The organism is Priestia sp. D3YE.R1, assembly GCF_049199565.1.
Classification (GTDB): Bacteria; Bacillota; Bacilli; order Bacillales; family Bacillaceae_H; genus Priestia; species Priestia aryabhattai.
The window spans coordinates 57,672-115,342 of record NZ_JBLTHW010000006.1 but is presented as its reverse complement, the minus strand read 5'-3'; the positions used below and the strand labels follow the sequence as shown (position 1 = coordinate 115,342).

Below are 57,671 nucleotides of genomic sequence, written 5' to 3'. Positions count from 1 at the left end.
CCAATCGAAAGACGAACAAATGAGATACATGAGCTGGACTGCTTATGACACCGCAATTGATTTCCGTGCAAGGCTTCGCTTTCCGCGGGCGGCCGCTGAGCCTCCTCGTCGCTTTCGCTCCTGCGGGGTCTCACCTGTTCCGCTTTTCCCGCAGGAGTCTTCGCCTTACCCTCCAATCAACTGCTAGAAGGAACGAAACAAATAAAACGATATGCACCATCACAAAAAAAAAACGAACCACTCATCAAACAGGTCGATGAATGGTTCGTTTTTTACTTGGACTCAACTACCTTTGTCCCAGCCTCTTTATTATGAAAACCCATGCCTTAATGGTAACCGTTTTGTCCATTTTGGCTGTTGCTTGTTTTATGCTTTGGTTGGCTCTTTTTATTTTGCTTTGTATTGCTTCCGTCTTTTTTTGTATGCTTTGTCATGATGTAAAACCTCCCTTTCACTTTGTTAGTATGCTCATATCTTGCGAATGATTTCATGCCAATTTGTGACTATGAAGATTTAACTCGACGGTCGTAGAAAATAGCGTTAATTTCTCCTCCAATAACAATAATCATCCCCGATAGGTACAGCCAAATAAGCAAGATAATAATTCCGCCCAAGCTTCCATATGTAGCTGTATAGTTATTGAAATGATTTACATAATACGCAAACAGCATCGATACCACTGTCCATCCGACCGTAGCAAAAGCCGCTCCTTTTACCACATTTCGAATCAGCAGCTTTTTATTAGGAGCAAAGTAATATAACCCCGTAAAAACAGTAAACAAAATGAGACCGCTGATAATCCAGCGGGAAGCAGACCATAAAGCGAGAAAAGTTTCTGAGAACCCAAACGTAGACGATAAATAAAGACCAATCATATGGCCGAAAACCGGAAGTAAAAGCGCTACAATAATAACAAATATCATCGCAAAAGTAAGGAGAACTGCCATACCTCTTGCCACTAAAAAAGGCCGATTTTCTTGTACGTGATACGCTCGGTTAAATGCTCTTACAATCGCATTGATTCCATTTGAAGCAGACCACATCGTGGCAATGATACCAAAGGACAATAGTTTTTCATTATGAGAACCAATGATATGAGAAACGTTGCTTTCAATCATGTGGAGCGTTTGCTGGGGCGCTACATTTTCGACCAAGTCAAGCAGATCTGTTGATTCCAATGGCAAAAATCCAATCAGCGTAATTAAAAAAATTAAAAAAGGAAATAGCGAGAGCAGCAAATAATAAGCCAATTCAGCTGATAAGCTGGGCAGCTCATCTCGATGAATGCGGCCCATCAGTTCTTTGCCAAACCTTACGATGTTATTTATGTATATTCCAGCCATATGTGCCTCCTTATTTATTTTTGTTCATCACCATACTTCTCCACAAATGCTTCTTTTGTATCGTTTACAATTTCCATCACCTGAGGCGTTGTTTCTTTTAACTTTTCTACTTTTCCTGCTACAAATGATACATCTTCAGAAACTTGCTCAATGGTCGTACGGATCGTTTCATATTTCTCTTTCACAGTATCCGTTACAAGTTCAGGGTGCTGAATAAGAGTTTTTGTTTTGTCTTTCAGTTTTTTACTTCCTTGAATGACGGAACTTCTTGTTTCTTTATCAAATAAAGAAACAGCTCCTCCTATAATTGCTCCAATGACAATACCTTCTACTAGCTTATTTCGTTTACCCATTTGTTGTTTCTCCTCCGTTTTTTATTTTTTGAGTATCACTTATTCCGAAAAATGCTTCTCTATAATTTCGTCTAAAAGAGCCTTACATCCTTCTTGAACTAAGTCATATACTTCGTCAAAATTTCCCGTGAAATAAGGATCAGGCACATCTTCAATATGTAAATAGGGCACAAAATCCAAAAGTCTTGCAATATAACCTGTTTTAGTATGTCCAGCCATCCTTCTCAGATTTCCTACATTTTCGACATCCATTCCAATAATATAATGGAATTTAGCTACATCCTCTTGAATCACTTGTCTTGCTGTTTGCCCTTTAAAATCAATGTTGTTTTTCGTTAAAATAGATTGTGTCCCTTCATGAGGCGGATTTCCTTTGTGCCAGCCTCCTGTGCCTGCAGAATCTACGTGAATTTGTCCTTCTAGCCCTTTTTTCTTCACCATATCTTTAAAGACCGCTTCTGCCATGGGTGAACGACAAATATTTCCCAAACAAACGAATAATACGTTAATCATAGTCTCGACTCCTTTCCCTTATTACAAACATTATATACAATCATTTTTAAACTAAAAAATAGTTTTCTTTTATTTATATCGTTTCCACTCTTCTGTGGATAAGAACCTGACATAAAAGTGTTCACACGATAAAAACATGTTACAATAAAAAAAACGCAACTGGAAGGATGAACAAAGTGGATTTATCAGTAAAATCTCCAGAGAATATTAAACATATGGTCGATAGCATTAGTGAAAAATTGCGCATGCTAAATATCGGAGCAATTAAAGCTGAAGCTTTTGACGAAGAAATGTATGAAGACTTAAAGTACTTATACGATATGGTAATGAGAAAAGATTCTTTTAGCCCAAGTGAAATGCAAGCGATCGCGGAAGAATTAGGTACACTGCGTAAACAAGCTTAATGACAACTCCGTCAATGACTAATAGCCATTGACGGTTTTTTCTACATTTTTTTCTATACATGAATGCTGCACCTTTTAGCGAGCAAATAAGAGTTAAATCGTTTACATACACATAGATGAAATATTCCCAAAAATCTTTCTTTTTTATTAGGAATTGACGTTTTTATTATTTGTCTATAGAATGTATCGAAATACCTAAAGCTCGTATAGTCTTGGAAATAGGGTCCAAGAGTTTCTACCGAACTACCGTAAATAGTTGGACTACGAGGGTTGAACATCATTCATACTGCATTTTTATTCTTCTTTATGTTCTCCCTTACATAGTCCTTCATTGTTATTCAGTTATACAATGAGAGGAGTCACATTCATGTCAAATACAAAAACAACATTAAAAAAACAGCTTGCTGTTGCCAATAAAAAAATACCTGCAGATCTTGTAGTGAAAAACGGGAAAATTATCGATGTCTTTACGCTTTCCATCATTGAAGCCGATATTGCGATTGCTGATGGAGTGATTGTTGGAATAGGTCAATACGAAGGGAATAACGTCGTTGATGCAAAAGGAAAATATATTTCTCCTACGTTCATTGATGGACACGTTCACATTGAATCATCAATGGTTACACCTAAAGAGTTCTCAAAACTTCTTGTACCTAGAGGCGTCACAACTGTCGTAACGGATCCTCATGAAATTGCGAATGTTTCAGGGAAATCTGGCATTGAGTTTATGCTTCAAAACTCGGATTCGATTCCTTTAGACGTATTTGTGAACTTACCTTCAAGCGTGCCAGCAACTCCTTTTGAAAGCTCTGGAGCCGTCTTAAAAGCAGCTGACTTGGCACCATTTTTCTCTCACCCTCGCGTGCTTGGATTAGCAGAAGTGATGGATTTCCCTGCTGTTCGAGATGGAGATGACGATATGCTTGATAAATTACAAGCAGCTAACGATGCAAACGGCGTAATTGATGGGCACGGCTCAGGGCTAGATGCCACGGGCGTTAATATTTATCGTACCGCTAACATTTCAACAGACCATGAATGCGTAACAGCAGAAGAAGCAATTGAACGCATTCAGCGCGGGATGTATGTTCTAATCCGCCAAGGTTCTGTTGCTAAAGATTTGAGACAATTGTTACCTGCTGTAAATGAACGTAACGCGCGCAGATTTTTATTCTGTACCGATGACAAACATCTAGATGATTTATTAACGGAAGGTTCTATTGATTACAATGTTCGTTTTGCTATTGAACTCGGGCTTGATCCGTTAATTGCGATTCAAATGGCTTCATTAAATGCTGCTGAATGCTACGGGTTAAAAGATAGAGGTGCGGTTGCTCCTGGTTACAAAGCCGATTTTATTCTGCTGGACGACTTAACCGATATATCTGCAGCACATGTTTATCAAAACGGAGAGCTCATTGCTGAAAATGGAGAGATGCTGTTTGTTCAAGAAGAACAAATTGATCTTCCGACAGAACTAATGAATTCTGTTCATTTGAAAGAGTTCTCTATTAACAAACTTACGATACCACTTCAGCACAATCGGGCTAATATTATTGAAATTAATCCAAACAGTCTGCTTACAAATCATATTGTAGAAGAAGTTCAAGTGAAGCAAAACGAATTTCAGTCTTCTGTAGAAAACGATCAGCTGAAAATGGCTGTTGTTGAGCGCCATCATTTAACAGGGAATATTGGTCTTGGGATCGTAAAAGGCTTTCAGTTAAAAGACGGAGCGATCGCTACTACGATTGCTCACGATTCACATAATATCGTAGCCGTAGGAACAAATGATGAGGATTTAGCAAAAGCAATTGCGGCAATTGAAGAAATCGGCGGAGGTATTGTTATTGTAAAAGGCAATGAAGTGATTGGCTCCCTCCCTCTTTCCATCGGAGGATTAATGTCACCTCACCCTTACAATGAAGTAAACAGCTTACTTAAGCAGCTTCACGGAGCTCTTCATGAGCTTGATATTTCACAGAAATTCAACCCGCTGCTGACATTATCTTTCTTAAGCTTACCTGTTATCCCATGTCTAAAATTAACCGACAAAGGATTATTTAACGTAAAAGAATTCAAGCATATCCCCGTTCAAGCATAAAACAAAAAGGACTCTTTCGAGTCCTTTTTATTTATACCCTTTAGACGGCGTAGTTCGAGTTTTACGATTTTTATAATGACGATATCCTTCTTTTAAAAGGATAGGAAAAACAGCGACTAAAATTTTTTTTAATATACGTCCCAATTTAAGGCACTCCTTTACGTGTTCTTACTTTACTATACCCAAATTGGACAGCTAAAAACGCAAAAAAGAGCAGGTATATCCTGCTCTTTTTGTATTACTTACCGATAAATTGTTGAGTCCAGTACGTAGTATCACCTTTTACGTATCCAACACCAATTTCAGTGAAATCAGGGTTTAGAATGTTTTTGCGGTGACCGTCACTATTCATCCAAGCATTCATTACATCTTCAGGAGATTGCTGACCTTTTGCAATGTTTTCACCTGCAGTTGTATATTCAATGCCGAATTGTTTCATCATATCAAATGGTGAACCATATGTTGGTGAATTGTGGTCAAAGTACCCTTTGTCCATCATATCTTTTGATTTAGTACGTGCAACGTCACTTAATTTTTTATTAAGTGTTAGAGGTTTTAAACCTTGTTTTTCACGCTCTTGGTTCACTAAATCTACGACCTTTTGTTCGAATTGACTAGCATCTTTTGTTTGTTCTGCTTTATCAGTATTTTCTGATTGTTGAGCTTTTGTGTTTTGCTGTGTTTGCTCAGGAGCTTTTGCTTCTTCACTTTGTTCTGGTGCTTGTGCTTGTTCCTGTGGAGCTGCTTCAGCTTGATCTGGTGCTTGTGTTTCTTGTTGTGGAGCTGCTGCTTGAGCAGATTGCCCTTGAGCGTTAAATTTCTTTAATAGCTCATCTACATTTATATTTTGTGCTGCTTGAGCATCTTTAATGGTAATTTGTTTTGGAGTGTTGCAATCAGGAGCTGCTGCATTTGCTTGTCCTGCTGTTAGTAATCCTAATGATACGGCACCTGCGACAGTGGCAATACGAAACCTTTTCTTCATGTTTGAAATCCTCCTATGTGATAATAAAGTTTTTTGTAAAACCGCAACGCATCTAAGCTTGTAGCAAGCCAATCTCGTGATGCACCCTCATTGTTGCACGAAAACTATGAAACTCGCAACGTCTTTTAAGCTACCAAAATTATACTTTCATTTATGTAAAAAATGTTTCGATTGTATTACATGGCTTCCATCTATTGATAGTAAAAGGTTTTCATATTCTTTTAGAAACTGCTTCACCCAATGCAGTAATATAACTGTAAATTCCTCGTCAAAATCGTTACATACAAAAAAGGCGATAACAGAGTGGTAAATCACCCTGTTATCGCCTTTTACAGAAAGTTTTACTAATATTATTTTATTTTAAGACGTTTACTGATTCACGTACGAATGCTTCCATATCGTCTGGTGTACGGCTTGTAACTAGTTGATTACCGCATACCACCACTTCTTTATCATGAAAGTTTGCCCCCGCATTTTTCAAATCAATAGCAATTGATTTGAAACCAGTTACGTCACGTCCTTTTAATGTTTCAGCATTGATTAGCAGCTGTGGCCCGTGACAAATAGCCATAACCGGTTTGCCTTCATCCATAAATGATTTTGTGAAAGCTACGACTTGATCGTCCGCACGCAAGATATCTGGTGAGAAGCCTCCAGGTAAAAACAATGCGTCAAAATCTTCTGGTTTTACATCTGCAATTGCTTTATCAATTGTTAATGTTGTTTCACCTTGTTTACCTGTTACTTCACCTGTTTTAACATCGATTTTTGTTAGCGTATGTCCTTCTTCTTCAAAGGCTTTGGCTGGATCTGTATATTCCACATCTTCAAATAAATCTGTTACTAATACTGCAATTTTCTTACTCATTCTAAGCAACTCCTTAATTGATTTGTGTACTAATGTTCTATAAATAAAATACCCGTGCACTGTTCTTTTAAACATGGTTTATGAGCAAAAAACTTTTCTACAATAATCAAAAAGCACATTGGAGGTTTTTACAAAGCAGAAATTCAAAACAAATTAAATGTCTGAAACGTCGTCTCTTCTGGAACTGGGTACACATCTCTACCTGCAATTACGTTCAGAATACGCTGATTGCGCTGAACGGATAAACCAAGATTTGTTGCGCCAGATCCATGTGAATGTTCGATATTAGTTAAAGTAAAAAAGTGGTGGTTACGGGGGTGTTTAAAGACAAGCCGGTAATCTTTTGTGACTTTGAAACGCTTGTCATCTTCCCATTCGATATCATCTTTTATTCGTTCAATGAACGGCGAAATCTTTGGCTTATAGCCCGTGGATAATATCAAACGATCCGCTTCGTATTGAAAAGAGCGTTCAGCCTTTAATTGTTTGCACTCCAGCTCATATCCATTTCCTTTTTTATGAATGTCACTTACTTCAGTCGAAGCTTGAATCGTAACGGGTACTCTTCCTTTAAGTGAACGATGATAGAGTAAATCATAGATTTTCGTTAAGGTAGAAGATTCAATTCCGTGACGTAAAGGATTTAAATCTTCTACTGTGCTTGTACGTTCCTCAAAAGCTAGCGAATGAAAGTAATCTACATAGTCTGGCGAAAATAACTCTTGAGCAAGCTTGGATTGATCAAGCTGAAAAAAATTAGAGGATCTTGTAAACCATGTAAGGTGGTAATCATGTTCAGTCTGTTCTTCTAGTAAATCAAGAAAAATCTCGGCAGCACTTTGTCCTGACCCAACGATCGTTACATGCTTTCCTTTTTGAACCTCTTCTTTTTTATGTAAATAGCCGCTGCTGTGTAAAATATGCTCATTCAGCTTTTCTTCAAAAGCCGGAGGCACAAGTGGAATGCTTCCTGTTCCCATTACAACGTGTTTAGCATTTACTGTTTGAATTCCCTCAGGTGTTTCTACCTTTACTTCATAATACTCTTCTTCATTTTTCGGTATCACGTCCACAACTTTTGAAGAAAAGTGGCAGGAAGATAGCTGCTCCGCTACCCATTTTGCGTACTCGTTGTATTCTTGACGCGGAATGTCAAAACGATTAAAGAAAAAGAACGGATACAAGCGTTTTTGCTTGTGAATATAATTTAGAAACGAATAGGGGCTTGTTGGATCCGCAAATGTAACTAAGTCTGCTAGAAACGGAATCTGCAAGTCCGTGCCGTCAATTAACATGCCTGGATGCCATTCAAATTTCTCTTCTTTATCAAAGAAGACGGCATCAATTTCATCAAGAGGCTCAGCAAGGGCCGCTAAGCCTAAGTTAAAAGGTCCTATTCCTATTCCCACCATGTCATACTGCTTATTTGTCATCTTTAAACTCCCTTTCATAAAAAAAGCTAACAGTATTGTCTACTGTTAGCTTTTTACCCTTTTTCCATACATTTATGCGGAAGGAGTCATACTCATTTTCGGGCCAAACGATTCATACATGATATTTTCTTGGGAAATACCCATTTCTGCTAAGCCTTCTAACACCATTTGCGTAAATGAAGAAGATCCACAAACATAATAATATGCATGTTTATCGCCGGCATATTTAGCTAGCTCTTTTTTAGTTAAGCGACCATACGTTATGTTTTCATCATGCTGATCTGTTTGCGCTTGACTATAGAAAACGTGTTGTTCAAACGTATATTTCTCTGACAACGATTGAAGCTCTCGTTTCATTGCATGAAACTGCTCATTTTTAGCACTGTGAATAAATGTTACTTCTTGATTGTTTTCCAATGCTTGATGAAGCATTGACATCATTGGAGTAATCCCTACACCTCCGCTGATAAATACTGATTTATTATTTTCTTTTAAGACAAAGTCTCCTGCTGGAACGCTGACTTCAAGCAAGTCTCCTTCTTTCAATTGATCATGTAAATAAGTTGACACGACCCCGTCTTCCATTTGTTTTTCTCGTTTTACGGTAATTTTATAGTATGGCTGGTTTGGATAGCCAGATAAGCTGTACTGGCGAATGGATAAATACTCTTGACCAGGAATTCGTACACTCACATACTGACCTGGTAGAAAAGCTGGCAGCGCTTTTTGATCAGGTGATACTAAATAAAACGAGTACACGTCTTCTGCTTCTTTTATTTTTTTATGAACCATTAATTTTTTATAATCTTTCCATCCTTTTTCTTCGGCTTCTTCATATAACTCTTGCTCCACACTTATGAATACGTCTGCAATGGCACCGTAAGCTTCTTTCCACGCTTCCATAATCTCATCGGTCGCAGCTTCTTTTAAAACATCTTTAATTGCCTTTAATAAGAACTCTCCTACAATCGGATAGTGCTCTGCTTTTACGCCGATACTGCGATGTTTATGGGCAATTTGCTTCACAACTGGAAGCAGCGTTTCAAGCCGATCGATGTACTGCGCAGCAGCATAAACTGTATTAGCTAACGCCATTTGCTGACGTCCTGTTTTTTGATTTGTTTGGTTAAATACATTTTTTAAAGAAGGATACTGTTCAAAAAGCATTTCATAAAAACGAGTTGTGATTGCTTGACCATGCTTTTCTAAAACAGGAACTGTACTTTTTACAATAGAAATAGTTGTTTGTTTCATAACTTTCGCCTCCGAAAGATTCATTTTTAAAAGATATATTTTTAATACATCTTTATAATACTCATATCCGACTTAAAAAGATATATTTTATATACATATTTAAAAAAATGTTCACAAATTCACTCCTGCAAAAACGAGAGCATTCTTTCTGTATTTCTTAGATATAGACATGCTATTATAGATATATCAGCTGCTGATAAGAGAAGAGGTAAAAAGATGAGGCTCACACAATATACAGATTACTCACTGCGAGTTTTATTATATTTAGGCGTTCGCGATAATAATAAACTAAGCAATATAAAAGAAATTGCTGAAGCATATAATATTTCAAAAAACCATCTTATGAAAATCATTCACGAGCTTGGGAAACTTGGCTTAATTGAAACGATCCGAGGACGAAACGGCGGTATTCGTTTAGCTCAGCTTCCAAAAGACATTAATATTGGAAAAGTGGTACGTCAAACAGAAGAAGATTTTCATATTGTTGAATGTTTTGACCGTGAAGGAAACTTCTGCATTATTAGCCCCGTCTGTAAGTTAAAAAGCGTTTTGCATGAAGCCACGCAAGCCTTCATTAAGGTTTTAGATCAGTATACATTAGAAGATCTAATCCAAAATAAAGACGAATTAAACCTCCTCCTTCTATCTCAAAAAAACGAGGAATGATCAAACTAAAATTTCTCTGAAATCATTCTCGTTTTTTCGACCTTTTTCCCTTTCATCATAAAATAAAAGATGTTACAATGAGGCACGTATTGGAAAGACAAGATGTCTCCATTCGAGCAGACAATGAACCTCATTCTGTTCATCCTAAAAAAATGACGAAAGGGTGTTTGAGTATGCACGTAGGAAGCAAAGGCTGGTATGTTGAGGAACTTAAAAAACGAGGAGTTCGCAACCATGAAGGCCGCAAAGTGGAAAAGTACAAAACATATGTACTTGCTAACTTGCTTGATAAACACAAAAATTAATTAACTTGTAATAAGAGAGTACAAATTTGTACTCTCTTTTTTGTTCATTTAATAAGCAGCGTCTTGATAAAAATAATTTGGTGATAATACTTTATTTTTATAAGGCTTATGAAAAATATGCGTGGTTGCTGGCGAAACCGGTGGGATTAACCACGTCCAGTTCCCAGTCACTTCCCGGCCATTTTTTTGCTCTCTTTCTTCAAACAAGTGAAATTGCTGAGCAGCCGTATGATGATCTACAATGCTAACACCTTCTCGTTTGAAAGAAGAAAGCACCGCAACGTTTAATTCGACAAGGGCTTTGTCCTTCCAAAGCATAGCGTTGTAATCCATGTTCAATCCCATCATAGAAGCTATTTTTGGAAGTTGATTATAGCGATACGTATCCGCTAAATTTCGGGCACCAATCTCAGTCCCCATGTACCATCCATTAAATGGTGCTGCAACGTAATCAATCCCTCCAATTTCTAGCTTCATATCTGAAATCATCGGGACAGCGTACCATTTTAACTGTAAGTCTTCAAATTCAGGAAGTTCTGGATGCGTAATAGCTACTTCTTTCACTAAATGTTTTGGAATCTCAAAACATCGAGGTGATGCTTCATTAACTTGCAGAACCAAAGGAAGAACATCGAAGTGAGTTTTCTCACCTTCCCACCCCAGCTTTTGGCAAACCACCGTGAACGCAACAGAATCAGGATCTCCTATCACACCATATTCCGTCTCGTACCCCGCATAGCGGATTAGCTGATGATTCCATATTCTAACCGGCTCTTTTGCTTTCATTTTCGGTTTAAACACCGTAATAGTAGGCCGGATTTTCCCATCATTTGTTGCATATTCAATATGGTGAAACAAGGCGTCTCTTACCTCTTCAACTGTGCTTGCCTCTCGCTTATCAAATACATTGAGCGATTGCCAAAATAGTCGTCCGATACATTTATTGCTGTTTCTCCAAGCCATGCGAGCTCCGTGCTCTAACTCTTCAAATGTATGATCATAATGTCCGAGTGACATAATTTGCTGATGAATTTCTTTTAATCGCTTGTTTTTGTCCGCTTCGCTTTTTTCAAGTTCAGCGTAACACGTCTCTATAAATACACGTGCTTGTTCAAATAATTCTTCTTGCTTCAACGTTTGTTCCCCCCTAGAAGAACAGATTTCATTCTTTTCGTCCAAGAAAAGCAAGTTTCAGTATACCATTCTCATAGCGGAAACGCGCATCATAATGCTTTAATAACCTCTTTCAATATTAACCAAGTTAGAAGGCAATTCGCCTTGCTCAACTTTTTGCAGCGTTTCAACAAAGCACTCTACGGCTTCTTCAGGCGTAGTCACCGCTGAAATATGAGGTGTTATGATGATATGTGAATGATTCCACCAAAAAGATTCTTTCGTTAACGGCTCATGCTCAAACACGTCTATGTACGCTTTTCGAATACGCTTTTGCTCAATAGCCCCTACTAACGCATTTTCATCTACAGTTGCACCTCGTCCAACATTTATAAAATATGCATTTTCAACTACATTCATCCATTTTTGATTAAAGTAGCTTTTTGTTTCATTCGTTAGCGGCATTGTACTAATAATCCAATCAGCTTCTTTTAGCAAGTCTCTCTCATTTGAAATCGAGACCACTTGATCAAATGACGGCTTTTCATTTCCACTTTTAGATACTCCTATCACTCGTACACCAAAAGATTTTAAAACGGCTGCAAGACGTCCGCCGATTTCACCTGTTCCGTAAATGATGACCGTTTGAGCAGAAAGCTGCTGAGGCTCTACCGCTTTCCACTGCTTTTGTTTTTGCTGATGCTGAAACTGTGCGTGGTGCTGAAGTTCAGCTAGCATATAGCTAAGACAATATTCACTGATTCGCTGACCAAATGAACAAACCGTACGTGTTAACATCACACTCTTTTTCCAATTCCCACTTTCTAAGAACCGATCGACTCCTGCGCCGAGAGAATGAATCCATTTGAAGCTATGGTCTTCAAAGTAATCCGTTGGACCGAAGGATAAAAGCGCGTCAGCCCAGTTTAAATCTTCCATTGTAACGTCTTTCTCTTCCATAAATCGAAACGTCTGAGACAGCTGCTTTTGTTTGATTATCTCCTGCAACTCTTTATGCATTCTTCCTGCCACTAGTATGGTATGAATGTTCATTTCTTTTCCCCCTGCCTTTTTATTCTTCTATATACTCTATTTGAATAATTCGATATGACCGTCCCTTCGTCATGAAGGATTTTTACATTGATATATATATAGTATGAATGAAGAGAAAGGAAGACGCGAGTGAATTTTATATGACGTTCAAGGCTGGAAAACTCATATGGATTTATGTATATAAGTTCGCTATAATCGTTATGAATCAATTTGTTTATAACGAAACGTACGATAGATATTTTAAAAGAAAAGGTGTGTCAGCATGAGTGTATTAAACGTAAAAAATCTAAGCCATGGTTTTGGTGACCGTGCGATTTTTAACGATGTATCATTTCGATTGTTAAAAGGTGAACACGTCGGCTTAATTGGAGCAAACGGCGAAGGTAAATCAACATTTATGAACATCATTACAGGCAAGCTAGAACCGGATGCTGGAAAAGTAGAATGGTCCAAAAAAGTGCGCGTTGGCTATTTAGATCAGCACACGGCATTAGAGCGCGGGCTTTCTATTCGTGATGTACTAAAAAGTGCTTTTCAATATTTATTTGATTTAGAAGCTCAAATGAATGGCCTCTATGAGAAAATGGCGGATGTATCACCAGAAGAACTTGAAAAACTATTAGAAGAAGTCGGTACGCTTCAAGACCTCTTAACAAATAATGACTTTTACATTATCGATGCAAAAGTCGAAGAAATTGCACGCGGATTAGGATTAGAAGATATCGGCTTAGACCGTGATGTACAGGATTTAAGTGGCGGACAGCGTACAAAAGTATTGCTGGCCAAATTATTGCTTGAAAAACCAGAAATTCTCTTACTTGATGAGCCTACAAACTACTTGGATGAACAGCATATTGAGTGGCTACGACGCTACTTGCAAGAATATGAAAATGCCTTTATTTTAATTTCTCATGATCTTCCATTTTTAAATAGCGTGATCAATTTAATTTATCATATGGAAAACCAAGAGTTAAATCGCTATGTAGGAGACTACGACGATTTTATGAAAGTATATGAGATGAAAAAGCAGCAGCTTGAAGCAGCTTATAAAAAACAACAGCAAGAAATGGCAGATTTAAAAGATTTCGTAGCGAGAAACAAAGCACGCGTGTCGACACGAAATATGGCCATGTCTCGTCAAAAAAAGCTCGATAAAATGGAAGTAATTGAACTAGCTCAAGAGCGTCCAAAACCAGAGTTTAACTTTAAGAGTGCTCGTACTTCAAGCAAATTAATTTTTGAAACATCTGATTTAGTGATTGGATATGAAGAGCCGCTTTCTAAGCCACTGAATTTAAAAATGGAGCGAGGTCAAAAGATTGCCCTTGTAGGAGCAAATGGAATCGGGAAAACAACTCTTTTAAAAAGTATTTTAGGAGAAATCAAACCGATTTCAGGCTCTGTAGAAAAAGGCGATTACCAGCATATCGGCTATTTCGAACAAGAAGTCAAATCGGCTAATTATAATACGTGTATTGAAGAAGCATGGAATGAGTTTCCTCACTTTACCCAATATGAAATTCGTGCAGCTTTAGCTAAATGCGGCTTAACAACCAAACATATTGAAAGTAAAGTAGAAGTTCTAAGCGGTGGAGAAAAAGCAAAAGTTCGTCTATGTAAGCTGATTAACAATGAAACCAACATTCTTGTACTTGATGAGCCTACAAATCACTTAGATGTAGATGCAAAAGATGAATTGAAGCGAGCTTTAAAAGAATACAAAGGAAGTATCTTAATTATTTGTCACGAACCTGAATTTTATCAAGATGTTGTCACAGACGTGTGGAACTGCGAATCTTGGACGACTAAATTATTTTAAAAAAACAGGTTAAAAGAGGCATATCTTTTGGAAAAAGTGGGAATGATAAGATTAAGTTCCCCCCCTTTGTGTGAGTAGCCATTTTTTAAATGGTTACTTTTTTTATGTATAGTCCTTTAATAAAATGGCTATATTGTATCTATACTCCCTAAACCCAAAAAGGCCGCTGCAGCGATGCAGCGGTCTTTTCGTTGTCATGGCTTCATCTGTAGCCAGCTATCAAAATGATGAACAGCTATACTGCTTGGAGAATTTTCAGCTTGACACTCCGTAAGCAAAATGCTCAGCTCTTGCATCATCTTTTCTTCTCCTTTAGCAGAAAAAGAAATGTATTCCCCTTCATCTGAGGCCATCGTTTCTACCCCTATTTCAATCGGAGTAGATAGTACACGTCCCCACCTGCGTTCATTTTCTGTTATTTCAGCAATACCGTTTTCTTTATCCACATGGTTTCGATACGCCATAATTGTGACTTCATCAGCGTATTGAATAACCCATTGCCCCAGCGAACCAGAACCGTTGCTATTTTTGAAGGAAACTCCGTCAAACCAAAACGGTATATCTACAGCAAGCGGCAAGTGTAACTCATGAGACTGTACAGCGGCTTGAGAAATAACATATTGGTAATGCAGAATACTTTTAGCTCGATTATTTTCCCAACTTTTATACAAATAAGGCTCTACATCCAAATGAATCCCTGAAAATTGCTGTTGATCGTCTGCTTCTGCTTGGTAAGCTGTTATCCAATTAAAAAATGCTTCCTGCTCTTCTATACCAGAAGGCCCTATCCAATAAGGAGCGCCGTCAAGTGCGTAAACACTTATGCCCTTGGCTTGTGCTTGTTGGATAAAATGCCTATATACAGAAGGTAAAAGATCAGTATCAATTTGTAAATAAACGTTTGTTACCTTCTTTTCTTGAAGCTTTTCGAGGATAGCTTCTTGGTTCAGCATCCATTTCTTTGTATCCCACACCCACGTCGACAGCGGTATATTCATCTCTGCATTCACCTTTGATTCACACCCTATTCCTTTCCCCATATTAAACAGCCATACAACCACCAGAAAAATAAGAACGCACTTGCTTTTCACACTCTTTTTCCTCCTTTATACGAGCCAGAACTCATATAAAGAGAGTCTGGCAGCTTGGCAACTTTATGGTGAATTTCCCCCTTAAATCTGTAGCTTTTAGCAAACTCCTCCTTATCAATTTTTTGCAGCTTAATCTCTATACGTTCTATCGGTTGCTTGATTTATTTCTCTATATCTTTCTTATTAAATAAATATGCCTGTTTTGGATGGTTTGGCTGATTTGGATATTTCAACTGTAATTGTCCTTTTCGTAATAGCTTTGTTAAATAATTATTACGTACTCCATCCGGCGTTCTTTCTAGTAAATAAGCAAACTCTTTAAGCATGAGCGGTTTTTCTTTACATAACTCAAGAATAATATGTTCCATCTGATTCGGCGAAAGCCGTTTTTTTTCACGAGCCAGCGCTGCAATATCCCATAGCTTCGTATCAATATTCTCTACATTTACCAAATTAGAAGAATTCTCTCCTTGTTCATTATTATAGGAGTTATGATTATTATTATAGGAGTTAACATCGTTATTGTATAAGTCACTCTCGTTATTATAGTAGTTATCTTCCTTATTCAAGGAGTTAACATCGTTATTGTATGACTTTAACTCCTCTATTAATTCTTTATTATAGGAGTACTCGTTTTTATTATAGGAGTCTTTTTCGACATCGTTTTCAGGTGTATTTTGATATTTTTCGACATCTTTAAAATTATTTCCCGAATCATCTATAGACGTATTATAAGTGTCTTTTTCAGAAGAACTTACCTGTCTTTCTTGAGTGGACAGAGATAACATGACCACTGTACGATGCATAGAAACATCTTGATCAATAGCCGGCGTTTTATAATGATGCAGGCTCCAATTTTGCTTTACTTTTTTCAAACCAGAGCCCGAACGTTCACATAGCCCTAGTAAACTGAATAGCTTAACGATATTTGGGTTTCGAAGCTGACTAACGGTATTGCTAAAAACTGAATCTGTAGGTACTAACAAAAGACCTGGATTAGAAAAAACGTAATGAGAAGGTTGCTTTTCTAAAATAACGCCGCCCTCGCCATTATAATCCGCATGAATAAGCATATTGATTAAAGCTTCTGTTAAAGAGGAAGCGATTAACGGCTGCGGTTCGTTATTGCGAACAATTTCATGAATATGGAAATAAAAATCAAAAATATTTCCTGACCACGTCCCGTCTTGAGAGGTAAAACGCTCTGTCCATTCTTCATCCCCTTTACTTTCCCGGTATTCTAAAAAGTATTGTGGTAAAACTTCTGTGATAATCCGTTCTTCACTGAATAAAAGCAGGCCTGCGAGCGTAACTCCTTCTTTATGGGTATCTCTAACCTTTCCCCATGCTCCTACTTTGTATAAAAACTCTTTTGTTTCAAGTGCATTCCAAGGATGGGCTGGTTTTACTTCAGCAAATCGATCCCGGTAGCTTTTGATCGTATCAAAATTTAATTCGTTTAATCCATAGTGCTCTAGGATGAGATTATCTTGTAACATATTCAACTCTCCTATTATCTTTGTATATTTATTTAACAGCGTGAATATGCTGCTTCTTACCTCTTATTACTCACATACTAATTTTATTTATCTAGATGCTATCAGCATTCTAAAGTACTGCGCGTAAATTGTCATTCTGTCGCGCAATCTCTTCTAAATCGATATATACATCTTATCTATTCTATCATTTTTTCTTTATTCTCTCCTTCATTTTTCAATCTTCAAAGCAGCCGAGTTTATTGTGTAAAAGCTGTGGATAAACATAAATATCCACAGCTTTTACACAACCTACAAACCCTTTTCTAGCTGTTTCAATATAAATTTGATATAATACCCTTCATAACAACGGAGTAAGTGAGGGATTACGTATGGAAAAAGCTACATTTGCAGGTGGATGTTTCTGGTGTATGGTTACGCCTTTTGAAGAGCTAGAAGGTATTCACGGCATTGTATCAGGATATATGGGGGGAACTGTGGATAACCCTACTTATGAGCAAGTGAAATCTGGCACAAGCGGTTACTACGAAGTGGTTCAAATCACATTTGATCCTGAAGTGTTTCCCTATAAACGTTTATTAGATCTTTATTGGCCGCAAATCGATCCAACAGATGATGAAGGTCAATTTCAAGATCGCGGCTCGCAGTATCGAACAGCAATTTTTTACCATAATGACAGCCAAAAACAAGCAGCTGAAGAAACAAAGCTAGAGGTCGCAGAAAGCGGACGTTTTAAAAAACCAATCGTGACAAGCATTCTTCCTGCCTCTACGTTTTATGAAGCGGAAGAGTATCACCAAGATTTCCACAAGAAAAATCCAAAGCACTATAAAGAAGACCGCGCTAAGTCCGGCCGGGATGAATTTATTCAAACGAATTGGAAATAATTTTTATGTTCAAAACAAAGCCGCATAGCATTTGCTATGCGGCTTTGTTTTACCAATTATCCGTATAAGTCGTTGTTGCCGACGGCACGCTCCAATATTGCTGTGCAGGCTGCCATGCTTTTAACGATCCATCAGCTCTCTTCACGATTGCTTTAAATTGAACACTTTGACTGGCAGGAAAATAAACGGTGCCTCTCCAATCGGCTGTAGATGAATTGTATGTTAATTTAATTGGATAAATGGACGTATCCCACTGACCTAGCTCAGCTCTGTCTCCAACAATATAAACCGTTTCTCCTACCGCAGTTGGCGCATTTTTTACTACAACCGTTTGCGCAACTGGTGTAACGCCCAGCGTATTTTTAAATTGCCCCATCAGCGTATCATTGTTAATAACATCGTAGAAACGAAGCAAAGTAAATCCTGCAAAATTATAGTTAAAGGCCATTTCAGCTGCTTTTTTATATTGATCTTCACTGCCTATAGTTAAAGCATTTTCTCCGTTTAAAACAATTCCTTTTGCATCCGCAATACCTGCTACTTGGCGTACAAGCGTCTTTGGCATAGAATATTCCGGATAATTTCCGCTGTCCGTCATTTCTAAGCACGTAAACGTTATATCTAATTTAGCTGTTTTAAACGCGTCTAAAAGCGCACTGTAATCATTATATCCAGCAGGTTTTTCTGCAGCATGAGGAATCGTCGGATTATTGTACTGCCAATGAATTCCCGCCACTTTTGCACCGATTGGTACGTTAAAGGTGGCATCAAAAGCCTGATGAGCTAACTGTCCAATACGTTTTGTGTGATCTTCCAAAGCACCTTGATACCATGCTAAGAAATCTTTTCCATAAGCTGTTGAATAACCATCTTTTAAGAACTGATAGCCATCTGATGGCGGTAAAATTTGCGATGCAGAGGTTAAATTGGTTCCCCATGCCTGATTAACGCCGGCGAGTGAACCGTATTTAGTCAAAGCATATGATTGAAACTTGCTTTTGGCGAAGTTCGTATACACTTGAAATTTCCCTCTAGACGGATAGCCGGTTCCGTCTGCTGCTGTATAGGATGGATAACGAATTTCACCTGCAGGGCCTCCGGATAAATAGATTTTAGCAATCACGTCTTTATAAGGTGCTAACGCTTGCGCAAATGCCGTATAGAGCTCTCCGTATTGTTTAGAAATAACGTCAGTTGCAAGCGGGCTTAGCGTTTCTTTATTTATCGTACCTGTTTCAGATTTAAAGTAAAGGCTGTCATCACTTTTTAAGTTCCATACCCAAGACGGAAGCGGAACGTTACAATCATCTCCAACATTACCGCCGCACTGATGAGTAGAAATAATAGGAACGATCTTTATACCTGCATTACGAGCAGCTTGAGCGAAGCGCTGCGCATAGGAAAAATCAAACTGCTGGTCCCCGTTTTTCTCCATATCTCCCCACCAGAAGTCTACTGTCACTGCATAAAATCCATTTTGTTTTGCTTTGCGTAAATCGTTCTCAAACGCTTCCCATGTTGTATAGTCTGTTACCTTTTTTAAAGGCGCCATTAAGTAGGTTTTGTAACCCGGATTCATTGATTTTCCATCTACGGCAGCTGCTCCGTTAATTGGATTCAAAATGAAAGCGTTAACAAAAATAAACATCAAAACGAAAGCCAACCCTTTTTTACATAGCTGTTTCATATCTTCCCTCCATTTTTCAAAATCACCTATAGGTATTCGGCGGATCTTGGTTTTTTCCTTTTTCTTTTATAAAAAAAGACGCCCTGCCAGGACGCCTTCTTTATTAGTTCCAAATCTCGTTTACCCATTCAGGGTGATCAATAAATGGATTGCGGTTATGCTGATAGTCTGAATAAATAATATCATTTCTGCGTCGTTCTCGATCATCTACTGGGTCTTGGGCGTTCCATTGAAGAAGCACAGATAATTTCCCATGATAAGGAGCAGTGCCATTATTCACTGCGTTATTAAGTTCTAAGTCAGGCTCATCACTTACATCGCCTTCATAGCGCACGGCCATATAAAACAGCATACGAGCCACATCACCTTTTACTTCATCTCGAGGTTCCCATGAATCACTGTCAAAATAATTTCCGAGTGCTTCGCTATGTTCCGTCCCTCCGTTATCAAAATCTAAGTTTCCTCTCGTGCCATTTACAGACACATCGGTTGGACGTAAATGATGAAGATCTGTTCCAGGTCCCATAGCTGTTCCAAAATCCCCGTGAGACTTTGCCCAGACGTGCTCACGATTCCAATCGTCCACTCCGCCTCCATTTGTACTCTTAGCCTGTGAACGCCCCGTGTAGAGCAAAATAACGTTATTTGCGTTAGCTGGATCTTCATCCGTTTTCTTTAAAGCTTCCCATACGGCTGAATAAGACAGTTCTGTGTGATGATCAATAATGTTATGAAGCTCTGTCTTTAAGGTATTTCCTGTTTTTCCAGCTGCGGTACGATAATAGTCTTCTGCTGGAACGGTTGGCTCTGTGGGATCTGGCGTCGGATCAGTTCCTCCTGTTTCTGTACTAATAGAAGTAACCGATTTTATTCCTGGGTGTGAAAAATAAGAAGTGAGTGTGCCCGTAACAGTAAGACTTTTCCCTTTTAACTCTGAGTGACTTTGAAGTCCAAATGTACTTCGCAAATTTGAAGGAATTTGAACGTACACCATCTTGTCTGTATTGGTTTCATTTGCACTGTCAGCAAGAGCAAGTGCATAATCGTTTGGGTAATTGCTCGTAATAACTGTAGATGTGCCTGTAGGTTGACCTACTACATATCCTTTAACAGCTTGTACACTGTTGTTTTGATTTTCAAGAGCTTGTGACACAGATAAAGATGCGGCTGCTTGACTAACAGGAGTTAAGCTCACTGCAAGAGCAAAAACAAGCAGGGACATTACCCATGTTTTTTTACACAGAGCATATAATCTCACTTTTTTATTCCTCCTAATGATAGGTTTGAAAACTCGTTTCCTTCCACCTCTTTATATTATTTTTTCACTGTGAATTCCCTGCCTGTTTTTTGTTAAGTTTTATAGTGAAAAAGATGTGTTCTTCTTTACAGTGCCGGCCACTTTATGCGAAGGATTATATTTTTAAAAGTCCACACTGGAAAAAGCATTATGTGTCTTTCTTTATATATGGTATAATCAACCGAATCGTAAAAGAGCTTATACCATTTCAGAAAATGAAATGATTTAAATAGAAATGAGGATTGTCTATGCTTAGTTTTGACGAAAAATTAGCTATTATTTCAGCGTTTCCAGAGCTGCATCGAAAAGATGTATCTTTAGGACGCGTGAATTTTCATTATGAAGAAAGCGTGTACGATAAAACGGTTGTTGTGCATCATCTGCATCCTAACGGAAATGGATTTGTATATGCAGGGTTTTTAAAAGGATATGAAACAAATGACAAAGGTCTTGTGAATATCCGTGATTATACGGAAGAAGAGCTTCGCTCAATTATTGAAGCTTCTATTGAATCTTTGTCTACCCTTCCTGATACAGCTAGAGAAGAAGCTATTGTAGGGAATGGAAATGAACAGCGCTGGAACGGCCCAGATAATGCAACGCTTTTACTTGTTCATGAAGATGACCTGTGGAATATTTATTCTGGCTTGAATTTAGAGGCAGCATTTCTATCTTACGAAGAAGCAGAAGATTATTTGTTTGAAGAAGGCTTCCGCCGCCTATAAATTTACGTCTATACCAAAAAACCTCGCTGTTGATTAACAGCGAGGTTTTTTCATTTTTTCACAGAAGGCTGAGGGCTAATGCGCGGTATTAAAACCGCAAATAATACAACAACCCCCACACCAATCAATAATAAATAAAACCATTGTAGGTCTGATGACTTTTCAGAAGCAGTTTGTTCTGTCCGATCTTTCTTGTAGGAAGTGTTTTTAGAAGAAAACAAGTTATATTCTTTTGCTTTCGCAGAAATCGTATTATCTTCAGCTGATGCGTTCGCAAAAAGACTTTCTTTTAAGCTCTCTTTCTCTGCATCTTCCTCTTTTTCAAATGTAAGATCCTTTATTTCCTCCGGAATATTTCCTACTTCTTTTTTATTTTCTAGCAAAGATTCGGGGTCCAAGTTAATCGGATCATCTTTATATACATTTGGTTTAATCTCTTCAACGTTTCCGTCATCGGCTTCAGCCGATGCTGCTATGGGAAAACAAAGAAGTGAAAAAATAAGAACAATACTTCCAATCTTCCTATTAAGCACTATAGGTTTCATCATTTTCAACCTCTTTAGTCGTCTTTAAAGCACGAATAATAGATGGCAGAACGCTTAAAACAGCAGTCATCCCCAGTAATACAATAAGCGCCTGTCCAAACAGAGACTGCGTATCATATTGAATGGACATATATACTTTAGATACTGGATCTTCGTAATTAAAGTTTGGCATAGATAAGTTAAGAAGCGGGGTAATATAAAATAAAATCAACCCTACTGTCGTCACCCATCCAGCGAAGCTTCCTAATAAGAAAGCAATACGTACGAGTGTAGATGAAGCAAGCAATAAGACAATCGTAAAGATTGACCATTCCATTGCCCTGTCTCCCGATAACGAATAAATATTAAGGCTAAAGATACTTACCATTAACCCTACAATCAAATTCAATAATCCAAACAGCGTACCTTTTACAAGCATAGGTGCATGTCGATAGTATTGACTGAAATAGCCAATTAGTAAGCTGCTGATTAAGATAATAACCAAAATGACAACCGGTGGAACCTCTTTTACTTTTTCAGCCGGCACTTCACCGCTTACTTGAAGAGGATTCGCTAAATAATGATAAACGTAATCATTATTCTGTCCATCTACTAATGTATTATTTAACAAACGGTATACCTGGCCGCGTACCAATTTCGTTGAATCCACGTTTTGGGCCCATTTGCTGTTAAGCGTGTCAGCTTTATCCTGGACTTCATTTACACGCTTCTGCAATTCATCTGTGTATGTGACAACATTAGCTTGTCTTTCACCTAAAGATGAAATGAGTTCGTTCATTCCCTTCAACTCTTGACCCATGCTTTGCTGCAGCGTCATTAAGCCTGTTACGTCCGGAGCTTCTTTCTTTTCTAATACTTGATCTTCACCTGCGCTAGATTGAAGCTCTTGATTCATTACATTTGCTTTTTCTTGAATAGCTGATAGCTCTTCCATAATAGATGCTTGTTCAGCATCAACTGTTTGTCCATATTGATCAGCAAAATCTTGCACTGAACTTTGAAACTGTGCTAACTCTTCTTTTGTTAAAGACAGGTTTTGTTGGATTTGCTTACGCGGGTCTTGAGAAGAGACGGTTCCAGCTAACGCCTGCTGCAAACTTCCTTTAATAGAGTCATTGTTAAGGACGCTGTTCTGTATGTCTGTATTTCCTACTTGAGCTAAAGTCAAATCATACTGCGATAAATCACCGTAGTACTTTAGCAGATCTTCTGCACTGCTGGTTTTAATCTTACCTGAGAATGTATTGCTCAGCTTTTCCTTTCGAGAAGCTGAAAGATTTGGAGAAGATAAGATTTTATCTTCTTTGTTTGTAATCATCGTAATGAGATTCTCTACATCCACACTACCTTTAGAAGGCTTTTTGCCGCCTTCTTTCAACTTTTCATTCTCTTTTTTTAATCGTTCATTTTCTTCTTGAAGCTTAGCAATTTGACTGCTCGACGACTTGGTTGCTTCTTCTAAGTCTTTCTCTGCTTTGTTTTTCTGTGCTGTCAAAGACTCAACGTCTGCTTCCAAGCTGGCAATTTTCTGCTTCAGCGCATCCGTATTTTCTCCTGAAGTTTCAGGCTGAACGGTTACATTTTGCAGCTCATCTTTGACTGCCTGTACCTGTGTTTTCAGATTAGCTACTTTTTCAAGCGCACTTTTCACAGCATTGGATGTACCTGATGTGTCCGGTGTTTCAGTCGTTTCTGGCGTTTCTGGTCCCTCAGGTGTCTTAGGCGCTTCAGGTGTCTCAGGCGCTTCAGGTGTCTCAGGCGCTTCAGGTGTCTCAGGCGCTTCAGGTGTTTCATTTACCATTCCTTGGAGCTGCTGTTCTAAGTCTTCAAGCCCTTTTGATATATCATCAAGCTTTGCTGTTTGCTGAGATAAATCCACTTGAATTGGTTCTGACGTTCCTTCGCCTTGACCGGAATCTGGCTGAGTTCCATCATCTTCTCCAGGATCCGTCGGCGTCTCTCCACCTTGATTAGGATCTGGCTGAGTTCCGTCACCTTTCCCAGGGTCCGTTGGCGCCTCTCCGCCTTGATTAGGGTCTGGCTGAGTTCCATCACTTTCTCCTGGATTCGTTGAGTCTCCGCCACCCTCATTTGATGAAGCTGTCTCTAGCTGCGCACGAAGCGGCTTTAGCTTACTTTCAATTTGGTTTAGGGTTGTTTGCTCAGACTGCTGTTTGTATGAACTGACTATTTGGCCGTTCAAATCTTGCAGAGCTTTTTCTTGTTCACTGACGTTATCCGCTTGTTGATCTCCAAGTTCTCCAACGGCTTTTTGATTTTCATCCAGCTGCTGTTGAATGGAAGATAAGCCACTAAACACTTGATTGGCCTGCTCATTAAAATTTTGCTTAGAGCTTGGCTGATTAGATTCAAGGGAAGACAACCCTTGTTGAATCGCAGCGACGCTTTGAGCCTGCGTTTTTTCAAGCATTTGTTTTTGTGTTTCTTGATATGTTTGATATTGATCTACATATTCAATGAAGCTGTTTAAATTCTTTTCAACCTGTTCTACGTCGCCTTGTCTATCGCTAGAACCTTTTTCTGCTTTATTTACATTATCTTGGATTTGCTGAAGAATTTTCTTTTGATCATTTAATTCACCTGCTAAATCTTTTGAATTCGGTTTATAAAAAGCGACCATTGTTTTTTGAAAGGCGATTTCTTTATTTAGAATTTTATCGAACTGTCCGCGTACCTTATCTACTTCCTGTGATACATAACTCCAGTACAAAGAGGACATTTCATTATTAACCTTTGTAGTAGCATCTTCTAATTCCCCTACTACTTTTTCCTTATTAACTGCGTTAAGCTGACTTTGAACTTTGTATTCCAAAGTGGCTTTTTCTGGCTTTTTTTCCTGATACGATAAAATATTTTGTGAGAAAGTCGAGGGAATATAGATAACCGCATCATATTTCCCATTCTGTAAACCGCTTGTAGCTGCGCTTCGTCCAAGCACGGTCCATTGATAATCCGACCCCTCCTGTAAAAGAGGAGTCACTTTTTCTCCAAATTCTATCGCTTTTTCACTGTTTTCTTTTACTCCATTATCTTCGTTAACAACCGCAATCGTTCTTGTTGAGTTTTCTGTGACTTGCAGCGGGTTGTCTCCAATATACTGGAAAAAGAAAGAAGGAAGAGCCAAAATTAAAACAACAGCTAATATGACTTTAAGTGTATACTTACGCTGTTCGGTCATGTTAAGATCTTCCTTTCACTTACACATAGCGGGATTTGAATTCTTGTTTCTTTTCCACTTTTAATATAATAACCGAAGCCAGGATTAACGTCGGCTTCTTTTCGGTCATAAGGAAGCGTAAATAAGCTTTGCTCTGTTTTCTTCATCAACAACACGGCTTGGCCAATTTGCTTCACTTCTGTTGTTAACGCGTCAAATCCTTTTGAAAACTCATTGTTGTTCCCTGCAACAATCAAGTTAAAGCCCAGGTGGCTATAATTTTTCATCAATTTTGTAATGCGATCCTGCAAGACGCTGTCTAAGTTTTGCTGGAATCGTACAAATCCGTCTACTACAAGCATGATCGGGGCAAATGAAAGGCTGTGTACTGTTCCTTCCTGCACTGCTTCCAAATACTTATTTTCACGTCGCTGCAATCGTTCTTCGGTTAGGTCAAGCCAGTCGACGATTTGTTCTTTTGTTTCCATGTAAACAACTTGCTCTTCAGCTGCATAGCTTGATAAACCACGGTCAACCGAATCAAATAGTCCGATTTGCTTCACACCTTGTTCAAGCGCTGTTTGCAGTATGACTTTCACTACATTTGTCTTTCCTTTTTGCGTCTGCCCCATGACGATGCAATGCTTATTTTTCGTAAAGTTCATATGCACCGGTCGAACAAACTCTTCATCTAACCCAAGAGGAATAACTCCTTTTTCCCGAATAACTCTTCTGTCCGTCATAAACTCGGCAAGTACAAGTTTCGATGATAGCATTGGCACCGGCTCCGGAAGAATAGCATCAGCATATTGATTCTTTAATCGTTGAATGTGCAGCTTAACTGCATCAAAAATTTCAAAATCATCTTTTCCTTCCGCAGGTAAAAACAGCTGAGCAAAATAAGGTTGATCCGTTTTGATAATAGCCCGGCCTGGAATAGACTCTAGCGCATACGGCGTACGTCCTAAAATAGAATACGCTTCTGAATGATCCATTAAATAATGAACCACTTTCGTTTTCAAGTTATTCATAAGTGACTGACGAATAGAATTCACGCGCGTCGCGGTAAAGATCATATAAATTCCTAAAGACTGGCCGTCACGCACAAGCTGTGTGAACTGCATTTCTAGATCTTGCATTTCTTCTTTGACCAGATCAAAATTATCAATTGTGATGAAAATTAGAGGAAGCTCTTCTGAACTTAGAGCATTATACATTTTGATATTGCTAACTTCCTGCTGTTGAAATAACTGCTTTCGCCTTGCGATTTCTTGTTTGATAATCGTCATGAATTTTTCGATTTTACGCATTTGATCCATTAAGAAATAGTCTGCCGTATGAGGCAGCTGACGAAGCGGCAGCAGCGTACCGTTTCCAAAGTCAAAAATGTAATAATGAAGCTGCTCCGGGCTCTGTCTTTCAGCTAGACTAAGAAGCAACATCATGACTGTAAACGATTTACCATATCCTGACGAACCAAATATACCAATGTTCCCATCGTCCATCAGCTGATAGTTATATACCGTTTGACTTTGCTTTTCAGGTTCATCAATCAAGCCAATTGGGAATACGCCGTCTCGCTTCTCTTTGTACTCACTGCGAAGCAATCTCTCTTTAAGAGGGGGCAGCCATGGACTATTTAATTTTTTGATACCTAGTTCCCGCTGCGTTTGTTCGATTTTTTGCACCACAACATCAATTTCTGCTTCCGCTTGTTTAGATGACGTCTGCTGAGTAGATACATCAGATAAAGGAATCAACCCGAGATCCGTTACAATGGCTACTTCATCTTCAGCTCCATACGTATCTTCCATGTACGGCGCGCCGCTCCAAGCTGACTGAAACAGTTCATACACTTCATTATTTCCAACCTGCAGATAGCCTCGACCCGTCACCGTAATAGAAGCAGCGTCTGCATTTTTTAAGATTTCTTTACTATCAGCGGCATCTTGGACTTTTAACGCTACTTTAAAGCGCGCATTACTCCAAATTTGATCGTCAATAACACCGCCTGGCTTTTGTGTTGCTAAAATTAAATGAACGCCTAGACTGCGTCCAATTCGCGCCGCGCTGACTAATTCGCGAATGAACTCTGGTTCTTCACTTTTTAACTCAGCAAATTCATCCGAGATTAAGAATAAGTGAGGCAGAGGTTCTTCTGCCATACCTTGCTTATATAAATCTGTATAATCATTAATATGATTGACTTCATATCTATCAAACAAGCGTTGGCGTCGCTTTAATTCACTTTTAATAGAAGCTAAGGCTCTTGTACTAAAATTCTTACTTCCTTCAATATTTGTAATGGTTCCAAGCAGGTGAGGCATGTTTTTAAACGGCTGAGCCATTCCTCCCCCTTTATAGTCAATCAGTAAAAATGCGACTTCATGGGGGTGGAAATTCACCGCTAGAGAAAGAATGTACGTTTGTAAAAATTCACTTTTCCCTGACCCCGTCGTACCTGCAAGTAATCCATGAGGGCCGTGAGCTTTTTCGTGAAGATTTAGTTCCACAATATCTTCTTTTCCTTTTAAACCAATTGGAACGGCTAGCGACTTAGCTGATTCATTGCTGTGCCACCTTTGCACGATATCCAGCTCACCAATTTCTCTTGCTTTAAATAATTCTAAGAATGAAACGCTATTTGGAATTGAGTTGGTCATGCCAACTTGGTGATCCAATGTCCGCAGCATCCTTGCAAATCTTTCATTATAATCAAGCGTGTGTTTATCAAGCTGAAATGGAATATTCACAGCTTTTTGCTTTTGAATTAATATATCCCCCTCGGATTCGTTAATATAACGAACGAGTGTGTGAACATGCTCCGTTAAGCTTTCTTTCGTCTCTGCCGCAAATATTGTAGAGAACCCAAGATGAGGGTGATACCCTTCTAAATACTCTAAGATAACGTGATCCGCAATTAACTGCTGATTCGTAATAATAAAAACAAAGTGCGGCAAGAAAATCCCTTCCCCTTTTGCTTCATCCAAGTCGCGTTCTCTCAGCATTTCATAAATAGAAGATAAAAGCTGATCTCTCGTTTGTTCATTATAAATGAAACCTTTCGCAAAAGAATGGGGCAGCTGAAAATGAGGAAGCCATTTCATCCATTCCCACTCTTGATATTCTTCTTCATCAAAAATGAATACGAATCTCACATCATGATAACTGTGGGAGAATGCCAGCTGTCCTACAAGCTGATGCAGTTCATTCTTCACCGTTTTCATCTTTCCTACCAGACCGATAGAGCCTAAACCTAAATGAGCGGTAACAGGGGCATTTTTGACTTCTCGATAGACCTTTTCCATGTGCTGAGACTGCTCAAGCAAATCATCAATTTCTCGATTAGCCATATCTCCGCTATTTAAAGAAATTTGATAGCTTCCAGGAACTGTTCCTTTTCCAAGACGCACCTGTAAGAAATCACTGCTTTCCACAGTTCGTTCCCAAATTCGATCGGAAATCTGTTCTGTTAAATATTTCATTCGTTCAAACGTAGGACAATGATAAGATAATACATCTCGTTGAACTGATGCTAGTTCTTGTAATTCCTCGCGCTTGTTTTCTAAGTACTTTGTATAAATTCGACGACGGCGCTCTTGACGCTTCTTGCGCTGTTTTTTATCTTTGAAATATTGAACGGTAGATACAATCAGCGTGGTCGTAAACATCATGACAGATATAATAATAAAAATTCCCCTGGGCTGAATAATCGATACCGTACCCATGACTAAAAGCATGACTAATGGCGGTAAAATGGTAAGCCATAAGCTTCGGTTATTTTCATCATTGTCTTGAGACGGAAAGGACAAGCTGACCTTATCATTAGGCAAATCATATATCATGCGCGGTGTCCGTCTATAAACCGGGTACTTCTTTTTCATTTCAGAAATAGGTTGTGCCGTAGCTGGAAGCTTAGATGCATAATCATAGTAGCTTTGAATCTTCAGCAAATCTTTTTCGATCAATTGAATCGTCATAGAAGACCATAAAATAAGATCTCCGGGCTGAAGGTTCCTATTCTCTTCTATTCGGTGTCCATTAAGATAAAGCCGTTCTTGGTTATAAAAGACCTTCCACTTCCCGTTTATCTTTGATAAGTAAAATCCTTCTTTTGGCTCTACTACATACTTTTCTTTCTGCTGATACACATCAGCTGCTTCATCACTTGTGGAAAACGAGACTTCTGATCCGTAATCAATATAATAGACAGCTTCTTTAACAGCCGTCTCTGTAAGGGCAAAGGTTAAAGCCTGTCCTTGTTCTCGCCATACAAACGACTCAGAAACAGATAGCTCTGCTATCCTTTCTTCTCCGTAGGAAATCAAGAGCCGGCCGTTCTTTTCAGATGACAGCGTCATTTGCCCTTTCTCAAACGGATAGGAAAAAGTAAACGTTTGATGCTGAGTGTTTCCAACCGTTGCTTGGCGAAAGGTTTTAAAATCTATAGGCAGCTGCTGATACGTTTGCCCACTAACTATCCAAAGCATATTCATACAACTACCTCCCTACTTCGATTGATCTTCCTGCTGTTTTTTCTGCTCTTCTTGTTTCTTCTTCTCGGCTTCTGCAGCTTTCTGTTCTTCTTCCTGCTGCTTGGCCGCCTGTGCTTCCTCAGTCTGTTTCTCTTCTTGCTGCTTGGCTGCTTCCGCTTCTTGCTGATCATTTTCCTTCTTAAATTCTTCAAGTTCATTCGCTACTTTATCAAGCTCTTCTTGCTTTTTATCAGCCGCTAAATCGTTGTCTGTCTTTAGCTGACCTTCGTATTTCATTAGTGCATAAATAATTAACGAGCGTTCTTCTAACAACCTGCTAACTTCTAGCGCTTTTTTGTTGTCTCCTCGGCCAATGTAAAACCAATAGGCAAAGTACTGAGGATCTGACTGAAGCGTAATAGTCTTTAAAGCATTTGCTTTTTGCTCCTCTCCTAACTTTTCATTAACAAGATAGGAAGTTGCTATTTCGTATTGCACAATTTTAGGCATGCTTTCGATATCGTAATCTTCAAGTGTATCGACTACTTTGCTGTAGTTTTTTTCAAGAAAGTATTCGTTGCTTTCTACAAATGCTTCTTGTTTCGGCTGAGCAAAAAAGTAAGAATAAAAAGTATAAATAAGAGCTGGAATTAATAAGACAAGTATACCGACAGACGAAAACTTAAAAATGGTCCAGCGCTTTTGAGGAAGTTGAACAAGTGTCTTTTGATGTTTTTCAATTTGGGTTAGCTTATGCTGAACAAATTGACTCAACTCTTCCTCATTGCTGATATGCATTATTTTTTTAGCGTCTTCTTTTAATTGCAAGGTCTCGTATAACTTAAAGTACTGTTCAAATGTATGCGATGAGTCAACGGCCGCTGCTATCGTAGCCTTTAACTCCTGAAAGCTTTGTTCCTCGTTAGGCTCATAAGGAGGTAAACTTTCTTTCACTCCATAATGTAAAAAAGCAGAACCTAAACTTTTATCAAAAATGATATTTTCTGGACAAATCAACAAATGCAGCCTTGAAAAAGAATGCTGCTTTACCTTTTTGATAAGCTGATCTGCAAACAGCCACTTTTGCTGTTCTTCTTTTCCCCTTAATGCTGTAAAAGGTTGAAATTCAGAGGTAGGCTTAATTGTTATTTTAAGTTCATCATCGCTCATCATGATTTCTTTTTGAAAAGCCGTGTTTACATCCTTTAACATTTCAATTTCAATAGAACGATCAAGTCTAATTTTTTCTTTTTGAAAAACAAACGTATACTCATTACTATGACGTGTCATTACAGCTTCGAGCTGTTCTTCTAAGTAAGTCGGTTTCTTCTCTGACATTCTAATAGACTCCTTTAGAGAATTTCGATACAATCACCTGTGGTAATTCCGCAGTTAATCATCGTCTCATTTCCCGAGAAAATAAGATTTTTATTTGAAATACGTATCCACGCACCGTCCTTTGGTGATTGAGTAATCTTTTTAGCTTGCCAAACGATCTCGACTACTTTTTTGATTGAATGATAGTTTGATAGTCGCAAATCGAACCGATCACCTGTATAGTGCTTTAAGTCTACTGTTACTTCTATATACATAGGGTTTCATCACCTCAAAACATAGAAAAAGCGCCTTCATCTTTTGAGAATGGGGCGCTCCTTTTATTACTTCACTTAGATTATTAGATGAAGTTAACCGCGGATTTGGCTAGCGATTTGGTTATCTGTATCTTCAAGAACATTTGCAGAGTCGTCTAATTGCTTAGCGATTTTTGTAAGTAGGTTAGACATTTCAACGAAAGAAGGTTTTAATTCTTCGTATTGAGCAGCAAACGCTTCGCTTGAAGCACCTTCCCACATATCTTGAAGTTGATTTTTCATTGTATCAAGACGGCTTACTAATTCTTGAACTTGACCGCTTTCGTTAGTATAGCGACCTGCCATGTCGCGAAGCTCTGCTGGTGTTACGCGAATAATTCCTGACATACATATCTCTCCTTCGGTTTATATATTTACTATTATTGTAAGAAACTCTAGTGATAAGGTCAAAGGTTACTTGCAAAAGCCTCCAAAAATGAGAATATGTATCTACAAATACCCCTAAAAAATGCAAATAAAACCTGAACAACCAAGATTTTGTTCTCATTTAAACCTTTTCCATCTGATCTATAGGTACCTATTTAAAGGAAAATAAAAACTATAAGACTATTAAATTACATTTCTTCTCATTATCTATAGAACTATTTACCAGTAATAAAAAAGCAGCAGCCTGTTTAAGGCCCTGCCTATATATATCCTATTTATTTAAGATTCAGACATGCTTGGAAAAAGCATATGCGCTTGTTATCGCCTTGGCTACTGCTTAAAATAATTTTGATCTTCTTTTAACATTCTTATTTCTTCCGGGATGAATAATTTTGAGAGAGGCGTGTCAGGATTAAGTAATATCGCTATTTCTTCATTTAATACAGGCAGCATATCCTTAAATGATACGCATACGGTCTTTTCATCTTTTAGCATCTGTTCAATCGGATATTTTGACGAAAAAACAGGTAAATATCGATACGCCGCACTTTTCATCGTCTGAACGTAGTGGTCTGCAATTAATATATCTGATGCTACATGCTCTGAGCTAACAACTAGCCATAAATTGCTATTCATTAAAGTTTTATAAAATTGAGCAATTTTTTTATTATCTTTCATTGCTTCAATTAACGATTTTTCTAATAAGTTAAATGTATACTTCATTGCTGAGACAACCCTGTAAGGAACTGTAGCATTTCACTTCCAGCGCCATCATATACTTCATTCATTCTCTCTTCACTTCCTCTGTGCTGTCACTAAACATAATGTTTGAAGAATTCATCTCCTGACTTAAAATGCCCAATCCCATTTGAATAACGCCATAAGTAAAAAATTCCGTTCGACTGCATGTAGAACCATTCACTACTTTTTCTTCCCAAGACATAGAAAGCGAATTCCACATAACATTAAGAGTACCTAGAGGTTTTTCAATCGTTCTATGCATATTGTCATACGTATTCCATTCTTTTAAGTTCTTTATGTCATTCCACGTATCTTGTGAATGGGCGCTCCCATCACTCCATACGCTCGACCAAAACTCCGTCCAGCCTGAAGAGCCTTCTAGCTCTCCATCTGCTTTTCTCATTTGCTCTGCAGTGTCTTTTACTAATAAATGTGCATTTTCCGTTAGCGAATCAAGTTTGCGAATCATATGCTGTAACTCTTCCTGCAAGTCCAGCACTTTATCAATATCTGCAACAGACAAGAAATGTAGATTTGTAGCTTCCCAGCTTAGTTTTTGAAGTGCATCAGCGGTCTGTGAATGAGACTGCTGAATTCGCTCTGCAAATGTCTGCAGCACTTCTGGATTTACTTTTATCTCCATGTATGTCCGTCCCCCTATCTCTTGTAAGCCTTCAGTCATCATCCAAACATTTTTAAGCCTATACGGAAAGACTCACTTTCTAAAGGAGTGAGTCGATAATGTTATTTATTACGCCGATGCTAACTCTCTTAATCGTGAAATTTCTAAGCGTAAAGTTTGAAACAATTCATCCCTTACGTCGTACAGATGAAAAGTGGATTGCGTAATATCATTATAAATATCCTCATATGAGCTCTTAGAACGCCCTGACCAATCTGACGCATATTGTTGGTGCGAATTTTGAAACAGATAGATACCTTCTTCAAGAAATTCCATGATACGTTGAACTTCATGTAAATATGATTCTAATTGATCTGCATCTCGACTATATTCTTTGCTTTTTCTTCTTCGCTCTATGTCGTCAAAGAGATCATCAATTGCATCCATAAAATGTCCCCACGTCCTTCTTCCTCTTTTATTAGAAGTCTCTTAAAGTAATGTTAAAATAAGGTTACAAAAAACAAAATCCATCATTCAAACTATTTTCATACCTAGGAAAAAATATCTACATTTCTCTTTTTTTACTTATTTATACAGGTGAAATAGAGAAAATAAACAACGCCAGGCTGCTGTAATAAAGCAGTAGACGTTGCTTTTTAGGTTGTGACACTGCTGTTGTAAAAAGGCAGAATACCTAGTTTACATTCGACCTTTTTGTTTCTTTTTCTTGTTAAATGGCTTTTTTGAAGGTTTTTTAGCTGTACGAGACTGCTCTTTTGTTCCTTCATCGACGATTTCGCCCATATAAAGCTCTTTTTTCGCTAATGTAAGTTGAAGTTCACGTGCGATTTGTTTTAAGTTTCGCTCTTCTCGTTCAGTGACAAGAGAAATGACTGTACCTTCTGCTCCCGATCTTCCTGTTCTACCTGAGCGATGTACGTATTGATCTGCATCTTGAGGAACATCGATGTGAATTACATGCGTCAATCCCTTAATGTCCAATCCTCTAGCTGCGACATCCGTTGCTAATAAGACAGGGAAATCTCCTTTTCGAAACCCTTTAATCGTCGTAGCACGATCTTCTTTTTTCGTTTCACTGTGTAAAGAGCCTGCTTCTACACGCTTAAATGTTAATTTTTCTTCAAACTCGATCAGAGTATCGATCCCTTTAAAAAAGGCTAAAGCTTTCATTTGTTCTTGACGAACTAGTTTTCTAAGCACGTCCACTTTATCTCTAGCTTCACTTTTAATGTATACATGCTCTACCTTCGAAGCTGGGAGTTCATCTCTTCCTACCTCTATTTCAAGAGGGTGGTTCATCATGTCTTTCGCCAGCGATTTGGTACGTTCTGATACAGTAGCTGAGAAGACTAGGATTTGACGATCACTTAACGCCATTTTTACAATCTGTTGAACCGTTTGAACATGCTCAGGTACAAACAATTGATCCGCTTCATCAATCACAATTGTTTTGACTTCGTGCATTTTTAATTTCTTCATTTTAATTAATTCGTTCAAACGTCCTGGCGTACCAACAATGATATTAGGACGTTTTTTGAGTTTTTCTAATTGCCGTTTCATATTTGCTCCGCCAATAAACGCAGCGCTTGAAATACCGCTTCCCTGTGACCAAGTTTGAATTTCACCGTGAATTTGCATAACCAATTCATGGGAAGATGCTAAAATAACCGCTTGAATATGAGATGGTCCCGGCTGAATGCGATGTAAGACAGGCAACAAATATGCCAGTGTCTTTCCTGTTCCCGTTGGGGATTCTCCTATTACATCTTTATTAGCTAAAATCTCTGAAATAGCTTTCGTTTGAATGGCAGTAGGCTCATTGAACCCTGCTTTTTTCCACGCCTCTTGTAAAAAAGGCTGTAAAGTCTCTATAAACTGGCCCATATCTATCTCCTTTTCCATGCTTTTCTCGATATTATAAACGATTTTTTTCATTTCAATTAAACGAATGTATCAGTGGCCATGTGCGTTAATACTGACCTTAATTTCTATTTATAAATAAACCTTCCTTATCCCAAGGGACCCCGTCAATCCGTCAGTAGAAAAATCGGTTGTGGCCTTAACTTTTCTACATCAATATACATAGCTTCAACTATGATACACTATTGCTTCTATAGAAAACAATATGATCCTCTTTATTATGGACGAAAACTTGTATAAGAAGGAGGTTTTATGCCCTATATGGATCCGGACGCAAAGGGCTCAGCTGCTTACTTCCTCTTTTTCAAGAAAACAGCCGCCTCTCTGAACTACGAGAAGCGGCTGTTTCGTTCTATAATTGGCATATCAATAGTAACCGTTGTCCCTTTTCCTTTACCGCTTTTAAAATGCATGGTACCTTGATGACGCTCCATGATTTTGTAACACACGGCCAGCCCTAAGCCGGTGCCAGCTTCTTTTGTAGAATAAAACGGCGTCCCTACTTGTTCAATCCTCTCTTGGCTCATTCCGATTCCATTGTCTTCAAAGTGAATCAATGCTCGTGTATCTTTTTCTTCAACTGTTATTGTAATATGACCTTTCTCAATAATAGCTTCTACACCGTTTTTGATCACATTGATGAACACTTGTTTCAACTGATTTGCATCAGCCGAAACATAAATAGGTCTTTTGGCTGTTTCTTTCAATAAAATAGAAACATTATTTAAATTGGCCTGCGCTTCCATTAGCGTAATAACTTGCTTTAAAATCTCGCATAAATTGGTCTTTTCAAAAGATACATGCTGCTTTTTTCCAAGAATGAGCATTTCACTGGAGATTAAGTTGATGCGGTCGATTTCAGACATCATGATATCTAAATATGTGTCATTTGTTTCCTTAGAGGCTTGCATAACCTGTACAAAACCTTTTAAAGAAGTAAGCGGGTTTCTAATTTCATGTGCTACGGCACCTGCCATTTGGCCAATAACCGACATTTTTTCCGAGGTTATCATAAGCTCTTCATCTTGACGGTATGTAGTAATATCGCGTGCAATCATAAATACACCTACTACCTGCTTATGAACGATAATGGGAAGCAAAGAACACCTAAGCAACCGTCTTTCTCGCTTTCTATTGATAACATTCATTTCGAACTTAGCACCTTTACCATTTAGCACTTCTTTAAAATACTCTTTACACATATCAAACTCTTCAGCTGCGATAAGAGCTGAAGGTTTCATCTTTTGCAATTCTTCACTGGAGTATCCTACGATTGCTTCACCTTCTGGATTAGCAAGAAGAACTTCACCCGTTTTACTTATTTCAAAAACGCCATCAGGATTGTGTTTGAACAAAGATTGATAGTGCTGATTGCTCGTTTGAAGTTCATGTTCTTTCACTACAAGCTCTTGCTGGGACTCCACTAGTTTATAAGCTCTCCTATATACCAACCCATACAAAATAATCCCCGTAGCTAAAATAAAAAACCAACCTTTGTATTGTTGAAAAAAAATATATACTTCAAAACGACCTTGCGCTAATGTTCTAGATATATTATCAGATATCAAGATCCATACAGCGCCAATAATGATATATATAATTGAAATTCTTAAAGCTACTTTACGCGCGTGTTTCACCAAATTTTAATCACCTGTTTATCAGTATTGATCCCCTGTCTTATTGCCTTTATATGAAGTGTTCACTTTTTGTAGCCATTTCATGCCGTTGTAAAAAATTGATGAATGGCCTGACCTAGGTTACTAATAGATTTTACATTTGCTTGAAAATGATACTGGTGAAGCCATTGACTATGATCGGGTGTCACACCTGTTAAATAAATCTGTACGCCCATTAGCTGAAATTCCCATATTAAATGTTCTAGGGCTGCAACACCTCGTTCATCAATTTGACCTATTCCATTAAAGTCAATGATAACTCGATCAACCGTTTCCTCATCTATTTGTCTGAGCAGCCGATGTTCATTTTTCATGATGACTTCCTCAAATAAATCGCCAAACAGAGGTATAAGCACCATGTTATTCGATAAATGAATAAACGGTCCCGACAGCTCTATAACTCGGTTCATGGCCTTTTCTAATCGCTCTTTTTGCAGCAGCAGTTCTAAGTCAGTTTCAGATAAACGCGCTGTATGTTGTTCGATTTTTTCTGAGAGAATTCTAATTTGAGAATCTTCCTCTACACATATTACATGCGCCTTATCTTGCTCCCATTTGCAATTCACTGTATAAAGAGACATCTTAGCTTTACGCGAATGCATGACTAATTCTGTTTTTATTTTTTCCTTCTTCCCTAATCGTTTTCTAGCTTTGTTCTGACTATCTTCGTCAACAATTTCTAAAAAATGTTGAACCTCTCCGAATAAAGCGGCTGCTTCATCAGATTGCGCTAGAATATTCATTTCCTCATCCATAATAAAAACAGGAAGCGGAGCATATTTAATAGTCGACAACCTTAATCCCCCTAATTGATTGATAATGAAAAAGTTCTTTCAACTCCTCTAGCTGTGCAATAAATCGAACTTGATTCGTTTGAACAAGAGGAAACTTATAGTTTGAAACTACTCGGCCTCCAACTAAAATAAGCGGCTGATGTTTGGTCTTTTGTAATCCTTCTATATATTCGTTTGCTTTTTCTATATGATGAGTTAAACTGAACGAGATTCCTACTAAATCAGGTTTCCATTGTTCAACAGCGTGCGTTGCATGTAAAAGCGGAGAATCTGCTCCTAAAAGTTTCGTCTGCCATCCGTGCTCCTCAAAGAGAATGGCAATCATTTTTAAACCTAAAAAATGCTGTTCATTTTCTATACACAAAAACAGACCTTTTTTTTCATTTTTAATAACTTCTTGTCTTATACACAATTGATAGCGTGACAAAACATAGTCACAGGTAGTAGTAGCTAAATGTTCATCAGCCACTGAAATTTCATCTTCTTCCCACATCATACCGATTTGAGCCATTGATACTGAAATGAATTGCTGAAAAATATAAAATGTGTCGAAACCCTGCTGTCTTTTTTTCCACACAATATTCCAAGCTTCATCTTGATTCCCTGATAACAGTAGTTTAGTCAAGCGTTCTATGCTTTCAATCAAGAAACCACCTCTTTTCAGTCAAACGACTTGTTTTTTTACTCTGTTATTACCAACCATACCACTTAAAGCACTGGCACTCTACAGTAAAATATTCTCACACCGACAAAATAGCAGCGTACTTCTATGACAGATCGATCTTTTTATTTTTCAAAATCAACGAGGTAGTGATGCAGCAAGTGACGGTTTTGTTCATTGTATAAGTACGCATACACAGGACGTCCTATTGTGCCGTAAGTCATTCTTTCTCCAAGAAGACCTATATCTGTTAGAAATTTTAAATATTTCCGAATAGACACTCTTGAAATTCCCGTTTTTTCAGCCACATCATCGGTTGAAAAAGGATAATCTTTAAGATGCACAATGGCTTCTACGATGACTTCTAATGTTCCTGTCGTTAGACCCTTAGGCAACGGCTCTACCGGAGCTTCTTTTATTTTTTTATTAGACAGCAGCCCGTCTAATTCCTGTTGATTAAGCTGAGGTTGCTGTTTTAACGTACGAAATGTTTGTTTGTAAGCCGAAAGTGCTTGATAAAAGCGTTCAAATGTAAAAGGCTTAATCAAATAATCAATCGCTCCGTAGCGTAAAGCTTGCTGAATCGTTTGGGCATCCGAAGCAGCGGTGATAAAAATGACGTCTATTTCCTCTTGTTTTGTTCGAATCTCTTGTAAAACTCTCAAACCGTTTTGCCCAGGCATAAAGATATCAAGCAGCACTAAATCAACTTGATGTTCATTTACCTTCACTAAGGCTTCATGACCCGAATGAGCAACAGCGACTACTGTAAACCCCTCTATCTCTTCAATGTACTTTTGATTAAACTGAGCAACCATTGGGTCATCTTCAACAATTAATACTTTAATCAACTTGATCTCTCCTTGTTTCGTACGGAATATCAATATAGAATGTGGTACCGCTATTTATAAATGAGTCAATGACGATTTGGCCACCTAGTTCATCAATCGTTTGCTTCACTAAATGCAGCCCAAACCCTCTGCTCGTTCCTTTTGTAGAAAAGCCTTTTTTGAAAATCTGATTCATTGTATCGGAAGGAATGCCGCAGCCTGTATCCGTGACTTGAATCGTAAGTTTATTGTTTTTATACACAAGCATAACGGACACTTTTTTAGAGGCTTGATGACAAACTGAATCAATTGCATTATCAATTAAATTTCCAATAACGGTAATGAGATGATGAGTAACGTGTGGATCTGAAGGTTCTGGAATAACTTCATCAGCGGAAAACGTCAGTTCTACGCTTTCCTCTCTAGCATAACTCATTTTGCCCATTAGAAACCCTGCCAACGCATGATCTTTAATAGATTTAGTCACTGAACTAGATTCATCGACACGGTGATTAACAAGCTGATGAATATACGTTTTTAGCTCATCATAATAATTCATCTGCACCATTCCTAAAATCACATGAAGTTTATTCATAAATTCATGCGATTGTGCTCGAAGCGCTTCCACATACATTTTAACACCTGTTAGCTGTTCTGCTAAGATATTAACTTCTGTTTTATCCCGAAACGTAGAAAGTGCCCCTACAATCTCTTCGTTTACCACTAGCGGAACCCTATTAACTACAATGGCTACTCCATTTATGACTTGCTCTTCATCATAATGGGATTCCCCCGTAGACAAAACGTCGTCCAATCTGGAGGTGGGCATATACTCTCGAATAGACAAACCGATTGGCTCTGGTGCTAATCCTGCTTTAACAAATAAGCGGCGTGCAGAACGATTAGCAAGTGTAATATTACCTTCTTTATCAACAGCTATCACTCCTTCACGAACCGACTGCAGCATAGTGCTTCTCTCTTCTAGAATTTTAGCAATTTCAGAAGGTTCCAAGCCAAATAAAATTTTCTTTATGTAATTCGCTAATAAAATAGCACCAAGAACGCCTACAAGTAAACCAATTAATGAACCTAAAACAATTCGACGATGCCCATCTCTAATGGCTTCATTTACATTATTCAAAGAAATCCCCACAGCTACTGCGCCAATTTGTTGATTTTTCTCATTATAGATGGGTGCAAAAGCGCGCAGAGATTTATCAAGCGTTCCTTTTGATACAGATACATAAGATTTCCCGTGCAATGATTTTTGCTCATCGCCTCCGGCAAACCTCTTTCCTATCTTTTTAGGATCTGGGTGAGATTGGCGAATTCCATTCATATCTATAACAACGATAAACAAGACGCTTGATTTTTTACGAATTCGTTTAGTAAACTCCTGAATTGACTGAGGTGTTTTTGTCTCTAGTCCTTCTTTCACGTTCGTTGATTCTGAAATAATTGTAGCAATAGTCCGAGCTTTTTCAGCCTGTTGATCTCGAATATTTTTTCCAATTGAACTGCTAACTAATAAATCCGTCAACAATAGCGATAGAATCACCACCATGCATACAAGCAACACCGTGATGCTTCGCAGCCCCATTCTTCCCTGTTTCACATTCTTCCCTCGCTTCCCTGCTTTTCTTGTTTATAGCACAAGAAAAAGATCTTATCTAGAGCCAGATAAGATCTTCGCTTATTTAATTTCATTTTTACTGAGTTGATTAACATTTATACAGGAAGGTTAACAATCTACTTTATAGTTTAGGTCCTTTTCTGTATTTGAACCATCCCATTTTATAAAAGGCAAAGACCATTACGCCTACAAGCCCAATCATAATGCCCAGTACAATAAAATAGTTATATTTTCCCGTCAGTTCCGGCATATATGAAAAGTTCATGCCATAGAGGCCAGCAATAAACGTCAACGGTAAGAAAATAGCTGACATAAGCGTTAGCGTAAACATGATTGAATTCATACGATCCGAATTAATCGACATAAAGCTTTCTCTAATATCATTTGACAAATCCCTGCTTGCCTGCATAATTTCAATCATATTTAATAGGTGGTCATAAATATCATTAAAATAGCGAACCTGCTCTTTTGCTTTTAACGCATTAGTTGACATAATACGATACATTAAATCTCTCATGGGGTTTAAAATGCGGCGCATTCGTGACAAATCACTTCGGATGTCATAAAGCTGCCTCATTAATTCATCCATAGGTTCGTCTTTTGCATTGTCTTCAATATCATCTATGTGATCTTCAAATTTATAAAGCACAGGGAAATATTCATCAACGGTATGATCTAAGAGTTCATACATGATATCCCATGTTCCATCTTCGGTAGCCTCAGGATCTTTTTTGATAAGCTCCCACACCCTAGCCACGCTCGTTAGCTTATCCATATGGTAAGTGACTAAAAAGTTATCTCCTACAAACGCAGATACTTCTAAGTGCTCAAGCTCTTCTTTATGAAGTGCATAATAGACTAAAAAATAATGCTCATCATACAACTCAAATTTAGCTCGCTGACCTTGATTCAAACAGTCCTCAACTGCTAAAGGATGAAAATTAAATTGTTCAAGCTGCTTTTTTTCTTCCTCGGTGGGATTGTAAAAATCAACCCAATACCATTGAAAGTCATGGCTTGAACGGATCTCATTCATTTCTATCTCTTTAATAGATCCTTCTTTGGTTTTAGCTACAATTTTAATCATAAGATAACCTCTGTCTTTTTTGATACTATTCTCTGCACATACCCTTTTTACCATTTTGTTAAACTTTTTTCTTTTAATGTACGCCTTTTGTTGTCTATACATACGATGATGGTGACGACAAGAGAACAAAACGGTGAGGAGGTATATCCATATGTATGAATTTCACTCCCGGCATGAAGAATATTGGGAAGATGATACAAGACTAGACGAACAGCTTTTAAGAGATATAAACAAAGCTGTAAATGATGAGTTTTCCGCTATTCACTACTATACACGCCTAGCAGAGCTGGCTCCTAATAATCAGGTTCAACAAGCTATATTAGGTATTCGGCAGGATGAAATTAAACACTTTGACTGGTTTTCTAAAGCCTATTATGATTTATCAGGCAGCTACCCACAGATTTCATTAAACATAAAACTGCCAAATACTTTTCAAGAAGGGGTCTCTGAATCCATTAAAGATGAAGTAGAAACCGTTCCATTTTATCAATCAATCGCTAGAAGAATCACAAATGCTCGAATTCAAAGCCGCATTGTTCGAGCTGCGAGCGATGAACAGCGCCACGGCCAAATTTTTCAAACCATTCAGTCCCACTTCTCATACTAAATAATACGCTTGCGACTGCAAGCGTATTATTTAGTATGGTTTTATCATTATCTCTTACTTTGTAGCATTAAATTCTTCTTTGATTTTTTGGAGCAGCGTTTGATTTGTTAATACGTCATACCCTGTTAATGCCATTGTTTTTGCCCCGAGTATCATTGCTTCTCTTCCTTGCTCACTTAAAGCTGCTTCTCTAAATTCGTGCGTATGACAAACAAAATAATCATCACAAATTTGAATATACGGATGAATAGCCGGAACAACCTGACTGACATTCCCCATATCTAAAGATCCATGATCGCCTTGGTCTTCCGTAATGCTTTGTTCGCTCACGCCTAATGAGATGAGATTATTTGTATAGACATCGGATAATGTTTGATTCGTTTGCATATCATCATAAGAAAACTCATAGTTTGAGATTTTTAATTTTGTTCCCGTGGCTAAAGCAGCGCCGTTTGCACATGCCTTCACCTTCTCTGTCACTTCATCTACATATGCACGAGTTGAAGCGCGGACATAAAATTGTGCTACTGCATAATCCGGTACAACGTTGGCCGCCTTGCCGCCCTCTGTAATTACTCCGTGAATACGTACATCCGGCTTCACATGCTGGCGAAGCGCATTAATGCTATTGAACGTTTGCAATACACCGTCTAGCGCATTGATTCCTTCATGAGGGGCAGCAGCTGCATGTGCAGATTTTCCGAAGAACTCAAACTGAATGGCATCCATCGCAAGAGAACGCCCGCTTTTTTGGTGACAGTAATAAGGATGTACCATCATAGCTACATCTAAATGATTAAAAATGCCTTGTTCAGCCATCGTTACTTTGCCGCCTCGTGTTTCCTCTGCAGGTGTTCCGTATACGTATATTTTACCGCCTGTTTCCGCCACCGCTTTACTAAGACCAATACCAGCTGCGATTGACATGGTTCCAATTAAGTTATGTCCACATGCATGTCCAAGATCTGGCAGAGCATCGTACTCAGCCATAAATCCAATCGATGGACCTGGCTTTTGACTGTCATAAACAGCGGTAAAAGCTGTTGGCAAGTCACATGTACCGATTTCAACTGTGAACCCTTGTTCTTTTAAAACATCCGTTAATGCTTTGCACGCTTTGAATTCTTCGTGACCAAGCTCAGGGTTTTGTCCAATATATTTGCTTACATCATAAAATGTATCTTGTAATTTATTAATTGCTTCATTTATTAATTGTTTCATTAGTGGTACTCTCCTTTTAAATATTTAAACAAATTATAGTATATTTATTCGTTTTTTGAAAGCTAGTTTTTAAGACAGGTTTTCCTATCACCTTAATATGCCTTATAATTAAAATACTAACTTTTTTAAAGAAGGTATGCATAATGATTAACATAAAAAAATTAAATTTTTTAGGCGGTCGTATTATTAAAACAGGCATTGCCGTCTTTTTGACTGCACTCATCTGCCAATCTATTGGCTGGCCTTATATGCTCGCTGTTATTACAGCTATTGTTACGATTGAACCAACCGCTGCCGACTCTATCAAAAAAGCGTTTATCCGCTTTCCTGCTTCAGCAATCGGAGCGGCTTTTGCCATGCTTTATACATTTCTTTTAGGGGTAACGCCGCTTACCTATATGCTTGTTGCCGTTTCTACTATTATATCCTGTTATAAACTGCGTTTACATGCTGGAACACTCGTTGCCACGCTAACAGGAGTAGCTATGCTGACGATTGTGCACGACCATTATTTCATATCATTTTTAATTCGCCTAGCGACCACTAGTATTGGGCTGCTTACTTCTTCACTTGTGAATATCATCGTTCTTCCTCCTAATTATACACCGATTATTACGAGGAAAATTCAAAATCTCTCAAAACAAATGAGTAGCGTCTTACAGCAAAGAGGAAGTGAACTTTCCCAAGTACATGCTTGCCATAAACAAACAAAGCTTCAATTTCAACACCTTTCTGCTGAAATTGAAAAAATTGAGACGCTTTGTGAATACCAGCGAAAAGAATGGAAGTTTCATCATTTCACTCATACAGCTATGAGAAAATTTCACTATGAATATAAGAAACTTTCTCTTATGCGGCAGCTTGTCTACCATATTGGTAATTTAATTTATTTGCCTGCCCATCAGCTGCAAAGTGCAAGACATCAAGTGATATGGGACACTTTCACTTCCTTTCATAACGTCTTACAAAATGAACAATATAAAAGCTCTTTTCAGCATCAAACGCTTATTTTAACTTTAAAACAAAGGTTTTGGGCACATAAGCAGGAAGAAAACAGAGTGGATCAGCCTTTTTCAACAGAGACAACAATGCTGTACGAACTGCTTGCAATTCACCACCTTCTTGAAGAGCTACACCGTATTCATCTTTTGAAGGAACGCTATAACTTAAACAATTCGCCTGTCTCGCTTTCTTCATAAAAAAATCCTCACATATGTGAGGATTTTCTTGTTTACGAAACCTGTGACTCATCTTTCTTATATTCTTTCTCCCAGTAATCTGCATTTTTAATTCCTAGTTTAACAGGATCAAATACAGGATCTATCCCCTGTTTCTTTTGGGATTCATAGTCTTTTAATGCGACTAATGCAGGCTTTGCTAAAATTAAAATGGCAATTAAATTTAGCCATACCATAATACCAAGTCCCGCATCACCTAATGCCCAAGCTAGTGATGCTTGTTTAACTGACCCGTAGAACGTAGCTCCCAGCAGGACAAGCTTTAATGCAAACATAGCCCACTTTCCGTTCTTTCCACGAGTTAGATAAGCAATATTTGTTTCGGCAATGTAATAATAAGCCATGATCGTTGTAAACGCGAAGAAGAATAGAGCAACTGCCACGAAGCCAGCTCCAAATCCCGGCAACACTGTTTCAATAGCAGCTTGTGTAAATCCAGGCCCTGCTTCTACACCCGGTAAATTTGAAATAATAAATGAACCTCCCGGTCCTTCCGTGTTGTACATGCCTGTGAATAAAATCATAAATGCTGTTGCTGAACAAACGAACAGTGTATCAATATAAACTGAAAAAGCTTGTACAAGGCCTTGTTTCGCCGGGTGTGAAACTTCTGCTGCAGCTGCTGCATGAGGTCCTGTCCCTTGTCCTGCTTCGTTTGAATAAATGCCGCGCTTAACTCCCCAAGAAACAGCTAACCCAACAATTCCTCCAAAAGCAGAATCTAATGCAAAAGCACTTTTAAAAATAAGAGCGATAACTCCCGGCAACTCGGAAATGTTCATGGCAATAATAATAAGAGCTAAAATAATATACCCAAGCGCCATAAAAGGTACAACGAATTGGGCTACCCCTGCAATACGCTTAACGCCTCCAAAAATAATAAAAGCAAGAATAATAACTAATCCTACTGCTGTAACCGTTGGACTAACACCAAATGCATTGTCTATGCCAAGCGCGATGGAATTGGACTGAACGCCCGGCATTAAGATACTCATCGCAACAAGTGCTGCAATGGCAAATAAAATGCCATACCATTTCATACCTGTTCCTTTTTCAATGTAGTACGCTGGACCACCTCGATATTGGCCATCTTGCTTAACTTTATAAATTTGAGCAAGTGTTGATTCGATGAATGCACTAGAAGCACCAATAAAAGCAACTGCCCACATCCAAAATACAGCTCCTGGACCTCCAAACGCGATAGCTGTCGCAACTCCAGCAATATTTCCTGTTCCAACTCGTCCTGACAGTGCTAAAGACAATGCTTGAAAGGAAGAAACTCCTGCTTCTGAACTTTTACCTTGAAACATCAGCATGATCATGTCTTTTAAGTGTCTAACCTGTAAAAACCTCGTTAAAATTGAGAAGAACAAGCCAATCGCAAGACATCCATAAATAACAGGTGTGCTCCATAGCACATTATTCAAACTCGTTACAAATTGCTCCAAACGATAACCCCCTTATTTTTAATTCAGATTATTTTAAATTATAAGTTAAATTATAAATTTTAACAATAAAACTCTAAATTAAAACTTTATTTTTAGTTAAAATACACAAAAAACGTTATAAAATCTTCAAAAATATCCAAAGATAAACCGTTTACATTCTATAATTATAGTTTTCAAAAAAGAGATATTTGCACCTTTCTTCTCACGAACACATAGGCTATAGAAGTTATTTTCTATTAGAAGGTGTGAAAACAATGATGAGAATAGAGCCTTTATTTTATCGTTCTTTAGCTCTAGACCTTCTTTATGCGTGCGTTTTAGCTTATAAGCAATACGCACAGGGAGGCACATTTGATGTACCTGAAGGCTACCGGCTTATTAAATCGTTTAAAGCTTCTGCCGTAGGGGTGCAAGAATGGTTTGGTTTTATTTTAGAATCTGATGACTCTATTGTAATTGCCTTTCGCGGAACTCAATCTGAGGCAGATTGGATTGCTGATGCTCGCATTAGGCAGCGCCCTTATCCATACAATCAACAAGCAGGGCTCGTCCACGAAGGTTTTTTAGCCGTTTACGAATCATGCCGCGATGAAATTTTTGAAACGTATCAGTCCCTTACCCCCAAGCCACTTTATATAACGGGGCATAGCCTAGGTGGTGCACTCGCTGCTCTTCATGCCTTAGATGTCGCCACAAACGCATCTTTTCCGGAAGTTACAATGTACAACTACGGAGCTCCCCGAGTAGGTGATCCTCAATTCGTTCAAACATACACAAATCTTGTTTCAAATAGCCGCTGTTTTGTTAACACGACGGATACGGTTCCTAAAATCCCTCCGAAGCGACTTTATTCCCCTTCCACCAAGCAAACGATTTATTACGATCAAGACCCTCTGCAACTCTCGTTTACGATTCAAACAGGTTCTACCGTGGGGAACCATAATCCCCAAACATACAGTGTTGGTATTTGGATGATGTCGGACTATCCTATTTTGGTCCAAAAATAAAAAAACAGGCGGAATGCCTGTTTTTTTATGCACCAATTGCTGTTTTGATTTCTTCTATTTGTTCTTGATGGCGCTTTTCATGATAGCCAATAAAATCAATCCATTGCTTTAAATCCATTAACCCAAACACAGGATGTGGAAACGATTTTTGCTTTAGCTTGTCTTCACTTGCTGTTTCTTCTAACTCTACTAAAGCCGCTCTTGATTCTGCCAGCTTATTCTTCATTTCTTCTAATGTCTGCTTTTCATTTGAAGGCGTAACTTGAGCCGGTGCATCTACTTTTCGCGAACGGTCTACCGCTAAATGAAACGGCTTATCTTCAGTCGGCTGATCTACACCGTTTTCTAGCTGATCCTTTACACGTGAAACAATCATGCGCTCCATTAAATATAAATGTTCCAATACTTGCATAACGCTCCATGTATTAGATGCTGGCTGCTGATTTAATTGTTCATATGTTAATGATTCTACACTGCTCAATACATCATTTCGAAACTGTTTGTTTTTGTTCATTTTTCATCCTCCTCTAGGATTCCTCTAACTTATCGTATCAAAAAACTCTTCCATATAAAAAAGATATCCCTTTACTTAACCATGTTTTAGCTGCAATTGTTTCACGTGAAAAAATCACATTTTCTATTTGACATAGATCAACTGAGGTGTTATATTTAGATTTCTGGCTTTTCTTTAAGAGCTGGACATAGTGAAAGTAACTTGAAAGGATGTATCGTACAATGCAAGGTAAAAATACTGGCATTCGACACATGTCTTTGAACAAAACTTATTCACACTGGATCGGCTTCGGAGCCGTAAGGATGCAAGAGAGGTAGGGCTTGCGTCGTTTAGGTTAATCGATCATGTGGAAAAACAAACCGCGGCAATGGATGAAATCCATGCAAGCACAATCAATGCTAATTGTGCCCTAACAACAACGAAACATACAAAAACCGTAATCATGGATTTTATAAAGAAAGTAATCATTTTGTTTTTACACTTGCAAAAAGCAAGTTACTGATAAGAAACACGAACAAAAGCGAGCAGATGCATCTGCTCGCTTTTTTAATGATACTTTTTTATTTACTTTATCATTTCTTTTTTTTAGCGGATCTTATAAAAAAGCCGAAACCAATGTGGTTTCGGCTTTTTTCTTATTGCTCTGCTAGTACATCCGCAAATGCTTTTGCATAAGGTGGAAGGTCTGGCGGACGGCGGCTTGAAATGATGTGGCCGTCGATTACGACTGCTTCATCATGCCAAATAGCTCCCGCGTTTTCCATATCATCTTTGATTCCTGGCGTACTTGTTACGTTTCGGCCATCTAAGATTTTTGCAGAAATTAATACCCATCCTGCATGGCAGATTTGACCGATTGGCTTTTGCTGTTCGTCCATATGACGAACCATTTCAATTACTTCAGGGTAGCGGCGCAGCTTATCCGGCGCCCAGCCTCCAGGTACTAAAATAGCGTCATATTCAGCTGGATCAACATCTGTAAACGCGTAGTCCGATACGGCTGGAACACCGTATTTCCCCATGTACGTTTCATTTGCTTTTTCTCCAACTAAATGTACTTCTGCTCCTTCTTCTCGAAGACGCATCACTGGATACCATAGTTCTAGGTCTTCAAAGTCTGCACTAACAAGCGCAATAACTCTTTTATTTTCTAAACGCATCGTAACACCTCCGCCATCAGTATAGCATGTTGGAGAATAAGATTGAAAATAAGGGACTAACTTGTACATAATTAAAGGATTTTTCAAGTTCCCTTTAGGAAACTTTTGTATGCCAAATGATCTAATTTCATATTTTCACTTGACTGAGGACAAACATCACACTACAATGTGTAGTGTGATGTTTGTAATGTTGTAAAATTATCCAAATAAGAAAGAGTTTCTAAATTAATGGCTATATTTCTTTTTTCGGGCTTTCACACTACATAACGTAGTGTTTAATTAAATAAACTTAAAGGAGGAAGTAAAGTGAATAAAAACGTCGAAATTGGTTCACTTATTATTCGTTTAGTATTAGGTTTTACATTTTTAGTACACGGTTTTCAAAAATGGCAGGGCGGGATTGAAAATACAGTAGGGTTCTTTGATAGCTTAGGAATCCCTGGTTTTATGGCCTACATTGTTGCAACGATTGAACTTGTAGGTGGGGTCCTTATTATTCTTGGTCTAGCAACAAGAGTCGTAGCTGCTTTATTTGTAGCCGTTATGCTTGGCGCTATTTTCACAGCCAAGCTTAAAAGCGGATTTGTTGGCGGGTTTGAGTTTGATATCGCTTTAATTGCCATGTCTGCTCACTTGTTCCTTGCAGGAAGCCAGTTCCTTGCTCTTGATGGAGTGGTATTCAAAAAGAAAGAAACTGCCTTTTCTCTTCAAGAAGAAAGCAGTAAGTAAAAAAGAAAACTTATACTCTCCCACTATAAGCTTTCAGATTAGTCCCCGCCTTTTGAGGCGGGCTTTTTTTATATTTGCAGCAGCAAATTCGCAAATAAAGAAGAACGCTCGGACAGCGTATCAATTTGAATATGTTCATATTCCGCATGTATTCCTTTTCCGCATGCTCCTAATCCATCCAACGTGGGAACGCCAATGGCCGCTGTAAAATTCCCGTCGCTTCCGCCGCCCACAGCTGCTTCTTCCAATTTCATCCCGAGTTTGGCCGCGATTGACTGAGCGCATTCAAATAACTCTTCCGTTTGTTTAGACTTCACCATCGGAGGACGGTTCATGCCTCCCGTTACTTCTAGCTTAATCCCTTTTAAAATAGGTGTTAAATTTAAAATAATATCCGTCATGCGCTCGGCTTCTTCTTCGGTAGAAACACGTAAGTCCACGTGCGCTTCTGCATACTCCGGAACTACATTTGTACCGCTGCCTCCGGTAAACGTCCCAACGTTTACCGTTGTACCTTTTTCATAATCAGTTAAGCTCTGCAGAAAAATCACTTGGCGCGCCAGTTCTTCAATGGCATTGATTCCTTCTTTGTGATGATTACCCGCGTGTGCTGCTCGTCCCCATACTTTTACGGTGAAGATCCCCGCTCCTTTGCGCGACGTTTTTAACGCACCTGAACCCGCCACCGCCGGTTCCGCTACTAGCACCGCTTCACTTCTTTGTGCTTCTTCTTCAATATATTTTTTAGAAGAAATCGACCCAATCTCTTCATCTGAATTGCAGAAAAACACAATTTTTTTATCCAGTGCTAAGCCAAGTTCTTGAATTGCTTTAATCGCCCATATAGATTGCACAATGCCGCCTTTCATATCTAAAATTCCCGGACCATAAAGCTTGTTTCCTTCTGTTCTCAAGCTCAGCCTTCCCTTTTCCCATACTGTGTCAAAGTGACCGATAATTAAAAGCTGCTTTTCTCCTTCCCCAATCGTAAATTTCAAGTGGTTTCCTACTTCTTTTTTTCTATGATTTCATACCCTATCCCTAAACGCTTTTGAAACAGCTCCGTTAAATACATTCCACACTGATCCACTAACTCCTTACTGTAAGATGGTGATTCTTTTTTCACAAATCCCACTAGATCTTCGAGCATCTCTTGTTCGTGTTCTTTTAAATAACTAAATACGCTTTGTTCTACCATTACCTGACTCAAATCAATTCCTCCTCCAAACAACCCCTGCTGCTTGTGCATTCACTGCTTTTATTTATTGTACGTATAAGTATGTTCTACGTTTCACATAACGTTCTTAAATTATCCTTAATTATAATGGTTTTCAGACAATTTTCCATCCTTTAAATACAGATAATACTTTAACTTATTCATAACCGACGGAAAATAGCCATAAACTTCAACAAATTTATACAAAAAAGCTTCAATCTTCAACAGATTAAAGCTTTCATTTTATTAATTGATATTTATTTTGATATTTTTTCCTTTTGACTTCACACTAACAAAAATAAACATAGACACTAAAAAAATAAATAGAATAACGCCAACCATTTCAAAGTTTACTTCAGCCCATGGGTTAAAGAAAGTGAATGCTAAATAGAATGACACACCATATGCGAGGACAACAATAACCCAGCCCATCAAGCGAGAAGCAGATTGCCCAAACTTACTCGATTCATTCACCATTTTATGTACAATCAGTGAATCGATTGTATCTGTCAGCATCATTCCAAACATAAATACTAGTCCTAATAAAAGCGGCGTATACTTGCCTGCGTTCCCTACAGCTAGAGACCACACGGCCGTTTGACTGACCGTTTCAGCTGCTAAAGCGAACAATGCTCCTACAAGAATAATTAAAAAAGGATTCGTTGTTCCTTTTGCGATTTTCGGGATAAACTTCCCTTTTAACCCGCTCAGCTGAAACTCTTCTTCTTTATTTTTAGTTCGAAGCAAATGATATGTGTTTAATGTCCCGATTAGAAAGAGGGAGATAATGGATACCCAAGATGCAAAATGATCGAAATACGATGGAAATGTAAAATTCTTCATCACCACGCCCAGCACCCCGGCCGTGACGGCCACCATCCCTCCGTGACCTAGTGAAAACAGCGTTCCAACCCACGGGGCAAAACGGCTGCCCATTCGCCAATTATATCGGGTCTGGCCGTCAATAAAAGCTAAGTGGTCTGCATCCAATCCGTGCCTGATTCCTAATAAAAAGACAAGTAAAAAAACTGATAAACCTTCCATTTCCTACACTCCTTTTTTTAAAATAAAACGTAAAAAAGCCTCAATTCTATAGAAATTGAGGATGTGTCGGCATATGAAAATAAACAGCAATTGCTCACTGCGTACCTTGATACACCGCCTCTTTCCTAGAAGAGTCAAGTGTACAGAATAGGTAGGTCTCCTGGCTTGAGATCATCATTTTCTACCGCCTTCCCCGTTTTGAGTGACGATATGATAGAAAACTCCCTGCTTACAGTGGCTGGACCGCTCGAGATTTGCACTCGATTCCCTGTTACCTCTTACTCTATGTAAGAGCACCTAAACTGTGCGAATGATTCATTTTCTTCCTCATTATACTAGTACTCCTTACAAATGAATAGAGAAAATTCAAATAAAAAAGCCCTGCTAAGCTTTACATGCTTAGCAGGGCTTTTTAAAGCAATTAAACTACTTCTACCGTTACGTCTACGTTACCGCTGATTGCTTTTGAATACGGGCAGTATGAGTGAGCTAGGTCTACATACTTTTTCGCTGTTTCTAAATCTAAGCCTTCGATATGAGCTTCAAGCGCTACAGCAATTTTTACTCCTTGATCAGCTTTATCTGGAAGCAGCTGAACCGTAGCTTTTACTTCACTGCTTTTAATTTCTACGTTATGTTTTTTCAGCATAAATTCTAACGCGCTGTTGAAACAAGCGCTGTATCCGGCTGCAAATAGCTGCTCTGGGTTTGTTGCTGTCGTTGTTTCTCCACCAAGCGCTGGCGGTGTTGCCACGTCTAAGTTAAAGATGTTATCTAAAGAGTGAACTTCTCCTGTTCTTCCACCTGTGTTAACAACTGTTGTTTCATATAAAGCTTTCATGTATAAATCTCTCCTCTTTTTTAGTAATTTTATTAGATGTTTTTATTTATCGTTTCTGTAATTTAATTGTACAAAATTTAATTTTAAAAAACAAGTATTAAATACATTAAAAATTTCCCAATAAAAAAAGCCGCGTATTTGCGACTTTTTCTTAATAATATTGAGACTGCCCGTCATAAGCTGATTTTCGAAAAATAGACAGATTAGTAATAGCTCTCATGATTTTCGTATTAAAAATAACATAATGAATAAACAGCGCCAGCACACAGCCTAAAATAGCTCCTGTTAACACATCGAATGGATAGTGAACGCCAACCCATACGCGTGAAAATGCAATGAGTGCACCCATGAAAACCCACATGCGTCCTGAACGTTTGAAATGCAGCCAAATGGTAAAAGTGATAACTAATGCAGATGTAGCATGATCGCTTGGAAATGAAGAATTCGCGGCGTGATCAATGAGCTGATTCACGTGGTGAGAGATAAACGGACGATCTCGATAAGCAAATAAACTAATCACTTTATTGATAATGACTCCTGTGGCACAAGCACATAAAGCTTGAAATGCTACAACACGGCTGCCGTTTTTATTAATAAGTAAAAACAAGCCGAGTAAAACGATAAGTACATACTGGGCATAATCTGCAAAGAATACCATTAGCGAATCTACAAACTTCACATGCGAGGCATACTGATTCACCGCATGGAAAATGGCATAGTCTACTGAATTAATAGCTGATAACATAATCGAAATCCTTTCTTATTTTTAAATGTCATTAGCTATCTTATCAGTTTCTTGCGAAAATGAACATGTTTTTGTCAGAGGCTTCCTAACTGATATTTATAAATAACGTATTCAGGATGAGTAGTAAGCCAACGGACTTTTGCCCATTAACTTACCTGTGAATGATCCACAATGTTTTTTTGCAAAAAGATTTCTTCTAAAGAAGGTTCTTCTACGTGAACTTGATAAATATCGATGCCGCATTGAATCAATTCGCGAATAATCAGAGGGATATTTCTCTCTTTTTGAAGCATCACTTTTGTGTACGTGTGATGGTATTCCACGTCCGGACTCACCGTACGGAAAAACTGTTGAATATATTCTTTATGGCTGCTTGGGTAAGGATCATGTTTAATCATCACCGTTTTTTTCGCTTGGTATTGAAAGCGCAGTTCTTCCATTGTCCCTTCTATTAAAATAACCCCATTTTTCATAATCGCTACGCGTGTACAAATCTTCTCAACTTCATTTAAATTATGAGACGTCATAAAAATCGTCTTGCCTTGATTTTGAAGTTCTCTTATTAATTCATGAATGTGGAGAGCAGATTCAATATCTACTCCAGAAGTTGGTTCATCTAAAAATATAAGATCTGGATCTGTTATAATTGCTTGAGCAATTCCTAACTTCTTTTTCATTCCAAATGAAAACTTTCCAACTTTCTGATGGTCATGTCCTTCTAATCCTACTTTCTTCAGTACATCACTACAGTGTTCTTTAGAAAAACGATGGCCATTTATCTTTAAAAAATAGCGCAAATGATTGAGCGCTGTCATCTCATCGTAAAAGTTAGCATAGTCAGGAAGCACACCTATTTTCTTCTGAAGCTCTAAATCAATATCACTCTGTCCCAGCAGCGTAAATTCTCCTGCTGAAGGAAATGAAACGCCGGTAAGCATATTAATAAATGTAGACTTCCCTGCTCCGTTTCTCCCTAAAAATCCGTAAATTTCTCCTTGTGGTACCTGTAAATTAATACTGTTAACAATTGTTTTAGATCCATACTTTTTAGTTAATTTACTTGTTTCTATAGCATACATATTATACTTCTCTCCTTTTAAAACTCCAAAGTGCCGTACATAAACAAAGTGCTGCAAAAATAAGCAGAACTGTTAGATACCCTTTCTCCAACTTTAAATAGTAGTAGGGTGTCACATACTTAAACCATGCAATGTACGCTTTTGATGAAAATATGCTCCATCCACTCAGTACCGGTAGAACAAACGATAAAATAATTGATAAAAACATAGTATGAGTTGGGTTTGGCATCAAAGCTGAAAGCATTAATACAAATGAAATCATGCACATAGTGAATAGTAGGCACTCTAAAAATATATAAAAAGAAAAATGATGCGAAATAAACGCAATCAATAGAAATGAAAGAGAGATACAAACGAGCCAGAAACAACAAATACCTAAGAATTTCCCTAGTACAATACGCTCTCTTGATGTTTTAGTAACTAAAAACCTTGCCGTCCTTGTTTTAATTTCTTGATTAATAACATTATGAGAAAGACTTGAAATAAACAGAGGTCCGAACCCGAGAAGCATCGCCAAAATTCCCCCGTTGGCTCCATCTCGAATCTGTGCGCTCGTCAGTTGACCTCCAAGTTGACTAACTATATGGGCTATTCCATAGGAAGCACCGCATACGATTATAATAACGATAATTGATTTAATGCTTTTAAATAAGCTTTGAAACTCTTTTATACTAATGGCCCACATTTTTAAAATCTCCTTTTGACATAAGTTTGACTGCTATCATCCAACAAAAGGATGATTTACTTCTGACGGTAAAGTTTTTTTCTCTTTTGGCTTTCCACTCCAAGAAAAATTTGTCCATATGCGCAGCAGCTTTTCCACCGGTCCAGTTTTAAATTTTTGCACGTACATATAACTGCCGATAAGCTGAATTCCGTAAATACCTATGCAGACAAAAACCCCTGCAATCATGCCGAGCTTTCCGAAATAACCTAATCCATAACCATAAAAAATCGTCGTGCATATAACCGTTTGCATTAAATAATTACTAAGCGATATCCTGCCTACGCTTTCAAAAGCCTTCATCAAAAATGACTTCTCGTATTTCGCATATAGCCAAGCAAAGCCTGCAATATAACCAAGAGATAAGAGACTCCCACCTAACATATGTGTAGAACCAGCCCAATTAGCATCTGGCCATACGTACATAGTTCCTTTTAACAGCAAGCTAAGCGGAACCAACACGGCCGCCCAACGGCCATACTGTTTTTGATTAGCTGAAACGTCGTAAAACCACTTTTTCTTCCCCGCATACATACCAAACAAAAACAAAGCACCCATTATAAATGGTGTAAACAAGAAGGCAAAAGCAAATTTATATCCTGCTATATTCATCGGATCAACATTGTTGCGGTGGTCTTTAATTTGTTCATAAGTTCCACTTCCATACACATGAATCGTATCTTTTACGTATGTGGTAAGCGTTTGTTTATCACTAAGAAGATACATGTTATCGTGTAATGAACCGTAACCAGCCGCTCCGGTCAGAATCAGCAAAATTGATGCCCATACCAACAGCGTTTTAGCTTTACGGTTTAAAAAGAAAACTAATAAAAATATCCCCATCATTCCGTAAAACGTAAGAATATCTCCTTCCCATAAAAGTACTCCATGCAGCAGGCCAAACCCTAGAAGCAGAAGAAAGCGGCGAAAGAAATGCCTTTTTACTCCTAACTGCCTTCTTTCTAAGCTTTCTTTCATCTTCACCATTGAATAGCCAAATAAAAAAGTAAAGATTGGCATAAAACTTTCTTCTACCGCGACTTTTAAAAAGACATAGGCTGCTGAATCACTTGGTGATAGCGAGAAGAGATGAATCATATCCTTTCCGTAAATACCATATTGAAAAATCAGCATATTCGCTAGTAAAATACCAAACAAGCTGAATCCTCTCATACTATCAATTACTTTAACTCGCCTAAAATCATTACTCATCCTTTTAACTCCTTTACTATGTGTCTGTATATTTAGTATATGAAATGAAGTTTTCAAGAAAATAAACGGGAGATTATCTTTTCTTTAACATTTTCCAATTTTGTTAATCTTTTCGTAATGTTCTTATGCTAAAATCGAATACGTATGAAATGAAACAGAGGTGATTTATATTGGAAGATGCATCTATATTGCTAGTTGATGATGAAATTGCTATTGTCAAAATGTTGGAGACAGTATTAAAAAAAGAAGGATTCAACCAAATCTATAAAGCTCACACCGCTCAAGAAGCGCTAGATGTTTTACATAATAAAACGATTGATATTATTTTGTTGGACGTCATGCTTCCCGATAAAAGCGGATTTGATATTTGTCCTAAAATTCGTGAGCTCTCAAACGCATATATCCTGTTCATAACAGCCAAAGTATCTGACTTGGATGTGTTAACAGGTTTCGCCATGGGCGGAGACGACTACGTAACCAAGCCATTTAACCCTTTAGAAATTGCGGCACGAATTAAAGCACGACTGCGCAGAAAACAAGCGCTGACCGAAAGAAATCCTGTAAAAATGGAATCACAGCCTTCAAATCGCTATGAGTTTGATCGTTTTATCATAGATGAATCCGCTGGAGAGCTCATTGTAGATGGTCAAACGGTTGCTTGCCCCGCACAAGTATTTTTGCTGCTCCTTCATTTCTGTAAAAATATGAATATTGTTCTTTCTAAATCACAGCTGCTTGAAGCCGTCTGGGGATATAACCAGTTCGTAGACGATAATACGGTAACCGTACATATTCGAAGAATCAGAGAAAGAATCGAAGATAACCCCAGCACCCCAAAACATTTAGTTACGGTACGAGGGCTTGGATATAAATTAGTGACCGGAAAAGCACTATGAAATCAATTAAAAGAAGATTGACCTTTCATTTTTCGTTTCAGTTTATTATGACTTCTATTTGCATTTGCTGTGTTATTTTTTGTTGTTTTATATTTATAGCTGTATATCTTACAAATCAAGATATAAGAAGAGACTTTCCTACAGGTTCCCTAAGCATGTTAACGACTGATACAGTTATTGAAAATGGAAAAGCTACTATACCGAAAGATTTAACGAAAGAAATTAAAAGTGAAAACCTATGGTATCAAGTGGTAAACAAAAAAGGAGATGTAATTGGAGAAGTTAATACTCCTAAAAATATCCCTAAACATTATACAATTAATCAACTTCTCGATATTGAAAAACAGAAAAAATTTCGAGACTATCATATCGTCACAGAACTGGATACGTTTC

General features: G+C 38.2%; 53 protein-coding genes, 2 pseudogenes and 2 riboswitches (2 of these 57 cut by a window edge). Of the genes and pseudogenes, 14 read left to right on the top strand and 41 right to left on the bottom strand.

The window, feature by feature from the left end; genetic code table 11:
• From ACOZIR_RS24845 to ACOZIR_RS24830, 4 genes and pseudogenes are all read right to left on the bottom strand, one after another.
• Window positions 1-165, bottom strand: a pseudogene (locus ACOZIR_RS24845) (hypothetical protein) (its annotated part extends 69 nt beyond the left edge of the window); the annotation flags it as partial.
• A gap of 338 nt (window positions 166-503) precedes the next feature.
• Window positions 504-1,343, bottom strand: coding sequence for a YihY/virulence factor BrkB family protein (locus ACOZIR_RS24840; RefSeq protein ID WP_045291980.1), 840 nt, complete (start codon window positions 1,341-1,343; stop codon window positions 504-506).
• A 14-nt stretch (window positions 1,344-1,357) separates the two neighbouring features.
• Entirely contained in the window at window positions 1,358-1,696 is a 339-nt protein-coding gene (locus ACOZIR_RS24835) for a hypothetical protein (protein ID WP_045291981.1), read from the bottom strand.
• Window positions 1,697-1,735: 39 nt separating this feature from the next.
• Entirely contained in the window at window positions 1,736-2,209 is a 474-nt protein-coding gene (locus ACOZIR_RS24830) for a low molecular weight protein-tyrosine-phosphatase (RefSeq protein ID WP_045291982.1), read from the bottom strand.
• 176 nt (window positions 2,210-2,385) lie between these two features.
• Here ACOZIR_RS24830 and ACOZIR_RS24825 point away from each other — a divergent pair, with 176 nt between their 5' ends.
• Window positions 2,386-2,613 carry a DUF1128 domain-containing protein gene (locus tag ACOZIR_RS24825; RefSeq protein WP_013055127.1) on the top strand — a complete coding sequence of 76 codons (228 nt, stop codon included), beginning with the start codon at window positions 2,386-2,388 and terminating at the stop codon, window positions 2,611-2,613.
• Between the two features lie 182 nt (window positions 2,614-2,795).
• Window positions 2,796-2,897: riboswitch (purine riboswitch) on the top strand.
• A gap of 83 nt (window positions 2,898-2,980) precedes the next feature.
• Complete coding sequence (gene ade / locus ACOZIR_RS24820; protein ID WP_328120302.1) at window positions 2,981-4,717, top strand: adenine deaminase; 1,737 nt, start codon at window positions 2,981-2,983, stop codon at window positions 4,715-4,717.
• A 238-nt stretch (window positions 4,718-4,955) separates the two neighbouring features.
• On the opposite strand, the gene ACOZIR_RS24815 is transcribed toward ade, so the two are convergent.
• The 4 genes from ACOZIR_RS24815 to hmpA form a co-directional block, all read right to left on the bottom strand.
• Complete coding sequence (locus ACOZIR_RS24815) at window positions 4,956-5,702, bottom strand: CAP domain-containing protein (RefSeq protein ID WP_045291983.1); 747 nt, start codon at window positions 5,700-5,702, stop codon at window positions 4,956-4,958.
• 355 nt (window positions 5,703-6,057) lie between these two features.
• Entirely contained in the window at window positions 6,058-6,570 is a 513-nt protein-coding gene (locus tag ACOZIR_RS24810) for a type 1 glutamine amidotransferase domain-containing protein (RefSeq protein ID WP_013081517.1), read from the bottom strand.
• Window positions 6,571-6,713: 143 nt separating this feature from the next.
• A complete protein-coding gene (locus tag ACOZIR_RS24805) occupies window positions 6,714-8,003 on the bottom strand; it encodes a lysine N(6)-hydroxylase/L-ornithine N(5)-oxygenase family protein (RefSeq protein ID WP_045291984.1) in 1,290 nt (429 codons plus the stop codon).
• A gap of 72 nt (window positions 8,004-8,075) precedes the next feature.
• The gene (hmpA, locus tag ACOZIR_RS24800; RefSeq protein ID WP_045291985.1) at window positions 8,076-9,257 is read right to left on the bottom strand and encodes an NO-inducible flavohemoprotein; all 1,182 of its coding nucleotides are present in this window, start codon (window positions 9,255-9,257) and stop codon (window positions 8,076-8,078) included.
• A 216-nt stretch (window positions 9,258-9,473) separates the two neighbouring features.
• Here hmpA and ACOZIR_RS24795 point away from each other — a divergent pair, with 216 nt between their 5' ends.
• Window positions 9,474-9,923 carry an Rrf2 family transcriptional regulator gene (locus ACOZIR_RS24795; RefSeq protein ID WP_045291986.1) on the top strand — a complete coding sequence of 150 codons (450 nt, stop codon included), beginning with the start codon at window positions 9,474-9,476 and terminating at the stop codon, window positions 9,921-9,923.
• Window positions 9,924-10,096: 173 nt separating this feature from the next.
• Window positions 10,097-10,228: a YflJ family protein gene (locus ACOZIR_RS24790; protein WP_016762840.1), complete on the top strand. Its 132-nt coding sequence runs from the start codon at window positions 10,097-10,099 to the stop codon at window positions 10,226-10,228.
• A 48-nt stretch (window positions 10,229-10,276) separates the two neighbouring features.
• Here ACOZIR_RS24790 and ACOZIR_RS24785 read toward each other — a convergent pair whose 3' ends face one another.
• Complete coding sequence (locus ACOZIR_RS24785; protein WP_045291987.1) at window positions 10,277-11,362, bottom strand: nitric oxide synthase oxygenase; 1,086 nt, start codon at window positions 11,360-11,362, stop codon at window positions 10,277-10,279.
• 99 nt (window positions 11,363-11,461) lie between these two features.
• Entirely contained in the window at window positions 11,462-12,394 is a 933-nt protein-coding gene (locus ACOZIR_RS24780; RefSeq protein ID WP_421536010.1) for a D-2-hydroxyacid dehydrogenase, read from the bottom strand.
• A gap of 262 nt (window positions 12,395-12,656) precedes the next feature.
• Between ACOZIR_RS24780 and ACOZIR_RS24775 the strand changes: the two genes are divergently transcribed.
• Window positions 12,657-14,213: an ABC-F family ATP-binding cassette domain-containing protein gene (locus tag ACOZIR_RS24775; RefSeq protein WP_045291989.1), complete on the top strand. Its 1,557-nt coding sequence runs from the start codon at window positions 12,657-12,659 to the stop codon at window positions 14,211-14,213.
• A gap of 194 nt (window positions 14,214-14,407) precedes the next feature.
• Here the strand turns inward: ACOZIR_RS24775 and ACOZIR_RS24770 are convergent, their stop codons facing one another.
• Both ACOZIR_RS24770 and ACOZIR_RS24765 read right to left on the bottom strand, forming a co-directional pair.
• On the bottom strand, window positions 14,408-15,304 hold the full coding sequence (locus ACOZIR_RS24770; RefSeq protein ID WP_421536009.1) for an amidase: 897 nt from the start codon (window positions 15,302-15,304) through the stop codon (window positions 14,408-14,410).
• A 161-nt stretch (window positions 15,305-15,465) separates the two neighbouring features.
• Window positions 15,466-16,803, bottom strand: coding sequence for an ATP-binding protein (locus ACOZIR_RS24765; RefSeq protein WP_421536008.1), 1,338 nt, complete (start codon window positions 16,801-16,803; stop codon window positions 15,466-15,468).
• A gap of 368 nt (window positions 16,804-17,171) precedes the next feature.
• Between ACOZIR_RS24765 and msrA the strand changes: the two genes are divergently transcribed.
• Window positions 17,172-17,687 (top strand): peptide-methionine (S)-S-oxide reductase MsrA, encoded by a 516-nt coding sequence (msrA, locus tag ACOZIR_RS24760; RefSeq protein ID WP_071277989.1) that lies wholly within the window; start codon window positions 17,172-17,174, stop codon window positions 17,685-17,687.
• A gap of 49 nt (window positions 17,688-17,736) precedes the next feature.
• On the opposite strand, the gene ACOZIR_RS24755 is transcribed toward msrA, so the two are convergent.
• Both ACOZIR_RS24755 and ACOZIR_RS24750 read right to left on the bottom strand, forming a co-directional pair.
• Window positions 17,737-19,374 carry a family 14 glycosylhydrolase gene (locus tag ACOZIR_RS24755; protein WP_367049073.1) on the bottom strand — a complete coding sequence of 546 codons (1,638 nt, stop codon included), beginning with the start codon at window positions 19,372-19,374 and terminating at the stop codon, window positions 17,737-17,739.
• Window positions 19,375-19,477: 103 nt separating this feature from the next.
• Window positions 19,478-20,632 carry an endonuclease gene (locus ACOZIR_RS24750; protein ID WP_340141628.1) on the bottom strand — a complete coding sequence of 385 codons (1,155 nt, stop codon included), beginning with the start codon at window positions 20,630-20,632 and terminating at the stop codon, window positions 19,478-19,480.
• 287 nt (window positions 20,633-20,919) lie between these two features.
• Here ACOZIR_RS24750 and ACOZIR_RS24745 point away from each other — a divergent pair, with 287 nt between their 5' ends.
• Window positions 20,920-21,396, top strand: a complete 477-nt coding sequence (locus ACOZIR_RS24745) for a hypothetical protein (protein WP_045291994.1) — start codon at window positions 20,920-20,922, stop codon at window positions 21,394-21,396.
• 50 nt (window positions 21,397-21,446) lie between these two features.
• Here the strand turns inward: ACOZIR_RS24745 and essA are convergent, their stop codons facing one another.
• The 16 genes from essA to corA all read right to left on the bottom strand — a co-directional run bounded on the left by essA (window position 21,447) and on the right by corA (window position 41,597).
• The gene (gene essA / locus ACOZIR_RS24740; RefSeq protein ID WP_071278001.1) at window positions 21,447-21,944 is read right to left on the bottom strand and encodes a type VII secretion protein EssA; all 498 of its coding nucleotides are present in this window, start codon (window positions 21,942-21,944) and stop codon (window positions 21,447-21,449) included.
• A complete protein-coding gene (gene esaA / locus ACOZIR_RS24735; RefSeq protein WP_421536007.1) occupies window positions 21,922-25,140 on the bottom strand; it encodes a type VII secretion protein EsaA in 3,219 nt (1,072 codons plus the stop codon). Before esaA ends, essA begins: the two co-directional genes overlap by 23 nt.
• A complete protein-coding gene (gene essC / locus ACOZIR_RS24730) occupies window positions 25,137-29,615 on the bottom strand; it encodes a type VII secretion protein EssC (RefSeq protein WP_421536006.1) in 4,479 nt (1,492 codons plus the stop codon). The genes esaA and essC overlap by 4 nt, the downstream gene beginning before the upstream one ends.
• Window positions 29,616-29,627: 12 nt before the next feature.
• The gene (gene essB / locus ACOZIR_RS24725) at window positions 29,628-30,932 is read right to left on the bottom strand and encodes a type VII secretion protein EssB (RefSeq protein WP_328120293.1); all 1,305 of its coding nucleotides are present in this window, start codon (window positions 30,930-30,932) and stop codon (window positions 29,628-29,630) included.
• A 14-nt stretch (window positions 30,933-30,946) separates the two neighbouring features.
• On the bottom strand, window positions 30,947-31,186 hold the full coding sequence (locus ACOZIR_RS24720; RefSeq protein ID WP_045291999.1) for an EsaB/YukD family protein: 240 nt from the start codon (window positions 31,184-31,186) through the stop codon (window positions 30,947-30,949).
• Window positions 31,187-31,279: 93 nt separating this feature from the next.
• Window positions 31,280-31,573, bottom strand: a complete 294-nt coding sequence (locus ACOZIR_RS24715) for a WXG100 family type VII secretion target (protein WP_013055105.1) — start codon at window positions 31,571-31,573, stop codon at window positions 31,280-31,282.
• A 369-nt stretch (window positions 31,574-31,942) separates the two neighbouring features.
• A complete protein-coding gene (locus ACOZIR_RS24710) occupies window positions 31,943-32,335 on the bottom strand; it encodes an SseB family protein (protein WP_045292000.1) in 393 nt (130 codons plus the stop codon).
• Window positions 32,336-32,396: 61 nt separating this feature from the next.
• A complete protein-coding gene (locus tag ACOZIR_RS24705; protein ID WP_045292001.1) occupies window positions 32,397-32,996 on the bottom strand; it encodes a WXG100 family type VII secretion target in 600 nt (199 codons plus the stop codon).
• Window positions 32,997-33,104: 108 nt separating this feature from the next.
• The gene (locus tag ACOZIR_RS24700; protein ID WP_013055102.1) at window positions 33,105-33,422 is read right to left on the bottom strand and encodes a hypothetical protein; all 318 of its coding nucleotides are present in this window, start codon (window positions 33,420-33,422) and stop codon (window positions 33,105-33,107) included.
• A 252-nt stretch (window positions 33,423-33,674) separates the two neighbouring features.
• Entirely contained in the window at window positions 33,675-34,880 is a 1,206-nt protein-coding gene (locus tag ACOZIR_RS24695) for a DEAD/DEAH box helicase (protein ID WP_045292002.1), read from the bottom strand.
• A 365-nt stretch (window positions 34,881-35,245) separates the two neighbouring features.
• Entirely contained in the window at window positions 35,246-36,553 is a 1,308-nt protein-coding gene (locus ACOZIR_RS24690) for an ATP-binding protein (RefSeq protein WP_237758439.1), read from the bottom strand.
• An 80-nt stretch (window positions 36,554-36,633) separates the two neighbouring features.
• Window positions 36,634-37,386 (bottom strand): STAS domain-containing protein, encoded by a 753-nt coding sequence (locus ACOZIR_RS24685; RefSeq protein WP_045292004.1) that lies wholly within the window; start codon window positions 37,384-37,386, stop codon window positions 36,634-36,636.
• Window positions 37,373-38,032, bottom strand: a complete 660-nt coding sequence (locus ACOZIR_RS24680) for a cobalamin B12-binding domain-containing protein (protein ID WP_045292005.1) — start codon at window positions 38,030-38,032, stop codon at window positions 37,373-37,375. The genes ACOZIR_RS24685 and ACOZIR_RS24680 overlap by 14 nt, the downstream gene beginning before the upstream one ends.
• Window positions 38,033-38,172: 140 nt before the next feature.
• Window positions 38,173-38,898, bottom strand: a complete 726-nt coding sequence (locus ACOZIR_RS24675) for a response regulator (RefSeq protein WP_045292006.1) — start codon at window positions 38,896-38,898, stop codon at window positions 38,173-38,175.
• Entirely contained in the window at window positions 38,891-40,477 is a 1,587-nt protein-coding gene (gene dcuS / locus ACOZIR_RS24670; RefSeq protein ID WP_045292007.1) for a DcuS/MalK family sensor histidine kinase, read from the bottom strand. The genes ACOZIR_RS24675 and dcuS overlap by 8 nt, the downstream gene beginning before the upstream one ends.
• Window positions 40,478-40,631: 154 nt before the next feature.
• Window positions 40,632-41,597, bottom strand: a complete 966-nt coding sequence (gene corA, locus ACOZIR_RS24665) for a magnesium/cobalt transporter CorA (protein WP_045292008.1) — start codon at window positions 41,595-41,597, stop codon at window positions 40,632-40,634.
• 151 nt (window positions 41,598-41,748) lie between these two features.
• Between corA and ACOZIR_RS24660 the strand changes: the two genes are divergently transcribed.
• A complete protein-coding gene (locus tag ACOZIR_RS24660) occupies window positions 41,749-42,204 on the top strand; it encodes a ferritin-like domain-containing protein (protein WP_045292009.1) in 456 nt (151 codons plus the stop codon).
• 54 nt (window positions 42,205-42,258) lie between these two features.
• Here the strand turns inward: ACOZIR_RS24660 and ACOZIR_RS24655 are convergent, their stop codons facing one another.
• A complete protein-coding gene (locus ACOZIR_RS24655; protein ID WP_045292010.1) occupies window positions 42,259-43,425 on the bottom strand; it encodes a M20 family metallopeptidase in 1,167 nt (388 codons plus the stop codon).
• A gap of 143 nt (window positions 43,426-43,568) precedes the next feature.
• Here ACOZIR_RS24655 and ACOZIR_RS24650 point away from each other — a divergent pair, with 143 nt between their 5' ends.
• On the top strand, window positions 43,569-44,624 hold the full coding sequence (locus ACOZIR_RS24650; protein ID WP_045292011.1) for an aromatic acid exporter family protein: 1,056 nt from the start codon (window positions 43,569-43,571) through the stop codon (window positions 44,622-44,624).
• Window positions 44,625-44,656: 32 nt separating this feature from the next.
• Here the strand turns inward: ACOZIR_RS24650 and ACOZIR_RS24645 are convergent, their stop codons facing one another.
• Window positions 44,657-46,111, bottom strand: a complete 1,455-nt coding sequence (locus ACOZIR_RS24645) for an alanine/glycine:cation symporter family protein (protein ID WP_045292012.1) — start codon at window positions 46,109-46,111, stop codon at window positions 44,657-44,659.
• A gap of 254 nt (window positions 46,112-46,365) precedes the next feature.
• Between ACOZIR_RS24645 and ACOZIR_RS24640 the strand changes: the two genes are divergently transcribed.
• Window positions 46,366-47,118: a lipase family protein gene (locus ACOZIR_RS24640; RefSeq protein ID WP_052942384.1), complete on the top strand. Its 753-nt coding sequence runs from the start codon at window positions 46,366-46,368 to the stop codon at window positions 47,116-47,118.
• A gap of 25 nt (window positions 47,119-47,143) precedes the next feature.
• On the opposite strand, the gene ACOZIR_RS24635 is transcribed toward ACOZIR_RS24640, so the two are convergent.
• Window positions 47,144-47,632: a DinB family protein gene (locus ACOZIR_RS24635; protein WP_045292013.1), complete on the bottom strand. Its 489-nt coding sequence runs from the start codon at window positions 47,630-47,632 to the stop codon at window positions 47,144-47,146.
• Window positions 47,633-47,978: 346 nt separating this feature from the next.
• Between ACOZIR_RS24635 and ACOZIR_RS24630 the strand changes: the two genes are divergently transcribed.
• Window positions 47,979-48,134, top strand: a complete 156-nt coding sequence (locus tag ACOZIR_RS24630) for a hypothetical protein (protein ID WP_014461889.1) — start codon at window positions 47,979-47,981, stop codon at window positions 48,132-48,134.
• A 133-nt stretch (window positions 48,135-48,267) separates the two neighbouring features.
• Here ACOZIR_RS24630 and ACOZIR_RS24625 read toward each other — a convergent pair whose 3' ends face one another.
• Window positions 48,268-48,792, bottom strand: a complete 525-nt coding sequence (locus ACOZIR_RS24625) for a type 1 glutamine amidotransferase domain-containing protein (RefSeq protein WP_025752860.1) — start codon at window positions 48,790-48,792, stop codon at window positions 48,268-48,270.
• 306 nt (window positions 48,793-49,098) lie between these two features.
• On the opposite strand from ACOZIR_RS24625, the gene ACOZIR_RS24620 reads away from it, so the two are divergent.
• The gene (locus ACOZIR_RS24620) at window positions 49,099-49,521 is read left to right on the top strand and encodes a DoxX family protein (RefSeq protein WP_045292014.1); all 423 of its coding nucleotides are present in this window, start codon (window positions 49,099-49,101) and stop codon (window positions 49,519-49,521) included.
• Window positions 49,522-49,589: 68 nt separating this feature from the next.
• On the opposite strand, the pseudogene ACOZIR_RS24615 reads toward ACOZIR_RS24620, so the two are convergent.
• The 7 genes and pseudogenes from ACOZIR_RS24615 to ACOZIR_RS24585 all read right to left on the bottom strand — a co-directional run bounded on the left by ACOZIR_RS24615 (window position 49,590) and on the right by ACOZIR_RS24585 (window position 56,382).
• Window positions 49,590-50,752, bottom strand: a pseudogene (locus tag ACOZIR_RS24615) (M20 family metallopeptidase).
• Window positions 50,753-50,983: 231 nt separating this feature from the next.
• Entirely contained in the window at window positions 50,984-51,781 is a 798-nt protein-coding gene (locus ACOZIR_RS24610) for a sodium:proton antiporter (RefSeq protein WP_045292015.1), read from the bottom strand.
• Window positions 51,782-51,914: 133 nt separating this feature from the next.
• A riboswitch (cobalamin riboswitch) is annotated at window positions 51,915-52,097 on the bottom strand.
• A 105-nt stretch (window positions 52,098-52,202) separates the two neighbouring features.
• Window positions 52,203-52,622, bottom strand: coding sequence for an organic hydroperoxide resistance protein (locus ACOZIR_RS24605; protein WP_045292016.1), 420 nt, complete (start codon window positions 52,620-52,622; stop codon window positions 52,203-52,205).
• Window positions 52,623-52,773: 151 nt separating this feature from the next.
• Window positions 52,774-53,367 (bottom strand): undecaprenyl-diphosphatase, encoded by a 594-nt coding sequence (locus tag ACOZIR_RS24600; RefSeq protein WP_045292017.1) that lies wholly within the window; start codon window positions 53,365-53,367, stop codon window positions 52,774-52,776.
• A 146-nt stretch (window positions 53,368-53,513) separates the two neighbouring features.
• Complete coding sequence (locus ACOZIR_RS24595) at window positions 53,514-54,446, bottom strand: ABC transporter ATP-binding protein (RefSeq protein ID WP_045292018.1); 933 nt, start codon at window positions 54,444-54,446, stop codon at window positions 53,514-53,516.
• A 1-nt stretch (window position 54,447) separates the two neighbouring features.
• The gene (locus tag ACOZIR_RS24590; RefSeq protein WP_310879071.1) at window positions 54,448-55,140 is read right to left on the bottom strand and encodes an ABC transporter permease subunit; all 693 of its coding nucleotides are present in this window, start codon (window positions 55,138-55,140) and stop codon (window positions 54,448-54,450) included.
• A gap of 27 nt (window positions 55,141-55,167) precedes the next feature.
• Complete coding sequence (locus ACOZIR_RS24585) at window positions 55,168-56,382, bottom strand: DUF418 domain-containing protein (RefSeq protein ID WP_045292020.1); 1,215 nt, start codon at window positions 56,380-56,382, stop codon at window positions 55,168-55,170.
• A 170-nt stretch (window positions 56,383-56,552) separates the two neighbouring features.
• Here ACOZIR_RS24585 and ACOZIR_RS24580 point away from each other — a divergent pair, with 170 nt between their 5' ends.
• Together ACOZIR_RS24580 and ACOZIR_RS24575 are read left to right on the top strand one after the other, a co-directional pair.
• Complete coding sequence (locus tag ACOZIR_RS24580; RefSeq protein WP_045292021.1) at window positions 56,553-57,278, top strand: response regulator transcription factor; 726 nt, start codon at window positions 56,553-56,555, stop codon at window positions 57,276-57,278.
• A gap of 155 nt (window positions 57,279-57,433) precedes the next feature.
• Window positions 57,434-57,671 carry the 5' portion of a sensor histidine kinase gene (locus ACOZIR_RS24575; protein ID WP_421536005.1) on the top strand. Its footprint extends 1,358 nt past the window's final position, so 238 of the gene's 1,596 nt are visible here — the first part of the coding sequence; the start codon lies at window positions 57,434-57,436; its stop codon lies off the right edge, out of view.

Coding starts and splice junctions, on each gene's coding strand:
- ACOZIR_RS24715 (WP_013055105.1), bottom strand. CDS start 31,573: ATGTCAGGAATTATTCGCGTAACACCAGCAGAGCTTCGCGACATGGCA.
- ACOZIR_RS24660 (WP_045292009.1), top strand. CDS start 41,749: ATGTATGAATTTCACTCCCGGCATGAAGAATATTGGGAAGATGATACA.
- ACOZIR_RS24705 (WP_045292001.1), bottom strand. CDS start 32,996: ATGGAGATAAAAGTAAATCCAGAAGTGCTGCAGACATTTGCAGAGCGA.
- ACOZIR_RS24640 (WP_052942384.1), top strand. CDS start 46,366: ATGATGAGAATAGAGCCTTTATTTTATCGTTCTTTAGCTCTAGACCTT.
- ACOZIR_RS24720 (WP_045291999.1), bottom strand. CDS start 31,186: ATGTATATAGAAGTAACAGTAGACTTAAAGCACTATACAGGTGATCGG.
- ACOZIR_RS24755 (WP_367049073.1), bottom strand. CDS start 19,374: ATGAAACAGCTATGTAAAAAAGGGTTGGCTTTCGTTTTGATGTTTATT.
- ACOZIR_RS24830 (WP_045291982.1), bottom strand. CDS start 2,209: ATGATTAACGTATTATTCGTTTGTTTGGGAAATATTTGTCGTTCACCC.
- ACOZIR_RS24810 (WP_013081517.1), bottom strand. CDS start 6,570: ATGAGTAAGAAAATTGCAGTATTAGTAACAGATTTATTTGAAGATGTG.
- ACOZIR_RS24600 (WP_045292017.1), bottom strand. CDS start 53,367: ATGTTATCAGCTATTAATTCAGTAGACTATGCCATTTTCCATGCGGTG.
- ACOZIR_RS24595 (WP_045292018.1), bottom strand. CDS start 54,446: ATGTATGCTATAGAAACAAGTAAATTAACTAAAAAGTATGGATCTAAA.
- ACOZIR_RS24585 (WP_045292020.1), bottom strand. CDS start 56,382: ATGAGTAATGATTTTAGGCGAGTTAAAGTAATTGATAGTATGAGAGGA.
- ACOZIR_RS24635 (WP_045292013.1), bottom strand. CDS start 47,632: ATGAACAAAAACAAACAGTTTCGAAATGATGTATTGAGCAGTGTAGAA.
- ACOZIR_RS24840 (WP_045291980.1), bottom strand. CDS start 1,343: ATGGCTGGAATATACATAAATAACATCGTAAGGTTTGGCAAAGAACTG.
- esaA (WP_421536007.1), bottom strand. CDS start 25,140: ATGACCGAACAGCGTAAGTATACACTTAAAGTCATATTAGCTGTTGTT.
- essA (WP_071278001.1), bottom strand. CDS start 21,944: ATGATGAAACCTATAGTGCTTAATAGGAAGATTGGAAGTATTGTTCTT.
- ACOZIR_RS24700 (WP_013055102.1), bottom strand. CDS start 33,422: ATGGATGCAATTGATGATCTCTTTGACGACATAGAGCGAAGAAGAAAA.
- ACOZIR_RS24650 (WP_045292011.1), top strand. CDS start 43,569: ATGATTAACATAAAAAAATTAAATTTTTTAGGCGGTCGTATTATTAAA.
- essB (WP_328120293.1), bottom strand. CDS start 30,932: ATGTCAGAGAAGAAACCGACTTACTTAGAAGAACAGCTCGAAGCTGTA.
- essC (WP_421536006.1), bottom strand. CDS start 29,615: ATGAATATGCTTTGGATAGTTAGTGGGCAAACGTATCAGCAGCTGCCT.
- ACOZIR_RS24775 (WP_045291989.1), top strand. CDS start 12,657: ATGAGTGTATTAAACGTAAAAAATCTAAGCCATGGTTTTGGTGACCGT.
- ACOZIR_RS24655 (WP_045292010.1), bottom strand. CDS start 43,425: ATGAAACAATTAATAAATGAAGCAATTAATAAATTACAAGATACATTT.
- corA (WP_045292008.1), bottom strand. CDS start 41,597: ATGATTAAAATTGTAGCTAAAACCAAAGAAGGATCTATTAAAGAGATA.
- ACOZIR_RS24625 (WP_025752860.1), bottom strand. CDS start 48,792: ATGCGTTTAGAAAATAAAAGAGTTATTGCGCTTGTTAGTGCAGACTTT.
- ACOZIR_RS24835 (WP_045291981.1), bottom strand. CDS start 1,696: ATGGGTAAACGAAATAAGCTAGTAGAAGGTATTGTCATTGGAGCAATT.
- hmpA (WP_045291985.1), bottom strand. CDS start 9,257: ATGAAACAAACAACTATTTCTATTGTAAAAAGTACAGTTCCTGTTTTA.
- ACOZIR_RS24745 (WP_045291994.1), top strand. CDS start 20,920: ATGCTTAGTTTTGACGAAAAATTAGCTATTATTTCAGCGTTTCCAGAG.
- ACOZIR_RS24765 (WP_421536008.1), bottom strand. CDS start 16,803: ATGTTACAAGATAATCTCATCCTAGAGCACTATGGATTAAACGAATTA.
- ACOZIR_RS24780 (WP_421536010.1), bottom strand. CDS start 12,394: ATGAACATTCATACCATACTAGTGGCAGGAAGAATGCATAAAGAGTTG.
- ACOZIR_RS24790 (WP_016762840.1), top strand. CDS start 10,097: ATGCACGTAGGAAGCAAAGGCTGGTATGTTGAGGAACTTAAAAAACGA.
- ACOZIR_RS24805 (WP_045291984.1), bottom strand. CDS start 8,003: ATGACAAATAAGCAGTATGACATGGTGGGAATAGGAATAGGACCTTTT.
- ACOZIR_RS24795 (WP_045291986.1), top strand. CDS start 9,474: ATGAGGCTCACACAATATACAGATTACTCACTGCGAGTTTTATTATAT.
- msrA (WP_071277989.1), top strand. CDS start 17,172: ATGGAAAAAGCTACATTTGCAGGTGGATGTTTCTGGTGTATGGTTACG.
- ACOZIR_RS24710 (WP_045292000.1), bottom strand. CDS start 32,335: ATGAAGTATACATTTAACTTATTAGAAAAATCGTTAATTGAAGCAATG.
- ade (WP_328120302.1), top strand. CDS start 2,981: ATGTCAAATACAAAAACAACATTAAAAAAACAGCTTGCTGTTGCCAAT.
- dcuS (WP_045292007.1), bottom strand. CDS start 40,477: ATGGGGCTGCGAAGCATCACGGTGTTGCTTGTATGCATGGTGGTGATT.
- ACOZIR_RS24815 (WP_045291983.1), bottom strand. CDS start 5,702: ATGAAGAAAAGGTTTCGTATTGCCACTGTCGCAGGTGCCGTATCATTA.
- ACOZIR_RS24610 (WP_045292015.1), bottom strand. CDS start 51,781: ATGGAAGGTTTATCAGTTTTTTTACTTGTCTTTTTATTAGGAATCAGG.
- ACOZIR_RS24695 (WP_045292002.1), bottom strand. CDS start 34,880: ATGGGCCAGTTTATAGAGACTTTACAGCCTTTTTTACAAGAGGCGTGG.
- ACOZIR_RS24605 (WP_045292016.1), bottom strand. CDS start 52,622: ATGAAAGCTTTATATGAAACAACAGTTGTTAACACAGGTGGAAGAACA.